The sequence below is a fragment of the Bordetella petrii genome (assembly GCF_017356245.1).
Lineage (GTDB): Bacteria > Pseudomonadota > Gammaproteobacteria > Burkholderiales > Burkholderiaceae_B > Bordetella_A > Bordetella_A petrii_D.
In genome coordinates, this window is record NZ_JAFMZZ010000001.1 from 1,113,395 (window position 1) to 1,169,075 (window position 55,681).

The 55,681-nt window shown below is 68.9% G+C and carries 53 protein-coding genes (2 of these 53 cut by a window edge); 18 read left to right on the plus strand and 35 right to left on the minus strand.

Going from position 1 to position 55,681, the window contains the following annotated elements; all coding sequences use genetic code 11:
* From J2P76_RS05405 to acnA, 3 genes are all read right to left on the minus strand, one after another.
* Nucleotides 1-170, minus strand: partial view of an AzlD family protein gene (locus J2P76_RS05405; RefSeq protein ID WP_207405057.1) — the 5' portion only. Its footprint begins 130 nt before the window's first position; the window shows 170 of its 300 coding nt (coding positions 1-170); the start codon lies at nt 168-170; its stop codon lies off the left edge, out of view.
* Nucleotides 171-241: 71 nt separating this feature from the next.
* Nucleotides 242-1,156: a GntR family transcriptional regulator gene (locus J2P76_RS05410; RefSeq protein ID WP_207405058.1), complete on the minus strand. Its 915-nt coding sequence runs from the start codon at nt 1,154-1,156 to the stop codon at nt 242-244.
* Between the two features lie 21 nt (nt 1,157-1,177).
* A complete protein-coding gene (gene acnA, locus J2P76_RS05415; RefSeq protein WP_207405060.1) occupies nt 1,178-3,823 on the minus strand; it encodes an aconitate hydratase AcnA in 2,646 nt (881 codons plus the stop codon).
* A 124-nt stretch (nt 3,824-3,947) separates the two neighbouring features.
* Here acnA and J2P76_RS05420 point away from each other — a divergent pair, with 124 nt between their 5' ends.
* Entirely contained in the window at nt 3,948-4,940 is a 993-nt protein-coding gene (locus J2P76_RS05420) for a Bug family tripartite tricarboxylate transporter substrate binding protein (RefSeq protein WP_207405062.1), read from the plus strand.
* An 11-nt stretch (nt 4,941-4,951) separates the two neighbouring features.
* Complete coding sequence (locus J2P76_RS05425) at nt 4,952-6,004, plus strand: lactonase family protein (protein WP_207405064.1); 1,053 nt, start codon at nt 4,952-4,954, stop codon at nt 6,002-6,004.
* A gap of 26 nt (nt 6,005-6,030) precedes the next feature.
* On the opposite strand, the gene J2P76_RS05430 is transcribed toward J2P76_RS05425, so the two are convergent.
* From J2P76_RS05430 to J2P76_RS05450, 5 genes are all read right to left on the minus strand, one after another.
* A complete protein-coding gene (locus J2P76_RS05430) occupies nt 6,031-7,047 on the minus strand; it encodes a histone deacetylase family protein (protein ID WP_207405066.1) in 1,017 nt (338 codons plus the stop codon).
* 159 nt (nt 7,048-7,206) lie between these two features.
* Nucleotides 7,207-8,187 carry a threonine/serine dehydratase gene (locus tag J2P76_RS05435; RefSeq protein ID WP_207405068.1) on the minus strand — a complete coding sequence of 327 codons (981 nt, stop codon included), beginning with the start codon at nt 8,185-8,187 and terminating at the stop codon, nt 7,207-7,209.
* Nucleotides 8,188-8,197: 10 nt separating this feature from the next.
* Nucleotides 8,198-9,481, minus strand: a complete 1,284-nt coding sequence (locus J2P76_RS05440; RefSeq protein ID WP_207405070.1) for an MFS transporter — start codon at nt 9,479-9,481, stop codon at nt 8,198-8,200.
* A 24-nt stretch (nt 9,482-9,505) separates the two neighbouring features.
* Nucleotides 9,506-10,702, minus strand: coding sequence for an acetylornithine deacetylase (gene argE / locus J2P76_RS05445; RefSeq protein ID WP_207405072.1), 1,197 nt, complete (start codon nt 10,700-10,702; stop codon nt 9,506-9,508).
* A complete protein-coding gene (locus J2P76_RS05450; RefSeq protein ID WP_207405074.1) occupies nt 10,699-11,079 on the minus strand; it encodes a RidA family protein in 381 nt (126 codons plus the stop codon). The genes argE and J2P76_RS05450 overlap by 4 nt, the downstream gene beginning before the upstream one ends.
* A 226-nt stretch (nt 11,080-11,305) precedes the next feature.
* On the opposite strand from J2P76_RS05450, the gene J2P76_RS23795 reads away from it, so the two are divergent.
* Complete coding sequence (locus tag J2P76_RS23795; protein ID WP_207405076.1) at nt 11,306-12,298, plus strand: helix-turn-helix domain-containing protein; 993 nt, start codon at nt 11,306-11,308, stop codon at nt 12,296-12,298.
* Here the strand turns inward: J2P76_RS23795 and J2P76_RS05460 are convergent.
* A complete protein-coding gene (locus J2P76_RS05460) occupies nt 12,276-12,959 on the minus strand; it encodes a nitroreductase (protein WP_207405078.1) in 684 nt (227 codons plus the stop codon). The two genes, J2P76_RS23795 and J2P76_RS05460, sit on opposite strands and share 23 nt — an antisense overlap.
* Nucleotides 12,956-13,381 (minus strand): PaaI family thioesterase, encoded by a 426-nt coding sequence (locus J2P76_RS05465; protein ID WP_207405080.1) that lies wholly within the window; start codon nt 13,379-13,381, stop codon nt 12,956-12,958. The genes J2P76_RS05460 and J2P76_RS05465 overlap by 4 nt, the downstream gene beginning before the upstream one ends.
* Nucleotides 13,382-13,504: 123 nt before the next feature.
* Here J2P76_RS05465 and panB point away from each other — a divergent pair, with 123 nt between their 5' ends.
* Complete coding sequence (panB, locus tag J2P76_RS05470; RefSeq protein ID WP_207405081.1) at nt 13,505-14,332, plus strand: 3-methyl-2-oxobutanoate hydroxymethyltransferase; 828 nt, start codon at nt 13,505-13,507, stop codon at nt 14,330-14,332.
* Between the two features lie 74 nt (nt 14,333-14,406).
* On the opposite strand, the gene nadB is transcribed toward panB, so the two are convergent.
* From nadB to J2P76_RS05485, 3 genes are all read right to left on the minus strand, one after another.
* The gene (gene nadB, locus J2P76_RS05475; RefSeq protein ID WP_207405083.1) at nt 14,407-16,011 is read right to left on the minus strand and encodes an L-aspartate oxidase; all 1,605 of its coding nucleotides are present in this window, start codon (nt 16,009-16,011) and stop codon (nt 14,407-14,409) included.
* Between the two features lie 14 nt (nt 16,012-16,025).
* A complete protein-coding gene (nadA, locus tag J2P76_RS05480; protein ID WP_207405085.1) occupies nt 16,026-17,174 on the minus strand; it encodes a quinolinate synthase NadA in 1,149 nt (382 codons plus the stop codon).
* A gap of 128 nt (nt 17,175-17,302) precedes the next feature.
* Nucleotides 17,303-18,208 (minus strand): LysR family transcriptional regulator, encoded by a 906-nt coding sequence (locus J2P76_RS05485; protein WP_207405087.1) that lies wholly within the window; start codon nt 18,206-18,208, stop codon nt 17,303-17,305.
* A gap of 144 nt (nt 18,209-18,352) precedes the next feature.
* Here J2P76_RS05485 and J2P76_RS05490 point away from each other — a divergent pair, with 144 nt between their 5' ends.
* The 3 genes from J2P76_RS05490 (at nt 18,353) to J2P76_RS05500 (ending at nt 21,517) form a co-directional block, all read left to right on the plus strand.
* Nucleotides 18,353-19,699, plus strand: a complete 1,347-nt coding sequence (locus J2P76_RS05490; RefSeq protein ID WP_207405089.1) for a lactonase family protein — start codon at nt 18,353-18,355, stop codon at nt 19,697-19,699.
* A gap of 65 nt (nt 19,700-19,764) precedes the next feature.
* Entirely contained in the window at nt 19,765-20,511 is a 747-nt protein-coding gene (locus tag J2P76_RS05495; protein WP_242697299.1) for an ABC transporter substrate-binding protein, read from the plus strand.
* Between the two features lie 67 nt (nt 20,512-20,578).
* Nucleotides 20,579-21,517 carry a 2-hydroxyacid dehydrogenase gene (locus J2P76_RS05500; RefSeq protein ID WP_207405092.1) on the plus strand — a complete coding sequence of 313 codons (939 nt, stop codon included), beginning with the start codon at nt 20,579-20,581 and terminating at the stop codon, nt 21,515-21,517.
* Here the strand turns inward: J2P76_RS05500 and J2P76_RS05505 are convergent.
* Complete coding sequence (locus J2P76_RS05505; protein WP_207405094.1) at nt 21,514-22,440, minus strand: LysR family transcriptional regulator; 927 nt, start codon at nt 22,438-22,440, stop codon at nt 21,514-21,516. The two genes, J2P76_RS05500 and J2P76_RS05505, sit on opposite strands and share 4 nt — an antisense overlap.
* A gap of 102 nt (nt 22,441-22,542) precedes the next feature.
* Here J2P76_RS05505 and J2P76_RS05510 point away from each other — a divergent pair, with 102 nt between their 5' ends.
* On the plus strand, nt 22,543-22,797 hold the full coding sequence (locus J2P76_RS05510; RefSeq protein ID WP_207405096.1) for a DUF2798 domain-containing protein: 255 nt from the start codon (nt 22,543-22,545) through the stop codon (nt 22,795-22,797).
* On the opposite strand, the gene J2P76_RS05515 is transcribed toward J2P76_RS05510, so the two are convergent.
* From J2P76_RS05515 to J2P76_RS05550, 8 genes are all read right to left on the minus strand, one after another.
* The gene (locus tag J2P76_RS05515; RefSeq protein WP_207405097.1) at nt 22,794-24,086 is read right to left on the minus strand and encodes a TRAP transporter large permease; all 1,293 of its coding nucleotides are present in this window, start codon (nt 24,084-24,086) and stop codon (nt 22,794-22,796) included. The two genes, J2P76_RS05510 and J2P76_RS05515, sit on opposite strands and share 4 nt — an antisense overlap.
* Entirely contained in the window at nt 24,083-24,568 is a 486-nt protein-coding gene (locus J2P76_RS05520; protein ID WP_207405099.1) for a TRAP transporter small permease, read from the minus strand. Before J2P76_RS05520 ends, J2P76_RS05515 begins: the two co-directional genes overlap by 4 nt.
* A gap of 73 nt (nt 24,569-24,641) precedes the next feature.
* Nucleotides 24,642-25,667 (minus strand): TRAP transporter substrate-binding protein, encoded by a 1,026-nt coding sequence (locus tag J2P76_RS05525; protein ID WP_207405101.1) that lies wholly within the window; start codon nt 25,665-25,667, stop codon nt 24,642-24,644.
* 26 nt (nt 25,668-25,693) lie between these two features.
* Entirely contained in the window at nt 25,694-26,665 is a 972-nt protein-coding gene (locus J2P76_RS05530) for an SDR family oxidoreductase (RefSeq protein ID WP_207405103.1), read from the minus strand.
* Nucleotides 26,662-27,564 (minus strand): NAD(P)-dependent oxidoreductase, encoded by a 903-nt coding sequence (locus tag J2P76_RS05535; RefSeq protein ID WP_207405105.1) that lies wholly within the window; start codon nt 27,562-27,564, stop codon nt 26,662-26,664. The genes J2P76_RS05530 and J2P76_RS05535 overlap by 4 nt, the downstream gene beginning before the upstream one ends.
* The gene (gene ilvD / locus J2P76_RS05540; protein WP_207405107.1) at nt 27,561-29,273 is read right to left on the minus strand and encodes a dihydroxy-acid dehydratase; all 1,713 of its coding nucleotides are present in this window, start codon (nt 29,271-29,273) and stop codon (nt 27,561-27,563) included. Before ilvD ends, J2P76_RS05535 begins: the two co-directional genes overlap by 4 nt.
* 18 nt (nt 29,274-29,291) lie before the next feature.
* A complete protein-coding gene (locus J2P76_RS05545) occupies nt 29,292-29,975 on the minus strand; it encodes a GntR family transcriptional regulator (protein ID WP_207405109.1) in 684 nt (227 codons plus the stop codon).
* 120 nt (nt 29,976-30,095) lie between these two features.
* Entirely contained in the window at nt 30,096-32,273 is a 2,178-nt protein-coding gene (locus J2P76_RS05550) for a malate synthase G (protein WP_207405111.1), read from the minus strand.
* Nucleotides 32,274-32,494: 221 nt separating this feature from the next.
* On the opposite strand from J2P76_RS05550, the gene glcC reads away from it, so the two are divergent.
* Nucleotides 32,495-33,265, plus strand: a complete 771-nt coding sequence (gene glcC, locus J2P76_RS05555) for a transcriptional regulator GlcC (protein WP_207405113.1) — start codon at nt 32,495-32,497, stop codon at nt 33,263-33,265.
* 22 nt (nt 33,266-33,287) lie between these two features.
* Here the strand turns inward: glcC and J2P76_RS05560 are convergent, their stop codons facing one another.
* From J2P76_RS05560 to J2P76_RS05580, 5 genes are all read right to left on the minus strand, one after another.
* The gene (locus J2P76_RS05560) at nt 33,288-34,394 is read right to left on the minus strand and encodes a saccharopine dehydrogenase family protein (protein ID WP_207405115.1); all 1,107 of its coding nucleotides are present in this window, start codon (nt 34,392-34,394) and stop codon (nt 33,288-33,290) included.
* A 222-nt stretch (nt 34,395-34,616) separates the two neighbouring features.
* A complete protein-coding gene (locus tag J2P76_RS05565; RefSeq protein ID WP_207405117.1) occupies nt 34,617-35,000 on the minus strand; it encodes a DUF4148 domain-containing protein in 384 nt (127 codons plus the stop codon).
* Nucleotides 35,001-35,676: 676 nt separating this feature from the next.
* Nucleotides 35,677-36,099 carry a DUF1090 domain-containing protein gene (locus J2P76_RS05570; RefSeq protein ID WP_207405119.1) on the minus strand — a complete coding sequence of 141 codons (423 nt, stop codon included), beginning with the start codon at nt 36,097-36,099 and terminating at the stop codon, nt 35,677-35,679.
* 42 nt (nt 36,100-36,141) lie between these two features.
* Nucleotides 36,142-37,065 (minus strand): 4-hydroxybenzoate octaprenyltransferase, encoded by a 924-nt coding sequence (gene ubiA / locus J2P76_RS05575; protein WP_207409126.1) that lies wholly within the window; start codon nt 37,063-37,065, stop codon nt 36,142-36,144.
* A gap of 71 nt (nt 37,066-37,136) precedes the next feature.
* Entirely contained in the window at nt 37,137-38,336 is a 1,200-nt protein-coding gene (locus J2P76_RS05580) for a PLP-dependent aminotransferase family protein (RefSeq protein WP_207405121.1), read from the minus strand.
* 131 nt (nt 38,337-38,467) lie between these two features.
* Between J2P76_RS05580 and J2P76_RS05585 the strand changes: the two genes are divergently transcribed.
* Nucleotides 38,468-38,953: a GAF domain-containing protein gene (locus J2P76_RS05585; RefSeq protein WP_207405122.1), complete on the plus strand. Its 486-nt coding sequence runs from the start codon at nt 38,468-38,470 to the stop codon at nt 38,951-38,953.
* A gap of 246 nt (nt 38,954-39,199) precedes the next feature.
* Nucleotides 39,200-40,213 carry a 4-hydroxy-tetrahydrodipicolinate synthase gene (gene dapA, locus J2P76_RS05590; RefSeq protein ID WP_242697302.1) on the plus strand — a complete coding sequence of 338 codons (1,014 nt, stop codon included), beginning with the start codon at nt 39,200-39,202 and terminating at the stop codon, nt 40,211-40,213.
* Here dapA and J2P76_RS05595 read toward each other — a convergent pair.
* Both J2P76_RS05595 and J2P76_RS05600 read right to left on the minus strand, forming a co-directional pair.
* Nucleotides 40,114-41,463, minus strand: coding sequence for an APC family permease (locus J2P76_RS05595; RefSeq protein WP_207405124.1), 1,350 nt, complete (start codon nt 41,461-41,463; stop codon nt 40,114-40,116). The two genes, dapA and J2P76_RS05595, sit on opposite strands and share 100 nt — an antisense overlap.
* Nucleotides 41,460-42,308 (minus strand): methyltransferase domain-containing protein, encoded by an 849-nt coding sequence (locus J2P76_RS05600; RefSeq protein ID WP_207405126.1) that lies wholly within the window; start codon nt 42,306-42,308, stop codon nt 41,460-41,462. Before J2P76_RS05600 ends, J2P76_RS05595 begins: the two co-directional genes overlap by 4 nt.
* Nucleotides 42,309-42,571: 263 nt before the next feature.
* Between J2P76_RS05600 and J2P76_RS05605 the strand changes: the two genes are divergently transcribed.
* From J2P76_RS05605 to clsB, 7 genes are all read left to right on the plus strand, one after another.
* Nucleotides 42,572-44,182: a GMC family oxidoreductase gene (locus tag J2P76_RS05605; protein WP_207405128.1), complete on the plus strand. Its 1,611-nt coding sequence runs from the start codon at nt 42,572-42,574 to the stop codon at nt 44,180-44,182.
* Nucleotides 44,183-44,270: 88 nt separating this feature from the next.
* Nucleotides 44,271-45,563: a putative Na+/H+ antiporter gene (locus tag J2P76_RS05610; protein WP_207405130.1), complete on the plus strand. Its 1,293-nt coding sequence runs from the start codon at nt 44,271-44,273 to the stop codon at nt 45,561-45,563.
* A 136-nt stretch (nt 45,564-45,699) separates the two neighbouring features.
* Complete coding sequence (locus J2P76_RS05615) at nt 45,700-46,017, plus strand: FmdB family zinc ribbon protein (RefSeq protein WP_207405132.1); 318 nt, start codon at nt 45,700-45,702, stop codon at nt 46,015-46,017.
* A 21-nt stretch (nt 46,018-46,038) separates the two neighbouring features.
* The gene (locus tag J2P76_RS05620) at nt 46,039-46,680 is read left to right on the plus strand and encodes a DUF502 domain-containing protein (RefSeq protein ID WP_207405134.1); all 642 of its coding nucleotides are present in this window, start codon (nt 46,039-46,041) and stop codon (nt 46,678-46,680) included.
* 40 nt (nt 46,681-46,720) lie between these two features.
* Nucleotides 46,721-48,508: an aspartate--tRNA ligase gene (gene aspS, locus J2P76_RS05625; protein ID WP_207405136.1), complete on the plus strand. Its 1,788-nt coding sequence runs from the start codon at nt 46,721-46,723 to the stop codon at nt 48,506-48,508.
* Nucleotides 48,509-48,624: 116 nt separating this feature from the next.
* On the plus strand, nt 48,625-49,485 hold the full coding sequence (locus tag J2P76_RS05630; RefSeq protein WP_207405138.1) for an endonuclease/exonuclease/phosphatase family protein: 861 nt from the start codon (nt 48,625-48,627) through the stop codon (nt 49,483-49,485).
* Nucleotides 49,482-50,693, plus strand: a complete 1,212-nt coding sequence (gene clsB / locus J2P76_RS05635) for a cardiolipin synthase ClsB (protein WP_207405139.1) — start codon at nt 49,482-49,484, stop codon at nt 50,691-50,693. The genes J2P76_RS05630 and clsB overlap by 4 nt, the downstream gene beginning before the upstream one ends.
* A gap of 24 nt (nt 50,694-50,717) precedes the next feature.
* On the opposite strand, the gene J2P76_RS05640 is transcribed toward clsB, so the two are convergent.
* From J2P76_RS05640 to J2P76_RS05665, 6 genes are all read right to left on the minus strand, one after another.
* A complete protein-coding gene (locus J2P76_RS05640) occupies nt 50,718-51,023 on the minus strand; it encodes a hypothetical protein (protein WP_207405141.1) in 306 nt (101 codons plus the stop codon).
* 19 nt (nt 51,024-51,042) lie between these two features.
* Complete coding sequence (locus J2P76_RS05645) at nt 51,043-51,531, minus strand: hypothetical protein (protein WP_207405143.1); 489 nt, start codon at nt 51,529-51,531, stop codon at nt 51,043-51,045.
* Nucleotides 51,532-51,631: 100 nt separating this feature from the next.
* Nucleotides 51,632-51,919, minus strand: coding sequence for a hypothetical protein (locus J2P76_RS05650; protein WP_207405145.1), 288 nt, complete (start codon nt 51,917-51,919; stop codon nt 51,632-51,634).
* 20 nt (nt 51,920-51,939) lie between these two features.
* On the minus strand, nt 51,940-53,208 hold the full coding sequence (locus tag J2P76_RS23800; protein WP_207405147.1) for a polymorphic toxin type 50 domain-containing protein: 1,269 nt from the start codon (nt 53,206-53,208) through the stop codon (nt 51,940-51,942).
* 154 nt (nt 53,209-53,362) lie between these two features.
* A complete protein-coding gene (locus J2P76_RS05660) occupies nt 53,363-54,259 on the minus strand; it encodes a DMT family transporter (RefSeq protein WP_207405149.1) in 897 nt (298 codons plus the stop codon).
* A 15-nt stretch (nt 54,260-54,274) separates the two neighbouring features.
* Nucleotides 54,275-55,681, minus strand: partial view of an MFS transporter gene (locus J2P76_RS05665; protein WP_207405151.1) — the 3' portion only. Its footprint extends 36 nt past the window's final position; the window shows 1,407 of its 1,443 coding nt (coding positions 37-1,443); the start codon falls outside the window, past its right edge; it ends in the stop codon at nt 54,275-54,277.

A 55,681-nucleotide genomic window follows, 5' to 3' on the forward strand; every position in this document is an offset into this window, starting at 1 on the left:
AAGGCGGGCGCGATGACCGAGATCAGCACGCAGCCGGGCGCCGCTTCCAGCACGGCCATCGCGCGCGGGCTCAGGCTGCGGTTGCGCAGCAGCACGTAGCCGCCGATGCGGGCCAGGTAAGTGACGGTGGCCATCAGGGCGATGGCAAGCAGGTTGGCGGGATCGACCATGGGACGGGTGCGGGCAAAAGGGTGCGGGGGCTGCGCGCGGCAGTGGTCACATGATACCGGCGGCGCGCGGTCTATTGCCCTGCGCCGGGGCCGGCCTGCAGCATGTCTTTCAGCTGCCCGATATTCTTCAGCGTGCTTTGCAGGTGTTCGCGCATGGCGCGCGAGGCGTCTTCGTTGCGTTCGCGTTCCAGCAGTTCCAGGATGTGCAGGTGCTGCTCGCAATGCTGCTTGTAGCGCTTGCGGTCGCGCATCGAGCGGTACGACAGCAGGCGGCGCACGCGGTTGACGCGGCGCACGGTGTCGATGAAGAACGGATTGCCCGACGCCTCGACCAGCGATTCATGGAAGCGCACGCCGCGGTCGTGCAGCTGGTCGGCGGTATCGGTTTCGATGCCGCCGGCCAGCAGGTGCAATTCTGCCTGGCGGCAGCGCGCCAGCACGGCCGGGTCGAGACGGTAGCCGGGCTCCAGCAGCGCCGCGGGCTCCAGCGCCAGGCGCAGGCGGTATGACTGCAGCAGGGCGTCGGGGGTGCGCATCATGCCCGAGAATTCCCAGCCATAACCGGGCCGGCGCTCGGCCCAGCCCTCGTTGGCGATGCGCCCCAGCACCGTGTTGAGCTGTGCGGGCGTCAGCCCGTAGCGGGCGCGCATCTGGGATTCGGTGAACGAGGTGGCCAGCTCGCCGCGCAGCAAGTCGTCGGCAATGCGGAAGTAGATCTCGGTAGTGGTGTCGTGCGCCGGCAGGCCCAGCGCGGCGCTCAGGTCCCGGGCGCCGGACGGGACAGCCCGGGCCACGAAGTAGCCGCGGTTGCGCTGGCGCGCCAGCACGCCTTTTTCATGCAGATGCCGCAAGGCCTCGTTGATGGGCGAACGCGACACGCGCAGCCGGTCGGCCAGCATCTGCGCGGGCAAATGGGCGCCCACCGGCAGGCCGTCGGCCTGTATCAGTTCGACGATCTGGGCGGCCAGGGGTATCTGCGGGGTCATGAACGGGAATGTAGCCCAGAATCATGGCGCCGCCGTGCCGCCCGCCTGCGCCGCCAGGGTGTCGCGCAAGATCGCCGGGATGACGCCGCCCACCGCGAGCAGCTCGGCGTCGAGCCGGGTCTCGATCGCGGCGCGAGCCGTGAACGCCTGCGTGGCGCCGTTCTTGCGATGGATGCGCACCGGCACTTCGCAGCGCGGCTGGATGGCGTGGGCGGGGGCGTCGATCTCGATGCGGTCGCCCGGCTGCAGCCGCAGGTCTTCGGGGCCCAGGCCGGCGGGCAGCCGCAGCGGCAGGATGCCCATGCCGATCAGGTTGGAGCGGTGGATGCGTTCGAAACTCAAGGCCAGCACCGCGCGGATGTCCAGCAGTCGCTGGCCCTTGGCGGCCCAGTCGCGCGACGAGCCGGTGCCGTAGCGTTCGCCCGCCACCAGCACCACGGCGTCGCCGGCTTCGCGGTAGCGCCGCGCGGCTTCCCAGATGGGCAGCAGCTCGCCCGACGGGGCATGCAGGGTGTGCGCCACTGGCGCGCCGGGGCACAGCAGGTTGACCAGCGTCTTGCTGTGGAAGGCGCCGCGCAGCATGACTTCCCAATTGCCGCGGCGCGAGGCGAACACGTTCAGGTCGTCGCGGTCGTCGCCGCGCTCGACCAGGAAATCGGCCACCAGGCTGTCGCGCGGAATGGCGCTGGCCGGCGAGATGTGGTCGGTGGTGATGTCGTCGCCCACCACCAGCAGCGGATGCGCGGTGTAATGGCCGAGCTGGCTGCCGGCATCCGCCGCGGCAAACGGCGGCCGGCGCAGAATGGTAGAGGCCGGGTCCCAGGGAAATTGCGGCGTCGAAGGCGCGTCCAGCTCCTGCCAGCGCGGGTTGCGCAGCGCGATCTGGAAATCGCGCCGGAAATCGGCGCTGTCCAGGCCGGCGGCCAGGCAGGATTCGACTTCTTCCCGGGTGGGCCAGAGGTCGTGCAGGAACACCGGCTGCCCGTCGCGGGCCGTGCCCACGGGCTCGGCGCCCAGGTCGCGCTCGGCGTCGCCGGCCAGGGCGTAGGCCACTACCAGCGGCGGCGACATCAGGAAGCCCAGATCCAGGTCGGGATGGATGCGCCCGGGAAAGTTGCGATTGCCCGACAGCATGGCCACGGGTCGGATATGGCCGGCCTGCGCGGCGCGCGCAATGACCTCGGGCAGCGGGCCGGAATTGCCGATACAGGTGGTGCAGCCGTAGCCCACGATATCGAAGCCCACCGCGGACAGGTCCGGCGCCAGCCCGGCGCGCTGCAGGTAGCTGGCCGCCGCGGGCGAACCGGGGCCCAGCGAGGTCTTGACCCACGGCGGTACTTTCAGCCCGCGCGCGCGCGCCTTGCGGGCCACCAGCCCGGCGGCCATCAGCAGGGCCGGGTCGGTGGTGTTGGTGCAGCTGGTGATGGCGGCAATGGCCACGGGGTGGCGCGGCAGGCCGGCCTGCGCCCCGGTGGGCTGGAAACCCTGGGCGCGCAGGGCGGCCGGCGCTTCGCGGTAACCGAGCAGGTCTTGCGGCCGGCGCGGGCCCGCGACATGCATGCCGACCTGGTCCAGCGCGACGGATACGGTGCGGGTGTAGCGCGGGCGGGCGGCCGGGTCGAACCACAGGCCGGTGCGCTGCAGGTAGGCGCGCGCCAGTTCGATGGCGGCGGCGCCGCGGCCGGTTTGCCGCAGATAGGCCAGGGTGTGCTCGTCGGCCGGGAAATAGCCCGTGGTGGCGCCGTATTCGGGCGCCATGTTGGCGACCACCGCGCGTTCGCCGGCCGCGAGCGTGGCGACGCCGGGGCCGAAGAATTCGACGAATTCGCCCGACACGCCGATGGCGCGCAGCCGCTGCGTAACGGTCAGGGCCAGGTCGGTGGCCAGCACGCCGGGGCGCAGCGCGCCGGTGAGCTCGACGCCGATCACGTCGGGGATGCGCAGCAGCGTGGGCATGCCGAACATGACGGTCTGCGCTTCCAGGCCGCCCACGCCCCAGCCCAGCACGCCGATGCCGTTGACCATGGGCGTGTGGCTGTCGGTGCCGATCATCATGTCGGGCACGGCCCAGGACTGGCCGTTGCGCTGTTCGACGCACACCACGGTGGCCAGCTGTTCCAGGTTGATGGTGTGCATGATGCCGGTGCCCGGGGGGTTGATGTGCACCCCCCGCAGCGCCTGCGATGCCCAGCGCAGGAAACGGTAGCGTTCCTGGTTGCGGCGGATTTCGTGGCCGATGTTCTGCCGGGCCGCGTCGGGTTGGGCGTAGGCCTCGACCGCCAGCGAGTGGTCGACCGACACGTCGACCGGCAGGCAGGGGTTCAGCAGCGCCGGGTCGACGCCGGCTTCGGCCAGGGCGTCGCGCATGGCGGCGATATCCACCAGGGCGGGCGTGCTGGTGGTGTCGTGCATCAGCACCCGGCCGGGCTGGAAGGCGATTTCGGCTTCGCTGGTGCCGGTGGCCAGCCAGGCGAACAGGGCATCCACGGCCTTGTCGCGTTCTTGCCCCTGCATGTTGCGCAGCGCGTTTTCCAACAGCAGCCGCAGCACCACCGGCAGGCGGGCGTAGTCGGCCCCGAACGGGCCGGGCAGGTCGACGATGGCGTAGGTGCGGCCGCCCGCGGCAAGCGTGGCGGAAGGAATCTGGCTTGGGCGGGAGGCTTGCATGAAAACCATTATTGCATTTTTACTTTATAAAATGCAATATAAAAAAGCACGGCCTCCGGTTGCCTGGTTGGCTGGCAAGACGAAAACCGGGTCCATACCCACCAACAGAAAACAGGAGACTGATATGCCCTTCATCCGATTCTTGCGCCGGCTGACGCCACTGGCCCTGCTGGCCGCCCTGGGCCACGCGCCGCTGGCCGCGGCGCAGGACTACCCCAGCCGCCCCGTCACCATCATCGTGCCCTTCTCGGCCGGCGGCGGCGTGGACGTCATGGCCCGCCTGCTGGCCGAAAAACTGCGCGATACGCTCAAGCAGAGCATCATCGTCGAGAACAAGCCCGGCGCCAGCGGCATGCTGGGGGCGCAGTACGTCACCAAGGCCGAGCCCGACGGCTACACCCTGCTGCTGGGGTCGGCCGGGGAAACCGCCATCAACGCCTACGTGTACAAAGAGCGCATGCTGTACCAGCCCGGCCGCGACCTGGCGCCGGTGTCGCTGGTGACGCGCGTGCCCAACGTGCTGGTGGTGGGGCCGTCGCTGAAGGTCAATGACGTGGCCGGCCTGGTGGCCCGGGCCAAGGCGCATCCGGGCCGGCTGACCTACGCCACCAGCGGCGTGGGCAATCCGCAGCACCTGAACGGCGCGCTGCTGCAATCGATTGCCGGCATCGACATGGTGCATGTGCCGTACAAGGGCGCGGCGGGCCAGCTGGCCGACGTGGCGGGCGGCAATGTGGACATGACTTTTGTCAGCTATGCCGGCGCCAAGGCTTTCATCGAGGCCGGCAAGGTCAAGGCCCTGGCCGTGACCTCGGCCAGGCGCGCCAGCTTTGCGCCCGACATCCCCGCCATTGCCGAAACGCCGGGCCTGGCCGCCTACAGCCTGGAGAACTGGTTCGGCCTGTTCGCCCCGGCCCACACGCCCGAGGCGGTGTTGGACCGCATCAACCAGGCCGTGCGCGGCGCGCTGCAAGACCCCCAGCTGGCGCAGCGCCTGCGCGACCAGGGCGGCGAGCCGGCGCCGATGTCGGTGGCCGAGTTCAAGCAGTTCATCCAACATGAAAGCAAGCAGTACCAGGCGATCGTGACGCAGGCCCACATTTCCGCCGAGAACTGAGGAGGGCCATCATGTACGCCTATGTGGGCTGTCGCAGCACGCGCGCGCGCAACGCGCGCGGCGAAGGCATCCGTGTGTTCAAGGTCGACCCCGGCACGGGCGCCCTGACACCGGTGCAGCTGCTGCGCGGAGAAGAGAACCCGTCTTTCCTGGCGCTGAATGCGCGGGGCGACCGCCTGTACGCGGTGCACGGCGACACCACGCGCGTCAGCGCGCTGGCCGTCGACCGGGCCAGCGGCAGGCTGACGCTGCTGAACACGCGGGACACGCAGGGCAGGAATCCGGTGCACCTGGCCATCGACCCCAGCGGGCAGTACCTGGTCGTATGCAACCATATCGGCGCCAGCCTGGTGGTGCTGCCGATCGCGGCCGACGGTACGCTGATGCCGGTGTCGCAGCACGTGGCGATCAGCGGGCAGACCGGGCCGCACCGCATCGAGCAGACCCAGGCCAAGCCCCATGCCTGCCCGTTTTCGCCCGATGGGCGCCATGTGATCGTGCCCGACAAGGGCCTGGACCGCGTATTCGCGTTTCGCTTCGCCGACGGCCGGCTCGGCCCCGCGCGGCCGGACGGCGTGGCCGCGCGCGAGGGCGCCGGGCCGCGCCATATCGCCTTCCATCCGTCCGCGCGGGCGGCGTATTGCATCAACGAACTGGATTCGAGCGTCACCGCTTACGGCTATGACGCGGCCAGCGGCGCGCTGGCGCCCCGGCAGGTGCTGCCGTCCCTGCCGGACACGTATCCCGGCGACAGCCGCGGCGCCGAGATCCAGGTGGACCGCGGCGGGCGTTATGTGTATGTCTCGAACCGCGGCCACGACAGTATCGCCGCCTTCCGCATCGACCCGGCCAGCGGCCTGCTGGCGTGGGCCGGCGCCTGGCCCAGCGGCGGACGCACGCCGCGCTACATGGCGCTGTCGCCCGATGAGCGCTTCATGTACGCCCTGAACGAAGACAGCGACAGCATCGTGATTCTGAGCGTCGACGCCGCGACGGGCGCGCTGGCGCCCACCGGGCAATCGACGGCCACCGGCAGCCCGGTGTGCATGGTGTTCTCTGCGTGAAGCGGGATGGCCTGGCGGCCGGCGTGTCAGGCGCGCAGTCCGGCGAAGAAGGCCTCGGCGTTTTCCTGCAGGCCTTCGATGTAGTAGCCGCCTTCCTGCACCACCAGCACGGGCACGCCGAAGCCGGCCACGGCGCGGCCGATGCGTTCGAAGCCGGCGCTGCTGACCGCGACCTTGGCCTGCGGGTCGCGCTCGAAGATGTCGAAACCCAGCGCCAGCACCAGCACATCGGGCTGGAACACCTGGATGGCATCGACGGCGATGGCGAGCTTGTCGAAGAACACCGATTCGGGCGAGCCGTGCGGCATGGGCAGGTTCAGGTTGTAGCCGAAGCCCGCGCCCGCGCCTTTTTCATTGTCGTAGCCGGCGACCACGGGGTAGAAGTTCTCCGGGTCGCCGTGGATCGACACGTAATAGACGTCGTCGCGCTCGTAGAAGATTTCCTGGATGCCTTGCCCGTGGTGCATGTCGGTGTCCAGCACCACCACGCGCCCGTATTTGCCGCGCAGGCGCTGCGCGGCGATGGCGCTGTTGTTCAGGTAGCAGAAGCCGCCCGCGGCATCGCGGCGGGCATGGTGGCCGGGCGGGCGGCACAGCGCATAGGCGTGCCGGTCGCCGGCCAGCAGGGCGTCGGCGCCGGCCACGGCCGATTGCGCCGACCAATAGGCTGAATGCCAGGTCGACGGGCCGACCGGGCAGCTGCCGTCGGCCAGGTAGCGCGCCGCCTTGGCCAGCACGCCGCGCAGGGCGTTGGGCTCGCGCACGAAGACGTTGGACACCACTTCGTCGCCCCAGTCTTCGGGCAGCTGCTTCCATTCGTGGTGGGCGGTTTTCAGGAACTGCAGGTAATCGAGCGCATGCACGGCCGTCAGCGGCGCCATGCCCGCATCGGGCGGCTGGCGCACGTCGAACCCCATGTGCTTCACCGCGCCGACCAGGGCGCTGGCGCGATCGGGCACCTCTTGGGGGGTGCGCATCTTGCCGCGCGAGAAATAGGTTTGCGGATGGTGCAGGGCCTGGTCGGGGTGGTAATAGGCTTTCATGGCGGTCCGTAAGGGGGCGTGAACCCGGGCGGCGCCCGGGGCGGCAAGCATCCGGGGCATTGTGCGCCAGATCGGGCCCGGCCCAAAGTACCAATTCGGCGCTGGCGGACCGTACCGCTTGCCCGCCTGTCCCGGCGCGGCCGCGCGGCCCGCGCCGCGTCAGCCGATGCCCAGGTGGCGCGCGAAGGTGGCCGGGTCGGTGTTGGTGCCGCACAGCAGCACGCCGACCCTTTTGCCGGCCAGGTCGGCTTTCAGTTCGCCGACCAGCGCGGCGGTGGCGGTGGCGCAGGCCGGCTCGGTGGCCAGCTTGAGCTGGTCGAACAGCAGGCGCATGGCGCCGCGCAACTCGTCGTCGGACACCTTGACCAGCCGGTCGACATGGCGGCGGCACAGCTCGTAGCTGTACTGCTCGGTGTGCGGCGCCATCAGGCTGTCGGCAATGCTTTGCATGGGGCCCATCTTGACGGGGGCCCCGGTTTCGAAGCTGCGGTGCATGGCGTCGGCGCCTTCCGGTTCCACGCCGATGACCTGGCATTGCGGCGCGAGCAGTTTTACGGCGGTACTGACGCCGGCCATCAGGCCGCCGCCGCCGATCGGCACGATCACGGCGTCGAGCGCGCCGGCCTGTTCCAGCCATTCGTGGCCCAGCGTGGCGGTGCCCAGCACCGTGCGGTAGCCATTGAACGGGTGCACGAAGAAGCGCCCTTCTTCGCTTTCGATGCGGTGCACGGTGTCGAAGGCGGCCTGGCCGTTCTCGGCCAGCACGACTTCGGCGCCGTACTGGCGGCACAGCGCCACGCGCGCCGGGCTGGCGGTCTTGATCATGACGACCTTGGCCGGAATGCCCAGGCGCATGGCGGCGTAGGCCACCGCGACGGCATGGTTGCCCGCCGACACGCAGGTAACGCCGGCCGCGCGCTGCGCATCGTCCAGCGCCAGCAGGTTCGAGAACGCGCCGCGCGCCTTGAACGTGCCGCTGGCCTGCAGCAGTTCGAACTTGAAGTTCACCGCCGTGCCCGGCACCGGTTCGAAGTCGGCCTTTTCGAGCACGGGCGTGGTGCGCACCCACTGCTGCAGCCGGGCGCGCAGATCGGCAATGGCGGACAGGTCGGGAAGCGTGGTGGTGTCTGGTTGGGTCATGAGAATTTCCTTACTTCAGGCCGAGCCGCCTGCGCACGGCAAACAGCGAGGCCAGGCTGACCACGGCCGCGAAAATCAGGTAGAAGCTGGGCGCCAGTTTGTTGCCGCTGGCCGAGATCAGCCAGACAATGATGAAGGGCGCGAAGCCGCCGAAGATGGTCACGGCAATGTTATAGGACAGCGACATGCCGGTGGTGCGCGACTGGGTGGGGAACAGGTCGGTCAGCAGCGCGGGCAGCGCGCCGAAATAGCCCGACAGCAGCAGGCCGATGATGATCTGCACCACGATCATGGTGCCGAAGGTGGGCGAGGCCGCCAGCAGCAGGAACAGCGGGTAGATCAGCACCAGGAACAGCGCGGCCGCCGTCACCATGATGCCGGTGCGGCCATGGCGGTCGGACCAGTGGCCGACCATGGGTGCGAAGATGAACTGCACCACGCCGGTCAGCAGCGTGGCCGCGAAGGCTGCCGCGGGCGGCAGGCCCAGCTGCTTGACCGCGAAGGTGGGCATGTACAGCACCAGGTACGTGGCCACGGTGCCCAGCACCACGGTGCCGATGGCCAGCACCAGGCGCAGCCGGTGGGTGGTGAACGTGTCGCCCAGCGGCGTTTCGGTGCGCTCGGCGGCCAAGAACTCCGGGGTCTCGTCGATGCGGGTGCGGATGTAGTACGCCACCGGCCCGATCACCAGGCCGAAGAAGAACGGAATGCGCCAGCCCCACGATTGCATCTGCTCGGGCGTCAGCCATGCGTTCAGGCCGGCGCCGAATCCCGCCGCCAGCAGCGTGGTCAGGCCCTGGCTGGCCACCTGCCAGCTGGCGAAGAAGCCGCGGCGGTTGGGCGTGTGCTCGGCCAGGAAGGCCGTGGCGCTGCCGAATTCGCCGCCGGCCGAGAAGCCCTGGATCATGCGCGCGGCCACGATGCCGATGGGCGCCCAGATGCCGATGGCGGCGTAGGTGGGCATGACGGCAATCAGCAGCGTGCCCAGCATCATCAGCACGATCGACAGCGTCAGGGTGGCGCGCCGGCCGACCCGGTCGGCGTACACGCCCAGCACCACCGCGCCCAGCGGGCGCATGAAGAACGACACGCCGAAGGTGCCCAGCGTCAGCAGCAGCGAGATGCTGTCGTTGTCGGTGGGAAAGAACAGGCGCGAGATCGTGACGGCAAAAAAGCCGTAGACCACCAGGTCGAACCATTCCAGTGCGTTGCCGATCGAGGCGGCGGCGATGATGCGCCACGCGGGGGGCGACGCTCTGCCGGCGGCCGGGTTGAACGTCGTTGCGGTATTCATGGATGGCTCTCCCTGGGTTTGTGATTATGGTTGTGCAAGACTGTCGATCACGCGCGACAGGAACGCGTGGCACTGCGCCACCTGTTCCAGCGCCACGAATTCATTGGCTTTGTGCGCCTGCTGGATATCGCCCGGGCCGCAGATCACGGCCGGAATGCCGGCCTGCTGGAACTGGCCCGCCTCGGTGCCGTAGGCCACCTTGCGGTGGGCGCTGTCGGCGGTCAGGGCGCGCACCAGCTGCGTAATGGCAGCCTGCTCCGAAGCGTCCAGCGACGGGGCGCTGGCCAGCGAGGTCAGCTCGATGGCCGCGTCGGGGTGTTCGCGGCGCATGCGCGGCAGCAGCGTGTCATGGGCATACGACTGGATGCGCGCATAGAACTGTTCGGGGTCGGCGCCGGGCAGGTTGCGGTGTTCGAATTCGAACTGGCAATGCCCGGGAATGGTGTTGACCGCGATGCCGCCCTGGATGGTGCCGACCTGGGCCGTGCTGAACGGCACGTCGAAGGCGGCGTCGAACGGCCCGGCCGCGCGCATGTGGTCGGCCAGCTCGCGGATATAGCAGATCAGCTGCGCGGCGTACTCGATGGCGTTCAGGCCCTTGGGAGTCAGCGACGAATGCGCGGCATGGCCGCGCACGCAGCAGCGCCACACGTTGATGCCCTTGTGCGCCACGATCACGCGCATCGACGTCGGTTCGCCCACGATGCAGCCTTCGGGCCGCACCCCGCGCGCTTGCAGGTCGGCCAGCATCAGCGGCGCGCCTACGCAGCCTACTTCTTCGTCGTACGACAGGGCGAAGTGGACCGGCTTGGCCAGGGCCGCGCCGGTCATGCGCGGCAGCAGCGACAGCGCGGTGCCGATATAGCCTTTCATGTCGCAGGTGCCGCGGCCGTACAGCCTGCCGTCGCGGACCTGGGGCCGGAACGGGTCGCTGTCCCAGTCCTGGCCGTCGACGGGCACTACGTCGGTGTGGCCCGACAGCACAATGCCGCCCTGCGTGCCGCCGTTCGCGGCCGGCACCGTGGCGTACAGGTTGGCCTTGGCGCCGCTGGCGTCGTGGCTGAGGTGCGATTCGATGCCGGCGCGGCGCAGCTCGTCGCGCACCATTTCGATCAGGCCCAGATTCGAATTGCGGCTGGTGGTGTCGATGCTTACCAGGCGCTGGATCCAGTCGATGGCATCCTGGGGGGCGCTGCTATCAGCGCTTGCCGGCGCGCTCACGCCTGCCCCCCGGCGTGGCTGGCCACGGCTTCGATCTCGACCAGCGCGCCGGGCACCATCAGGTCGGCGCGTACGGTCGAGCGCGCCGGCAGGGCGATGTCGCCGAAGAAGGCGCCATAGGCCGCGTCGAAGGCGGCGAAGTCTTCGACGCGCGCCAGCCAGACCGTGGTCTTGACGATGTCGCGGGCCGTCAGCCCCGCGGCCGAGAGCTGGCGCGCGATGTTTTCCAGGCAGGTGCGGGTCTGCGCCGCCACGTCGTCGCCAACGATGCTGAAGCCCGCGCCGAAGGCCATCTGGCCCGACACGAATACCAGTTCGCCGGCGCGCCGGAACATCGAAAAGTGGGGTTGGCGGCGGGGGGCGGCATCATGCTGCATGAAAGGCTCCAGGCGGGTCAGTGCCGGCCAGCTTAGTCGCCCGCGCAAAGGTGCGCTTATGCGCACGTGTATGCTTTGTTTGCTGAATGGGCGAAATCGCGCGAACCGCGCCTTTTGTACGGGTTTTCCCGTATCTGCCGGCGCGCCTGCGATGCCGGCTTGACGCTGTGCGAAGCGCCCCGCTAACGTTACCGCCACCTATCCGGTCCGCCCGGGCTGCCCTGCCGTGGATAACCTCGTCGTCAATCGCCTGAATGCCTATGTGCCGCACACCTACGAGGTGGTCGGCGTGGACTCCGCCGGATCGGCCTGCTTCATCAGGACGCGGCCGGCAGGCGCCGGCCTGGCGGGCTATCGCGATACGCTGGTGCTGGGCGCGGGCCTGTCGGCCAGCTGGGCCGACATCACCCGGCCGCGCGCCATGGAAGAGCATTACGATTGCAGCGGCGCCCTGAAAATCCACTTGCGCATGGCCGGCCATTCGTCCGTGACCGACGGGCGCGAGCATCCGCATGGCGTCGACGGGCTGTCGTGCAGCGCCCTGCTGCAGCCGTGCGGCGCCCGCAAGATCGAGATCTTCGACGCCGGCGAGCGCGAGCGGTCGGTCACGATTTCCTGCACGCGCGACTACCTGGTGCACGAACTGGGGCTGGACGCCGGCAGCTACGGCGGCGCGCTGGGCCGCTACCTGGACGACGACCCGGGCACCTTCGCGCTGTTCCGGGCGGGCATGACGGCCGCCATGCAGCAGGCCGCGCAATGTTTTTTCGAACCCATCGACGACCGCCACATGCGCCGCCTGCTGCTGCAGGCGCGGGCGCAGGATATCGTGCGGCATTTCTTTGCCTGCATGCGCGCGGGCGTAGCGGCCGGCGAGATCCGGCCGCGCGACCAGGCCATTGCCGAGCGGGCGGCGGCGCGCCTGGCCGACGCGTTCCGCGATCCGCCCAGCGTGCGCGAGCTGGCCCGGCAGGCCGGCGTCAGCGTATCGAAGCTGTCGCGCAGCTTCAAGGCGGTGCATGGCGCCACGCTGTCGGAATACCTGCTGGCGGTAAGAATGCGGCACGCCATGGCGCTGATCCGCGCCGCCCGCCTACCCGTGACGCAGGTGGCCTTCGAGGTGGGCTACGACCACGCGGGCAATTTTTCCACCGCATTCCGCAGGCACTACGGCGTATCGCCGCGCGCCGTTGGCGCTACGCATCGTGGAAGGTCGTGAAATCGTCGACGTCGACGCGGCCGGTGCGGTACTGGTTGGCGGGCTCGGCCTGGTCCTGGTAGCCGATTGAAATGCCGCACACCACCACCTGGTCGGCGGGAATGTCCAGGTGCTGCTTGACGATGTCGGGATAGTTGGCCAGCGCCGCCTGCGGGCAGGTGTCCAGGCCGCAGCCGCGCGCCATCACCATGATGTTCTGCAGGAACATGCCGTAGTCCAGCCAGCTGCCCTTGTCCAGGTCGTTGTCGATGGTGAACAGCAGCACGCACGGAGCGCCGAAGAATTCGAAGTTGCGCGCATGCTGGCGCGCCGAGGCCTGGCGGTCGCCCTTCTGGATGCCCAGCAGGCTGTACAGGCCCCAGCCTGTTTCGCGGCGGCGGTCGATGTACGGGCTGCGCCAGGCCACCGGGTAGTACTGGTATTCACGGCGCTCGGGCTCGCCGCGCGCATGCGCCTGCACCAGCGCCTGCGACAGCGCATCGCGCCGGGCCCCCGTTACCACATGCACCTTCCAGGGCTGGATATTGCTGCCGCTGGGCGCGCGCGCCGCGGCCCGCAGGATGCGGCGGACCAGCTCGGGCGGCACCGGCGTGGGCAGGAAGCCGCGTACGCTCTGGCGCGACACGATGGCTTGTTCGACGGTGTGCAAGGTATCGGTCATGCCGGATTCTCCGTGGGTTCGCTGGCCATCAGCTGGGGGCCGCCATATTTGAACGACCCCTGCGCCGAGGCCAGGATGCGGCCGTCGGGGGTGCAGACGTCGGCGCGCGCGAAATAGATCTTGCGCCCCCGTCCGGTAACGGTGCCGGTGGCGATGACCCGCCCGGCGGTGACCGAGCCGATGAAATTGATGGCCAGCGAAATGGTGACCGCGTTGCCCTGGCTGTCGTCGGTTTGCGGCACCAGGCCCGAATAGCCGCAGGCGGCGTCCAGCAGGGCGCAGACCACGCCCCCTTGCAGCGCGCCCTGGCGGTTCAGGTGCTGCGGGCGCAGGTCCATGCTGAGCACGATCTTGCCGTCGCCCCAGCTTTCGATGACGGCGCCCAGTGAATGCAGGAATGGATTGTGTTCGAAACCGGTCATGAAGGGTTCGTGGTTGGCAGCGTGAATGGCCAGATCATACCGTTGACCGCACGCCCATGTGGGCGGCGGGCGGTGGCGCTACCATAGACCACTCTTCAGACTGGAAATCCGCAGGCGTCAATCATGAGTGCACAGCAATCGCAGTCCCGCAAGACCACCACCGCCATCCGCCAGGCCAAGGGCCCCGGCAAGGTGGTGGCGCTAACGGCGTACACCGCTCCCATGGCGCGCCAGCTCGATCCGCACGCCGACCTGCTGCTGGTCGGCGATTCGCTGGGCATGGTGGTGTATGGCCTGCCCAGCACGCTGGGCGTGACGCTGGACATGATGATCGCGCACGGCGCGGCCGTGGTGCGCGGCTCGGCCCAGGCCTGCGTGGTCGTGGACCTGCCCTTCGGCAGCTACCAGGCGTCGCCCACCCAGGCGTTCGAGTCCGCTGCGCGCGTGCTGGCCGAAACCGGCGCGCAGGCCGTCAAGCTGGAAGGCGGCATCGAAATGGCCGAGACCGTGCAGTTCCTGACGGCGCGCGGTGTGCCGGTGGTCAGCCACATCGGCCTGATGCCGCAGCAGGTCAACACAGTGGGCGGCTACAAGGCGCAGGGCATGCAGGCCGACGGCAGCGACCGCATCCTGCGCGACGCGCAGGCCCTGCAAGACGCCGGCGCATTCGCGCTGGTGGTCGAGTGCACGGCCGAAGCCGTGGGCCGCCGCGTGACCCAGGCCCTGCAGATCCCCGTAATCGGCATCGGCGCGTCGCCGGCCTGCGACGGCCAGATCCTGGTCACCGAAGACATGCTGGGTATGTCGGGCGCCCGGGTGCCGCGCTTCGTGAAGCAGTACGCGCAGCTGGGCGACGAAATCGGGCGCGCGGCGGAACGCTACGCGCAGGATGTGCGGGCGGGGGCGTTCCCGGCGCCCGAGCATTGCTTCGGGATGCAGGCCAAAACCTGACGCCTGGCTTGTTGCCGGAGTCGCCAGGTGTCAGGCTCCCGGAGGGTGCCTGACACCGTACGACTGACACGTACTCATGCGGCGGCCTGCGTTTCGTGCGGGGCCGTGGCACGCATGATGCCGGGGTGTGCATCGGGCAGCGTGGCGGGCCAGTCCTGGTTGTAGTGCGCGCCGCGGCTTTCTTGGCGGTTGATGGCGGCGCGTACGATCAGGGCCGCCACTTGCAGCAGGTTGCGCAGTTCGAGCAGGTCGCGGCTGATGCCGTCGGCCTGCCAGCGCCGCGCCGCCTGGGCTTCCCATTGCGCGATGCGCTGCGCTGCGCGGGCCAGCGACGCGTTGCTGCGCACGATGCCGACATCGTCGCGCATCAGCTGCCGCAGGGCCTGCCGCTCGCGCGCCAGCGACGGGTGCGCCGCGCCGGCGACCGGCGTGTGCGGGGCGGCCATGGCGCCCGCCGCCGCGCCCGTGTGCGCGGCCGGCTCGGCCAGCATGGCCTGCGCCGCGGCGCGGCCCATTACCACGCATTCCAGCAGTGAATTGCTGGCCAGCCGGTTGGCGCCGTGCAGGCCGGTGCAGGCGGTTTCGCCTATCGCGTACAGACCGGGCAGGTCGCTGCGCCCCGCGGTGTCGGCCACCACGCCGCCGCAGGTGTAGTGCGCCGCCGGCACCACCGGAATCGGATCGGCCGCCATGTCGATGCCCAGCGCCAGGCAGCGGGCGTAGATGTTCGGAAAGTGTTCCTGCAGGAAGGCGCGCGGACGGTGGCTGATGTCCAGGTAGACGCATTCCAGGCCGTGGCGCTTGATTTCCGTGTCGATGGCGCGCGCCACCACATCGCGCGGGGCCAGTTCGGCGCGCGCATCGTGCGCGGGCATGAAGCGGGTGCCGTCGGGCAGACGCAGCAGGCCGCCTTCGCCGCGCACGGCTTCGGAAATCAGGAAGGCATCGCCTTGCGGGTGGCACAGGCTGGTGGGATGGAACTGGATGAATTCCAGGTTGGCCACGCGGCAGCCGGCCCGCCAGGCCATGGCGATGCCGTCGCCGGTGGCCGCCGCCGGCGCGGTGGCGTGCGCGTAGACCTGGCCGGCGCCGCCGGTGGCCAATACCACCCGCGGCGCGGCCAGCGTGGCCACCCGGCCGCGCGCGGTGTCCAGCGCGGTCAGGCCCAGGCAGCGGGCGCCCGGCGCGCCGGCAGGCCCGGCCAGCACCAGGTCGACCGCGCAGTGCTGTTCCAGCCAGGTGATGTTCGGATGCCGGCGCGCCTGTGCGGCCAGCGCGGCGACCACCGCGCGGCCGGTGGCGTCGGCCGCGTGCACGATGCGGCGGCGGCCGTGCCCGCCTTCGCGGGTCAGGTGCAGGGCCGGCCGGCCGGGCGCGTCGGTACTGAAAGCCACGCCCTGGGCTTGCAGCCAGCCGATCGCCTGTCCCGCGCCGGCGGCGATGCGCCGCGTGGCGTCGGCATCGCACAGCCCGCCGCCGGCGGCCAAGGTGTCGCGCACATGCTCGTCCACGCTGTCTTGCGGGTCCAGCGCGGCGGCAATGCCGCCCTGCGCCCGATGGCTGGCGCTATGCTCGATGCCGCCTTTGGCCAGCACCGCCACGCGGCAATGCGGCGCCAGCTCCAGGGCCGTGGCCAGCCCGGCCAGGCCGCTGCCCACGATCAGTACGTCGTATGCCATGTCGCCCGCTCCTGTCAGGCCGGGCCGACCCGTTCGTACAGCGCCGTGTCCCGCGCCAGGTCGCCGCTGGCGCGCACGCGCTGCCGGCGCTGTTCGGCGAAGGCCAGCATGCGGTCGATGGGCGCCTTGGCGCGCTGGCCCAGCGCGGGGTCCAGCGTGATTTCGTTGCGGCCGTGTTCCAGCACATCGGCCAGCCCCGCCAGTTCGTTCATGGCCATCCACGGGCAGTGCGCGCAGCTTTTGCAGGTAGCGCTGTTGCCCGCCGTGGGGGCGGCAATGAAATGCTTGCCCGGCGCGGCCGCGCGCATCTTGTGCAAAATGCCCTGGTCGGTGGCCACGATGAACTGCGCGGCGTCGAGCGTGCGCGCGGCGTCGATCAGCTGCGTGGTGGAACCCACCACGTCGGCCTGGGCCAGCACCGCCTGGGGCGATTCCGGATGCGCCAGCACCCTGGCCTGCGGATGTTCGGCGCGCAGCAGTTCGAGTTCGGTGCCCTTGAACTCGTCGTGCACGACGCAGGCGCCCTGCCACAGCAGCATGTCGGCCCCGGTCTGGCGCTGCACATAGCTGCCCAGGTGCCGGTCGGGCGCCCACAGAATGCGCTGGCCGCGTGCGTGCAGGTCGGCCACCACGTCCAGCGCGATCGACGAGGTCACCACCCAGTCGGCACGCGCCTTCACCGCCGCGCTGGTATTGGCGTAGACCACCACGGTGCGGCCGGGGTGGGCGTCGCACCAGGCGGTGAAATCGTCGTCGGGGCAGCCGAGGTCCAGCGAGCAGGTAGCCTGCAGGTCGGGCATCAGAATGCGCTTGGACGGGCTGAGGATCTTGGCGGTTTCGCCCATGAAGCGCACGCCGGCCACCACCAGCGTATCGGCCGGATGGTCGCGGCCGAAGCGGGCCATTTCCAGCGAATCGCCCACGCAGCCGCCGGTGGCCTCGGCCAGTTCCTGCAGGTCGGCGTCGACGTAGTAGTGCGCCACCAGCACCGCGCGCTCGCGCGCCAGCAGTTCGCGGATGCGCCCGGCCAGTTCGGCGCGCTGCGCGGCGGGCAGGGGCTCGGGCACGCGGGCCCAGGCCTGGCCGACGGTGGTGGGGCAGGCTGCCTGGGCCGGCGAGGCTGGCAGGTCGAATTCCACTGGCCGGGTGGCGAGTGTGTGCATGGCAAGGTCTCCGTGGCGGGCCGCCCGGCGGGGCGATCCGCTTATGCTCATATCGAGCATTTATGGGGCAAAAAAAGAGGAACGTCCATTTATGCTACGTCTGAGCATAAATCGATGTCAAGCCTGGACTACCCTGCCCGGGTTGGCGCGGGATGCCGGTCGGCCCATTGCCGCGCCGTGTCGATGAAGTGCTGCGCGGTGGGGGTGGGCACCCCGCGCCAGCCCAGCGCGAAGGGCAGCATGGGCGCGGCGGGGCGCAGCGGCCGGTAGGCCAGGTCCGGCCGGGGCAGGCGGGCCATGCCGGCGGTGACCAGGCCCAGACCGATGCCGGCCGATACCAGGGCCGTCAACGATGTCATGGGCGTGGCTTCCTGCACGATGTCGGGGCTGATACCGGCGTCCTGGAACATCGCGATCACGCGGTCGTAGATGCTGGGGCCCACGCTGCGCGGGGCAATCAGGAAAGGCAGGCCGGCCAGGTCGCGCACCGCGACGGTCTTGCGGCGCGCCAGGGCATGCCCGGCGGGCAGCGCCAGCACCAGGCGTTCGCCGGGCAATGGCGCGGTGGACAAGCCCGGCGTGTATAGCGGCGGATGCAGCACGGCCACGTCGATGGCGTCGGTGGCCAGGGCGTTTTCCAGCGAGGGCGAATTCATTTCGGTCAGTTCGACCCGCACGCCGGGATGCCGCGCGCGGAATTCGCGCACGCAATGGGGAACCATGCCGTACAGCGCCAGCACGGTGAAGCCGATGCGCAGCAGCCCGCTGTCGCCGCGCGCGGCGCGTTGCGCCTGTTCTTTGCCCGCCATGGCCTGGCCGTGCGCGGCGCGCGCGTGCGGCAGCAGCGCCGCGCCGGCCGCGGTCAGGGCCACGCGGCGGCGGTCGCGCACAAACAGCGCGGCGCCGATTTCGGTTTCCAGGTTCTGGATGCGCGCGCTCAGCGCCGGCTGCGTCAGGTGCAGCTGCTGCGCCGCGCGGCGGAAGTTCAGGCCTTCGGCTACCGCGATGAAGCAGGCCAGGGTGCGTGTATCCATCGGACCCGTACGAAGTTGATAAAAATAGCTGATCACAGGCCGCCAATTTTCGATTGGACGGTGATCAGGCTGGCATCCGATCATGCCATCGGCGCGGGCGTGCGACAACGCCCCGCGCGTCACTTCTTTCGATGGGGGTCGATCATGCAATTACGTCACCTGCTGTACGCGGCGCTGCTGCCGCTGGCCGCCGCGGCCGAGCCGCTGCCGGACTGGGCCGCCGATATCGATGCCGGCACCCTGGCCGTGATCGCCGACGGCGATTTCGCCGCGCAAACCTACGCCACTGGCCGCCTGGCCCCGGCCGAATCGGGCTGGCGCGATACGCTGGCCATCTGGACGCGCCGCGGCGGCGCGCTGGTGCGCAGCCAGCTTGAAGTCTCGAACTCCGTCACGGCGGCGCCCGAGATCCTGGCGCTGGCCCCGGATGGCGCGACGGCGTTCGTGGTGGAACGCCTGGGCGGCCGCCTGGGCGATGCGCGCCGCGCCAGCGATCTGCCGGCCGGCCATCGCCTGTTCGCGATCGACCTGGGCGAGCCGCGGGCCCCACGCATTGCCGCCACGCTGGAGGTCGGACCGCTGCCCGAGGCCCTGGCGGTCAGCGCCGATGGCCGGCGCATTGCCGTGGTGGCCAATGCGCCGGACGACAGCCTGCTGTCGATTGCGCGCTACGAGCGCGGCCGGTTCCGCGACCCGCAGCGCTTTACCCTGCGCGAACTGGGCATCGCGGGGTCGGGTGCGGGGCCGCGCGCCGGCGTTACGGCCACCAATGTGCAATGGCATCCGTCGGGGCGCTACCTGGCGGTGAACTTGAATACCCTGAACCAGGTGGCGTTCTTCCAGGTGGACGAGGCGGCCGACGGCAAACTGGCCTTGCGCGCCTGGGGCGAGCCGGTGGCCGTGGGGGCGGACCCGTTCGTGGGCCGTTTCACGCCCGACGGCCGGTATTACCTGACCGCCGACTGGGGCCGCGATTTCAGCGCCACCACGCTGGACGGCCGCGTGCCCGCCCGCCCTTCGTCCATCAGCGTGATCCGGCTGGCCGACGGCGCGGGCGCGCGCCACGCGTGCGTGAGCCGGGCGTACACCGATGAATCGTCCGAAGGGCTGGCCGTCAGTCCGGACGGCGGCCTGGTGGCCACCGTGAACATGCGCGGCACGCCGTTTCCGCCGGACAGCCCGCGCTTCGCGCGCACGGCCACTGTGTCGCTGCTGACCCTGGACCGTGCGAGCGGCGCGCTGTTGAAAGTGGCAGACTACGCGTTCGAGGGTGTGCTGCCCGAAGGCGCCAGCTTCGATGCCTCGGGCAATTTCCTGCTGGTGGCGGTGTTCCAGTACCACGCGGACGGGCCGGCCGGGGGCGGCCTGGAAGTCTTCCGCGTAGTGCGCGAAGGCGGGCCGGCCCTGCGCCACGTGGGCCGCCTGCCCATGCCGCACGGCGCGCATCACGTCGCCGTGGCGCGGCGGGCGCCCGCGCCGCAGGAAAAGTAGGACAATGCAGCCAGGCATTCCCAACGGCGCAAGCCATGTCCTGGAGCACGACGATGATGCGAAGAATGCAATTTGCCCTGGCCGCCGCGGCGGTCTCGCTGGCTGCCACGGCGGCGCCGGCCGCCGCGCAAACCGTAATGAAAGTGGGCACCGAAACCAACGGCGTGCCGTTTTCGTTTCTGGATCCGGCCACGCACCAGATGCAGGGGTTCATGATCGACCTGATCCAGGCGGTGGGCAAGCATGCCGGCTTTACGCCGGCCATCGAAGCCATGGATTTCTCGGCGCTGATCTCGTCGCTGACGTCCAGGAAAATCGACATCATCGCCTCGGCCATGTACATCACCGACAAGCGCAAGCAGGTAATCGACTTCACCCGGCCGGTGTACACCTACGGCGAAGGCATGATCGTGCCGTCCGCCGACAAGACCGACTACCCGTCGTACCGGCCGTTCAAAGACCGCGTCGTGGGCGCCCAGGTGGGCACGGTATATGTAGACGCGCTGAAGGCCGCGGGCATTTTCAAAGAGGTGAAGGTCTACGACACCATCCCGGCCATCATCCGCGACGTCAACGCCGGGCGCATCGAAGCCGGCATCGCCGACTACCCCACGCTTTCCTACTATCTGGGCCTGGGCCAGTTTCCGCGCACCCGGCTGGTGCAAAGCTACAAGGCCTCGCTGCCCGGCTCCATCGGCCTGGGGCTGCGCCAGGGCGACGACGCGCTGAAAAAGAAGCTGCAGAGCGCGCTCGATGAAGTCAAGCGCAGCGGCGAGCTCGACGCGCTGCTGAAAAAATGGAAGCTGGTGTAATGCCGCGCCGCGCGCGCCGATGCGCGCGCGGCCGCTTCGGCCATTCAACAAGGAAGATGCAGTAGCCATGCAGTTGGTCATCAAATCAGGCGGGCCGCAGGCCCTGCCCGAATGGCGCGAGTATTTCCGCGAGTTCGCGCCCGAACTGCGCGTCAGCGGCCGCCACGAAGCCCTGGCCGACCCCGGGCAGGTGGGTTACGCCCTGGTGTGGGAGCCCGACCCCGGCTGGCTGGCGTCGCTGCCCAACCTGAAGCTGATCATCAGTTCGGGCGCCGGTGTCGATCACATCCTGGCCGATCCGCAGCGGCCGGCCCACGTGCCGATCGCGCGGCTGGTCACCCAGGAAACCGCCGGCGAGATGAGCGAATTCGTGCTGGCGGCCGCCCTGGCCATTACCAAGGAATTCAAGCGCTTCGCCAACGACCAGGCCATCTGCCGCTGGGATACTCCCGAAGTGCCGCGCATGATGCGTGACATGCGGGTCGGGGTCATGGGGCTGGGCTACCTGGGCTCGGCCACCGCCGCGCTGCTGGCGCGCACCGGGTTTCCCACCGCCGGCTGGTCGCGCGCGCCGGCTCCGCTGGCGGGCGTGGAAACCTATGCCGGGCCGCAACAGCTGCCCGCTTTCCTGGCGCGCACCGACATCCTGGTCTGCCTGCTGCCCGGCACCGAAGCCACGCGCGGCATCCTGGGCGCCGAGACCCTGGCGCAGCTGCCGCGCGGCGCGGCGCTGATCAGCGTGGGGCGCGGCTCGCACATGGTGGCGCCCGACCTGCTGGCGGCGCTGGACAGCGGCCAGCTGTCGCAGGCGGTGCTGGACGTGTTCGAAACCGAGCCCCTGCCGGCCGATTCGCCGCTGTGGCGGCATCCGGGCGTGACGATCACGCCGCATTGCGCCGCCACGCCCACCCGCTGCGAGCGCGCCCGCTACGTGGCCGACCTGATCCGCCGCTGCGAGGCCGGCGAGCCGCTGCCGAACCTGTACGATCCGGCCAAGGGTTACTAGGGTTGCCGCGCGTGCTGCGCGGCGGCCGCGTCGTCGCTTTGCAGCAGCGGCGTTTCCCGGGCGAAGTCCGACAGGTGCTCGAGCAGCGCGCGCACCTTGCGCGGTAATTGCTGTTGCGGCCAGACGGCATACAGCGTGCGCTGCGGCGTGCGCCAGCCGGGCAGCACGCGCCGCAGGCGGCCGCTGGCCAGCGCGTCTCCGGTAAGTGTGTGCGGACAATACATGATGCCCAGGCCGGCTTCGGCCATGGCCACCATCAAGCCCAGTTCATTGACGCGGCAACGGCCCTGCGGCTGCAGTTCGACGCGTTCGCTGCCGTCCGGCGCCATGAAATACCAGGTGGACAGGGGTTCGCTGACCAGCAGCGCGTGCTGTTCGAGTTCGCGCGGGTGCCGCGGCTCGCCATGCGCGGCCAGATATGAGGGGGCGGCCACGACGTCCAGCCCGATGCCGCCCAGGCGGCGCTGGCGCAGCTTGGGATCGTGCTGGGGGCCGACGCGCACGGCCAGGTCGGCGCCGTGCCGCCACAGGTCTTCGTTGCGGTTGTCCAGGATCAGTTCCAGGCGGATGTCGGGCCACGCCGCCAGGAACGACATCCAGGCTGGCGCCAGCACGCTGCGCGCCAGGCTGACCGGGGCTAGCACCCGCAGCGTGCCCTGGATCTGGTTCAGGTCGCTGTCGAGCGTGGCGGTGGTTTGCTGCAGCGCGACCAGCAGCGGCCGGCACTGCTCGTAGTACAGCTGGCCTTCCGGGGTGGGCTTGAGGCTGCGGGCGCTGCGCAGCAGCAGCTGGCAGCCCAGCCGGGCTTCCAGTTTCTGCAGCCGGCGGGTCAGCGTAGCGGCGGGCAGGCCCAGGCGGCGCGCCGCCGCCTGCAGGCTGCCGTCGTCCACAATGGCGACGAACAAAGCCAGATCATCGAGCATAGATTGCAAAAATGGAATTTAAGAATGAAAAACTGTCTATGGTTGCCAAAACCGTCGAAGTCTAGGATAGCGCCATCGATGTTGCCACTCAAGGAGCTTTCCATGTCTTATGCCACTCGCCTGCGTTTCATTTTTGCCCTGCTGATGTCCTGCCTGATGTCGATGTTGATGACGGGCTGGGTGTCCTGGATGAATCTGGGCCTGGGCCCGCACTTTGCCGCGCAATGGGCGCGCGCCTTCGCCGCCGCCTGGCCGGCGGCTTTTGCGATTGTGCTGGCGATGGGGCCGGCGGTGCAGCGCGCCAGCCAGCGGCTGGTGGCGCCGCGGCCCGGCGAGGCCGCGGCGGGGCCGCGCTAGCTGACGAACTGCGGCAGGTACAGCGATATGGCCGGGAACAGGATCAGCAGTGTCAGGCGCCCGATATCGCTGACCACGAACGGCATCACCCCGCGGAATATGGTCTGCGTGCTGACATCGGGCAGCAGGCCGCGCAGCACGAATACGTTCATGCCGAACGGCGGGGTGATGAAGCTGATCTCGGTCACCACGACCACGATGATGCCGAACCAGATCAGGTCGAATCCCAGGCTCTGCACCAGCGGGTAGAACACCGGTACGGTCAGCAGGATCATCGACATGCTTTCCAGCACGCACCCCAGCACGATGTAGATGCCGCAAATGGCGAAGATCACGGTCAGCGGGCTCAGGTGGTAGTGTTCCACCAGTTCGAGCAGGTCGCCGGGCAGCGAGGTGAAATTGATGAAGTTGGCCAGCATCAGCGCGCCGATCATCACCAGGAATATCATGCCGGTGGTCTTGGCCGATTCCACCACCACTTCGACGAAGGTGCGCCAGTTCATGGTGCGGCGGCAGCACGCGAAGACGAAGCCCAGGAAGGCGCCGATGCCGGCCGCTTCCGCGGGCGTGAATACGCCCGCATAAATGCCGCCCATCAGCATGGCGATCAGCGCCAGCACCCCCCACACCTGCCCCAGCGCCTGGCGGATCTGCGGCCAGGTGCTGCGTTCGCCCTTCGGGCCCGCGGCCGGGTCGCGGCGCACCACCCAGGCCACGGCGCCCATGTAGCAGGCAATGGCCAGCAGGCCGGGCAGCACGCCGGCGGCGAACATCTTGCCGATGCTCTGTTCGGTCAGCAGGCAGTACACCACCATGATGATGGACGGCGGGATCAGGATGCCCAGCGTGCCGCCCGCGGCGATCGAGCCGGCGGCCAGTTTTTCGCTATAGCCGATGCGGCGCATTTCCGGATAGGCCACCTTGGCCATGGTGGCGGCGGTGGCCAGGCTGGAGCCGCAGATCGCGCCGAAGCCGCCGCAGGCAACGATGGTGGACATGGCCAGCCCCCCTCGGCGGTGCCCCAGCACGGCATGCGCCGCCGCATAGAGCTCGCGCGACATGCGCGACTGGGTCACGAAATTGCCCATCAGAATGAACAGCGGCAGTACCGACAGCAGATACTGGAATCCGCTTTCATAGATGACCGAACCCGCCATGGCATAGGCGGAATGCCAGTTGCGCAGCAGGCCCAGGCCGATGAACCCCACCAGCGCCATGGCGAACGCCACGGGCACGCGCAGGAACACCAGCGCCAGCATGGCGCCCAGGGCAAGCAGGGATTCGGTCATGGCGTGTGGCTTCCTGTGGCGGGTCCGGCGCGAAAGAAATTGGCCGCGTGGCAGACGGCATCCAGGGCAAGCATGACCGCCATGAAGTAGACGAACGGGGCGAGCGGAATGCCCAGCATGGCGGTGATGTCGCCGTAGTCGGCGGTGCTGCCGGCCTTGGCCCAGGTCACCCAGGCCAGGAAGCCGCTGACCACCATCGCGAGCAGCGCGCCGAACCGGTCTTGCAGGCGTATGGCGCGGGCCGAAAAAAGATGGCTGAACCCGTCCACCGTGATGTGGCCGCGCGCGCGGGTCATCAGGGGGATGCTGGAAAAGATCACCGCGATCATCATCAGCTCGACCAGCTCGACCGATCCGATAATGGGCCGGTTCAGCAGATAGCGGCCTGCCGCGTCGACCACGGTAAGCAGGCTCATGCCGCACAGGCTGGTCACGGCGATGGCCTTCAGCGCCGCCACGATGGCGCAATTCAGGTATTTCATGGTGTTCCCGCAGTCATCTTGCCCGCCCCGTCGGGCTGGCCGGGCCGGGATGGCCGGCCAGCCCGGGCCGCGGTCATTGGCCGTCGAGCTGCTTGATCTCGGCGCGGAATGCCGCAAGCGCGGCCGGGCCGTCTATGTTCTTGGCGGCGGCGGCGTCCAGCCAGGTCTGCTCGAAACCTTGCGTGCGTTCGCGCACGGCCGCCACGAAGGCGTCGTCGGCCTTCACGACCTGTATGGCGCCGCCGTCCAGCACCTTGTGGGCCTCGGCGTCGTGCTTGTCCCATGCCTTGCCGGCCATTTCGGCAAGATGGCGGCCCGACAGCTTCAGCAAGGCGGCCTGGTCCTGCTTCGACAGGCGCGCGAAGGCGTCGCGGTTCATGATCACGGCGTGAGTGTCGGAATACAGGCCGCCCGGGAAGACGGTGGCATGCCTGATGATGCCGTCCAGCTTGAAAGAGACCAGGGACTCGGCCGGGAAGAACACGCCGTCGACCACGCCCGTGCTCAGCAGCTCATACGAGGCGGGAGCCGGCTTGGCGATGGGGGTGGCGCCGACGGCCTTGGCCACGTCGGCCGCCATGCCGCCGCCCACGCGGATCTTCAGCCCCTCGAAGTCGCCGATCTGGGCGACGGTCTTGCTGGTGGTGAACGCGATGCCGGGCCCGTGCGCGTAGATGCCCAGTAGCTTCACCCCTTTGTGCTCGTCGGCTTTCAGCAGGTATTTCTCGTAGGTGTCCCATGCCGCCACCGAGCGCGATACCGCCGTGTTGCCCGAAAAGGGCATCACGGCAAACTTGGTCAACTGGAAGCGGCCCGGGTAATAGGCGTGCGACACAAAGGAAATGTCCACCAGGCCATCGCGCACCGCGTCGAAATGGCCGGCCGGGTTGGTGACCGGCTTGGGCAGCAGGCGCAGCGTGACCCGGCCTTCGGTGGCTTTTTCGATTTCCTGCCCCCAGGGCACCAGGAAATCGGCGACCACGGCATGCGTGGGAGGCAGCCAGCTCGATACGGTCAGCTCGACTTTCTGCGCCTGGGCGGCCAGCGGGGCGGCCAGCGCCGCGCCGGCGGTCAGGATGATGGCCAGGGATTTGATCATGGTGTCTCCTCGGTAGGTTCTCGGTTTTATGCTTCGGGCTGGGGCGATGGGGCTTGCGGCGCCGCGCGGTCCAGCAAGGCCGGCAGGCTGCCGTCATGGCGAAACCCGGCGGCTTCGGCCGCCGGGGTATGCAGCGGCGGCTGCGCGCCGAACTGTGCTTCGATGGCCGGCTCGGGCGCGTAGCGCACCAGCTTGCCGGCCCGGCCATTGCTGCGCGCGTCGAAGGCCTGCACGATCTCTTGCACCGATACGCGCAGGGCGGGCAGGGTCCAGGCCGTGCGTTCGCCCGCGGGATGCGCGGCCAGCCCGGCGGCGTGCAGCAGGTTGGCGATGCAGCAGTGCAGCGACATGAGCCAGAGCGTGGCTTGCGGGCTGACCGGCATGATGCAGGGCTCGCCGGCGGCAAGCGACCGTATCAGCGTGCTGGAAAACGCCGACCAGGCCCCGTTGGGGGCGGGCGGCCGCGGCACGATGCCGGGCAGGCGCACCGTGCAGGCGCGCACGAAGCCGCGCCGCGTGTAGTCGGCCAGCAGGATTTCCATGGCGTGCTTGTGCGCGCCATAACTCAGGGCGGGCGCCAGCGGCGTGTGGTCGTCGACGCTGGCGGGCAGCGGGGCGCCGAATACCGCGATGCTGCTGGTGAACACCAGCGCGGGCGCGTGGCCCTGTTGCCGCAGCCGCTCCAGCAGCCGCAGCGACCCTTCCAGGTTGACCTGCAAGCCCAGTTCGAATTCCTGTTCGGCCCGTCCGCTGGCAATGCAGGCCAGGTGGAAGACCAGGTCGGGCGCCGGCTCGGTGATGGCGGCCAGCGTGGCCGGATCGGCGAAGCTGCCTGCCACGCAGCGCACGCGCGGATCGGCGGGGGGCGCGTCAAAGGCCAGGTCGCACAGCGTGATGGCGCGGACGGCGCCGTAGCCGGGCACGGCCGGCATGGCGCACAGCCGGCGCGCCAGTTCGCGGCCGATATAGCCATTGGCTCCCGTGACGAGGATGTTCATGGCAGTGCTCCGGTATCGAGCTGCGCGCCCGGCCGCTCGGGCCAGGCAACGCGGACGATGTCGGACAGGTCGGCGGGCCCCAGGCCCTGGGCGGCGGCGGCCCGGTAGCTGGCCAGCACGCCATTCAGGCCGGCCAGTTCGGTGCCGGTGGCGCGCGCCAGCGCCGCGACGTTTTCCACGTCTTTGAGCATGGTGGCCACCGTGCCCAGTGGCTGTTCGACAGGAGCCGTCATGCGCGGCACGAAGATCTGCAGCAGCGTGGAATCGGCCCAGCCGCCGGCCAGCGCGGTATTCAATGCGGCCGCGTCGATGCCGCTGCGCTGCGCCAGCGCCACGGCCTCGGCGATGGCATTCACGGTGCTGGCGACGATGGTCTGGTTGCACAGTTTGGCGATCTGCCCGGCGCCCACCGGGCCCATGCGGGTGATGCGCGCGGCGTACGCGCGCATGCAGGCCGAGGCGGCCTGGATGGCATCGGGCTGGCCGCCCGCCATGACCGACAGCGTGCCGGCCTGGGCGCCCGCCACGCCCCCGGAAACCGGCGCGTCGATCCAGGCGCGTCCGTTGGTCTGCCGCAGCTGTACCGCGTAGCGGCGCGCCGCTTCAGGGGCGATGCTGGAGTGGTCCACCAGCCAGGCGCCGCTGGCGCGGTGCACGCCCTGGGCGCCGAACACGGTGTCATGCACCGCGCGCTCGTCGGTCAGGCACAGGAAAACGCCCACGCAGCCGTCCGCCGCTTCGGCCGGCGTGTCGGCCGGTTCGGCGCCGTCGGCCGCCAGCGCGCGGGCCTTGTCGGGGCTGCGGTTCCAGACCCGCACGCGGTGCCCGGCCGCCAGCAGCCGGCGCACCATGGGGGCGCCCATCAGGCCGGTGCCGCAGAACGCCAGTACTGCGCTCATTCGGCCTCCGGCGTTTCGTAGGGCCATTCCATGCCGCCCGAATGCGTGACGGCGCCTTCGTGCGCCGGCCGCACCAGCAGCGCATATTTCTCGAGCGCGCCGGCCAGGCGCGGCCGCGCCGGCGGCACGTGGCCGGCCCGGCGCGACGCCAGCTCGGCGTCGCTGAGCTCGACCCGCAAGCTGCCCGCCTGGGCGTCGATATGGATGACATCGCCGTCGCGGACCAGGCCGATGGGGCCGCCGGCCGCGGCTTCCGGGCCGACATAGCCGATGCACAGGCCGCGGGTGGCGCCCGAGAAGCGGCCGTCGGTCAGCAAGGCCACTTTCTCGCCCATGCCCTGGCCGTACAGCGCGGCGGTCACGCTGAGCATTTCGCGCATGCCCGGCCCGCCCTGGGGGCCTTCGTTGCGTATGACCAGCACGTCGCCGGGGCGGTAGGTGCGCTGCGAAACGGCGCGCATGCAGTCTTCTTCGTTCTCGAACACACGCGCCGGGCCGGAGAACTGCAGCGATTTCAGGCCCGCGATCTTGAGCAGCGCACCCTGCGGGCTGAGATTGCCTTTCAGCACCGTGACGCCGCCCGAAGGGTGGATGGCGCGCGCACAGGGGCGCACCACGTCGCCGTCCGGGCCGGGGAAATCGGCCAGCGCTTCGGCCAGCGGCCGGCCGTCCAGCGTAAGCACGCTGCCGTCGATATAGCCGCCTTCCAGCAGCGCCTTCAGCACGGCGGGCACGCCGCCGGCTTCGTGCAGGTCCCGCGCCAGGAAGCGCCCGCCCGGCTGCAGGTCGGCGATCAGCGGCGTGCGCTGGAACACGGCGGCGACGTCGTCCAGTGTGTAGCGGATGCCGGCCTCGTGCGCGATGGCCGGAATGTGCAGCGCGGCGTTGGTGGAGCCGCCGGTTGCGGCAACCGCGGCGCAGGCGTTGTCCAGGCTGGCGCGCGTGACCAGCTCGCGCGGCAGCGGGCCCCCTTTGGCCAACGCGCGCATGACCTGCGTGCCCGCCCGCTGGGCGATGGCCAGGCGCTCGCTGTACACCGCCGGCATCATCGCGCTGCCCAGCGGCGACAGGCCCAGGGCTTCTCCCACCATGGCCATGGTGTTGGCGGTGAACTGCCCGGGGCACGAGCCGGCCGATGGCGTGCAGGTGCGTTCCATGGCCTTGAGCTCGGCGGCCGTCATGCTGCCATGCTGCACGCGGCCCACCGCCTCGATGGTGTCCAGGATGGTGGCCGGCTTGCCCAGCGCGTGGCCGGGCAGTGTCGCCCCGCCGTACAGGAATACCGCCGGCACGTTCAGGCGCACGATGGCCATCATCATGGCCGGCAGGGTCTTGTCGCAGCCCGCGAACGCCACCAGGGCATCATAGGCGTGGCCGCGCACCACCATTTCCACGCTGTCGGCGATGGTTTCGCGCGACAGCAGGCTCATGCGCATGCCGGCATGGTTCATGGACGTGCCGTCCGATACCGATATGGTCGAGAAACTGACCGGCACGCCGCCCGCGGCGGCCACGCCCAGGCGGGCGCGGTCTGCCTGCGGAGCCAGGCCCATGGAACACGGGGTGTTCTCGCCCTGCGTGCTGACAATGCCGACGATCGATTTCTGCAGGGTGTCGTCGTCGAATCCGGTGGCGCGCAAAAAAGCCCGGTGGGGCGCCCGCGTCAGGCCGTCGGTGACCATGCGGGAGCGGTGCTTGTGCAATGACATGCGGGGTTCCTTGGTGAATCAGCCGGCCAGCATGGCGCGGTGGGCCGTCAGTTTGTCGAATGCCCAGCAGATGTCGCGTTCCATGGCCAGGCGCGCCTTGCCGGCGTCGCGCTGTTCGATGGCCTGCACGATCGCGGCATGGAATTCGGCCGTGGGGCGCTCGTCGGAATGCATCAGTTCGCGGGTGGCGCGCAGATACGGGCCCGATTGCAGCCACAGGCTTTCGATCATGGCCATCATCGAAGGCGACTGGGCCGCGCGATAAATGGTGAAGTGAAACAGCTGATTGTGTTCCAGGCCGTCTCGCACCGACATGGGGTTGGCCAGCGACTGGCCGATCTGCGCGGCCAGGCCGCGTAGAGTTTCCAGGGCGTCGCCGCCGATGTGCTCGACTGCCCATGCGGTGGCCGTGCCCTCGATCAGCACGCGCGTGCGGCGGATGTCTTCCAGGCGCGCGCGGGAAACGACCGGCACGCGCATGGACCGGCTTTTCATCGGTTCCAGCGCCTGCTGCGCGGCCAGCCGGCGCAGCGCCTCGCGCACCGGCATGGCGCTGGTGCCGAAGGCGTCGGCCAGTTCCTGGATGCCCAGCACTTCGCCGGCGGCGTAGTCGCCCCGCATCAGGTGGTCGCGCAGCCGGCGGTAGACGGCTTCGTTGACCGAGGTATGAACCAGGGGCTCCAGATCGGGATGGCCGGGCATTTAGATCTTTGATCAAAAATCAAAGACCCTAATTTGCGCAAAAATCCCCGCGCCGCCTATCCAGGTTTCCCCTGATGGGCGGGCGCGGGGACGGCAACGCCGCCAGCCGGCGCCGACGGGTCAGCCCGGGTGGCGGGCCTTGAAGGCCAGGCGGTACTGGTGCAGCAGCGGCTCGGTGTAGCCGTTGGGCTGGGCCAGCCCCTCGAACACCAGCGCGCAGGCCGCCTGGAAGGCGATGGAGGTGTCGAAGTGGCCCGCCATGGGCTGGTACAGCGGGTCGTCGGCGTTCTGGCGGTCGACCACGGCGGCCATGCGTTCGAAGGTGTCGCGCACTTGCTCGCGGGTGGCGATGCCGTGGCGCATCCAGTTGGCGATGTGCTGGCTGGAAATGCGCAGCGTGGCGCGGTCTTCCATCAGGCCCACGTTGTTGATGTCGGGCACTTTCGAGCAGCCCACGCCCTGGTCGATCCAGCGCACCACGTAGCCCAGGATGCCCTGCGCGTTGTTTTCGAGTTCGTGGCGGATGTCGTCGGCGCTCCAGTCGGCCGGGTTGCCTACCGGCACCGTCAGCAGGCCGTCGAGCAGTTCGTCCTGCACGCTGGCCAGCCGGGTGGCTTCGAGCTGCTGCTGCACGGCCGGCACGTCGACCTGGTGGTAGTGCAGCGCGTGCAGCGTGGCGGCGGTGGGCGACGGCACCCAGGCGGTATTGGCGCCGGCCTTGGGATGGGCGATTTTCTGTTCGAGCATGGCGGCCATCAGGTCGGGCATGGCCCACATGCCCTTGCCGATCTGGGCGCGGCCGCGCAGGCCGCAGTCGAGCCCCACCAGCACGTTGCTGCGTTCGTAGGCGGCGATCCAGGCGCTGGATTTCATGTCGCCCTTGCGCATCATGGGGCCGGCTTCCATGCCGGAATGCATTTCGTCGCCGGTGCGGTCCAGGAAGCCGGTGTTGATGAAGGCCACGCGCCCGGCGGCGGCCTGGATGCAGGCCTTCAGGTTGACGCTGGTGCGCCGCTCTTCGTCCATGATGCCCATTTTCACGGTGTGGCGCGGCAGGCCCAGCAGGTCTTCGACGCGGTCGAACAGTTCGTTGGCGAACGCCGCTTCGGCCGGGCCGTGCATCTTGGGCTTGACGATGTAGATGGAACCGGCGCGCGAGTTGCGCCGGCTGGCGCGGTCGGGCAGGGCCGCCAGCGTGGTGACCACGGCGTCGAGGATGCCTTCGGGGATTTCGTTGCCGTCGGCGTCGAGCACGGCCGGGTTGGTCATCAGGTGGCCGACGTTGCGCACGAACATCAGCGAGCGGCCATGCAGCGTCAGCGTGCCGCCGCCGGGCGCGTGGTATTCGCGGTCGGCGTTCAGGCGCCGGGTGAAGGTCTGGCCGCCCTTGGTGACTTGTTCGGCCAGGTCGCCGCGCATCAGCCCCAGCCAGTTGCGGTAGATCTGCACCTTGTCTTCGGCGTCGACCGCGGCGACGGAGTCTTCGCAGTCCATGATGGTGGTGAGCGCGGCTTCGACCACCACGTCTTTGACGCCGGCGGCGTCGGTGGCGCCGATGCTGTGGGCGCGGTCGACCTGGATTTCGATGTGCAGGCCATGGTGCTTGAGCAAGACGGCCCGGGGCGCCTGGGCATCGCCCTGGTAGCCGGCGAATTGCGCCGGCTGCGCCAGCCCGGTGCTGCCCTGCGGCAGCGCCACGCGCAGTTGGCCGTTGTCGACGTTGTAGCCGGTGGCGTCGGCGTGCGAGCCCTGCGCCAGCGGCGCCGCTTCGTCGAGGAAGGCGCGCGCGCGGGCAATGACGGCCTGGCCGCGCTGCGGGTAATAGCCGCGGCCCGTGTCGCCCGGCGTGGGGGGAATGGCGTCAGTGCCGTACAGGGCGTCGTACAGGCTGCCCCAGCGGGCGTTGGCCGCGTTCAGCGCATAGCGCGCGTTGGACATGGGCACCACCAGCTGCGGGCCGGCCTGCTCGGCGATCTCGGCGTCGACCTGGGCGGTTTCGACCTGCACCGCATCGGGCACGGGCAGCAGGTAGCCGATTTTTTCCAGGAAGGCGCGATAGGCGCGCAGGTCGCGCACCGGGCCGGGGTGCGCGCGATGCCAGGCGTCGAGTTCGTGCTGCAGGCGGTCGCGCTCGGCCAGCAGGGCGCGGTTGCGCGGCGCCAGGTCACGCACCAGGGCCGCGAAGCCGGCCCAGAAGCGTTGGCCGTCGATGCCGCTGGCGGGCAGGGCCTCGTCCTGGATGAAGCGATGGAGCGCGGCCGCCACTTGCAGGCCGTCTTGCTGGATACGTTCAGTCATGCGGGTCTCGGAAAAGAAAAATCGGGGCCGGCCCAACCGGCACAGCGAACCCACATGATCGGGGCTGGGCGCCGCCATGTCCATATCAAACAGGCCTGGTCATACCAGTTTATTTTCTCCTGATTTGCCTGCAGCGGGATTTTTATGGTTTTATTTCAGATACTTGAAGACCTGGGGTCGATAGGGTTGGCAGCCTTCGGCAATCTGGTCATACCAGTGGGATGCATATGGAAACCGAAGCCGCGGCCGCCGGCCGCCAGGTGGCCGACGTGGTGGCCGAACGAATCGAGCGCCTGATCATGGATGGCGTGCTCAAGGCCGGCCAGGCCCTGCCGTCCGAGCGCCGCCTGACCGAAAAACTGGGCGCCTCGCGCACCGCGCTGCGCGAGGGCCTGAAACTGTTGCGTGCGCGCGGCATCATACGTACCGAGCAGGGCAAGGGGTCGTTCGTGGCGCCCATTTCGCAAGTGGATGCCGGCCCGCTGATGCATCTGTTCCATTCGCAGCCGCGCACGCTGTACGACTTGCTGGAAGTGCGTGCGCTGCTGGAAGGCGAATCGGCGCGGCTGGCCGCCATACGCGGCACCGAGGCCGACTTCATCATGATCCGCCGCCGCTACGAAGCCATGATCGCCGCGCACGGGCAGGACACCGACATCGCCACGCACGCCCACCTGGATCACGCCTTTCACCTGGCCGTGTGCGAAGCCTCGCACAACCCGGTGCTGACGCACACGCTGCAATCGCTGACCGAGCTGATGCTGGGTTCGGTGTTCGCCTGCGTCAACAATCTGTACCATCGCCAGCCGCACAAGCAGCAGATCGACGACCAGCACGCGGGCGTGTTCAACGCCGTGATCGGGCGGCTGCCCGACCTGGCCCACAAGGCCGCCACCGATCACGTCAACAGCGTGCGGCAGAGCCTGGGCGAAATCGAACAAGAAGAACAGCGCCTGGTGCGCGCCACCCTGCGGCTGGAAGGCTGGGCGTAGCGGCTGTCGCGGCGGGCCGGCGCTACGCCGCGGCGGCGGCCGGCTGCCCCTGGCCCGCATAGATGCGGCCGTGGCGGTTGGCCAGCAGGGCGTCCAGCGCGATGCTTTCCTGGCCCACGAAGCCGCGCTGCGGCAGCGCGCCCTGCGCCACCAGGTCCAGCGCGGTGCAGATGCCCGCCGCCGTCGAGCGCTGGATGGCGCTCAGCGCATGGCCGTCGACCACATCGCCATAGATGTGCGCGGAATACGCTTCCTGCAGCAGCTGTCCGCGCCGGTAGCCCGAGGCGGTGGCCAGGATGACGATGACGTCCTGCCCGGTGGCCGGGATGGCGTTTTCCAGGATGTCTTGCAGCAGTTCGCGGCGTTCGCGCAGGCGCAGGTCGTTCAGCAGCAATTTCATGATGGCGCAGTGGCCGGGGTAGCGCACCGATTTGTAGTCGACGTTGCGCGCCCTGCCCGCCAGCGTTTGCGGCAGGGTGCCCAGCCCGCCCGACGTATTGAAGGCTTCGTATTCGACGCCGTCCAGCGTGAACGTCTCGTAGCCTTCCAGCGGCGGCACGCTGGCCGGCCGGCCGTCGACGATGGCTTCGCAGGGATTGCAGTATTCGTTGATCAGCCCCTCGGTGCTCCAGGTCAGGTTGTAGCGCAGCGCGTTGGTGGGGTAGCGCGGCAGCGCGCCGACCCGCATGCGCAAGTCCAGCAAGGTGTCGAAGCGGCGCGCCAGGTCGTTGCCGACAATGCCGATGAAGCCCGGCGCCAGGCCGCATTGCGGCATCAGCACGGCGCGGGCTTCGCGGGCCAGCGCCGCGATGGCATGCGTGCTGGCGACGTCTTCGGTCAGGTCGAAATAGTGCACGCCGTGGCGCGCGCACAACCCGGCCACGGCTACCGCGCGGTGGAACGGCAGCGCATTCAGCACGGCATAGCGGCCGGCCACGGCGTCCTGCAGCGCGGCGTCGCCGTTGATGTGCAGGGTCTGGCAGCCCAGCGCTGCGGCGGCGTCCAGCCGGGCGGCATCCTGGTCGGCCACGCAGACGGCGTAGTCGCCGGTGCGTTGCAGCAGCAGGGCAATGGCGAATCCGATTTTGCCGGCGCCCAGTACGGCAACCGATTGCAGTGCGCGGGACATGGCGGGCTCCTGGGGAAGCGGTGCCTTCATGCTAGCGCGCGGCTATGCCGATATGTAGCGCACAAAACGTCGATCCGTTTGAATTATCAAAACGAAATGACGTACACAACAGTCGATATGTCTTGGCGACGGCGGGCGCCGGGGCCGGCGGAAAACAGGCAGGCCTCCCGGAGGAGGCCTGCCATACCTGGGCGGGTTGCCCCGCCAGGGCGGGGGGCGGTATCAGCCTTGCGACGGGTAGTCCAGGTTGCCGAACGAGTAGTGGCCGCTGGCCTTGGCCTGGGCCAGCTCGGCCTGCACCTGGGCGCGGGTCAGGTGGCTGCCCTGGTCGGCGGCCTGGGGCGGATACTGTTCTTCACCGTAGGTGACCAGGCCGGCGGCCTTGGCCTGCGCCAGTTCTTCCTGGACCTGGGCCCGGGTCACGTTCGAGGCCGGGGTCACCGTGGCGGGGTAGTCCAGTTCGCCGAAGGTGTACTGGCCGTTGGCCTTGGCCTGGGCCAGCTCGGCTTGCACCTGGGCGCGGGTCAGGGGTTGCGATTGGTCGGCGGCCTGGGCACCGGCGGCGACGCCCAGGGAAAGCAGGATGGCAGTGGCAATGTTCTTCATGGCAGATCTCCAGTTGTCTTGTTGGGACATCGCGCCCGGTTGGTTTCGGGGGTGCGAATGTTTCCCGGTGAAGACATTCTGGACCTGCACGACACTAGGATAAACCCTAGTTTTCTGAAAATATTTTTCCAAAATGTCGACTAATCGGCATTTCAGAAGGGGAATCGGGGCTGGCTGCCGGATATTCCACCGCCGGCACGGTGTCTGGCGCCCATGGCACTACCTTAAGACCGATCTCGTGATTTCCTGGCCATTGCTGTGGGTATTGCACTTGAGAGGTTGCGTTCTAGCCCCGTCCCGCGTCGTCCGGGCAGGCGGTGTTGGCGCACGTGCGTCGGGCTCGGGCGCATGCAGGCGCCCTCGGCCTGCTGCGCAGGCTGCCCCGCCGCCCAACGCGCCGACACCGCCTGCCCGGACGACGCGGGACTGCGATAGTTGAATTCGAACTGCCGCTCAGCACCCGTATCGCAGGATCGGCCAGCTTATCCAGGTGTCCGACTCCCGCAGGGTGTCGGACACCGTACGACTGAGACGGCTGCGGCTTACTTCGGTGTCAGGCACCTGGCGGAGCCCGACACCTGGGCAATACCCAGACAAAACGCCGTCTTTCGCCTTAAGGTAGTGCCATGGGTGCCAGACACCTATCTAGGCTATCTAGTTTCGGGGCGGTTTCGCCTCAGCGCAGCAGGTCGTCCTGCGCGGCTTTCAGGTCGTCCTGGGCTTCTTTCAGTTTGCGCAGCGCCTTGTCGATCTTGTCCTGCCGGCCGTCGCGGCGCGCTTCGGCCAGTTCTTCTTCGCGTTCGGTGACTTCTTCGCGGCGTTCGGCCAGGGCGTCCTGGCGTTCGGCGCGCAGCGACGCGTCGGTGCACGAGCCGCGCGCCTCGGACAGGGCCTTGCGCAGGCCGGCTTCGCGGCGGCTGTTGCCCTGGGCCTGCGCGGCCGCGATGTCGTTTTCGATGTGGCAGAACTTGGCCTCGCAGCCGCGCAGCGCGGCGCAGTCCCGGGCGGGGGCAGCGGCCGCGGCGGCGGCTGCGCTGGTGGCCGCCAGGGCGGCGGCAGCCAGCAATACGGGGAATCGGACAGGCAAACGAACGTGCATGGAGCGTCCTCGCGTGGCGGCACGCCGCGGACGGCGGGGTGCCTAGATCAGGGTGCCGGCCAGCGCCGCCGCCACCAGCAATGCGCCGGTCCAGAGGTTGGCCCGGAACAGCATGAAATTGCGGTCGGGGCGCTGCAGATCGAAGGTGTACAGCTGCCAGGCCAGGTGCACGGCCACGGCCGCCATGCCTGCCTGGTAGCCCCAGCCCAGGCCCATGGCGTAGCCGCCCCAGGCCCACAGCGCAATGGTAGTGGCATAGAAACCGCCGATCCACAGCTTGCCGCGGGCGCCGAAGCGCATGGCGGTAGAGCGCAGGCCCAGCTGCCGGTCGTCGCGCACGTCGACATAGGCATAGATGCTGTCATAGCCCACCTGCCACAGCACGGCGCCCAGCCACATGGCGATGCCGGCCAGCGGCAGGAAGTTCTGCGTGTCGGACCAGGCCATCAGCATGCCCCAATTGAAGCAGATGCCCAGCACCACTTGCGGCCAATAGGTAACGCGCTTGCACAGCGGGTAGATGAACACGAAGGGCAGCACGGCCACCGCCAGCCAGCGGCTCATTTCGTTGATGAAGAACAGCAGCGAGCCGCACACCAGCAGCTGGCCCAGCAGGAACCACACCGCGTTGCGCATGCTGAGCTGGCCGCTGGTCAGCGGACGGAAGCGCGTGCGTTCGACATGCTTGTCGATGTCGCGGTCGCACATGTCGTTGACGGTGCAGCCGATGCCGCGCATAAGCAGGGCGCCCAGCGAGAACACGATCAGGCGGCGCAGGTCGGGCAGGCCGCCGGCGGCCTGGATCAGGGCGGCGATGCACGGCAGCAGGGTCAGCCAGGTGCCGATGGCGCGGTCCAGCCGGCACAGGCGCGCATAGGGACGCCATGGCCGGGGCAGCCAGCGTTCGACCCAGTCGGTGAAGACGATGTCGTTGAGATCGGGGGATGTGGATTGCGGCGCGCTCACCATGAGGACGATACGGCAGGTAGTGGGCGTTGAAAAGATACGGGCGGCGGCCGGCGCCGCCGCCCGGCGGTTCAGTCGTACTGTTTGATGAGCTTGCCCAGGATTGCGATGCCGGCGCGGATGCGCTCTTCGGGCACCGTGGCGAAGCTCAGGCGCAGCGTGTTGGCGCGCGGCTTGCCGGCGTAGAACGGCCCGCCCGGCACGAAGGCCACGTTCTGCGCCACCGCCTGCGTCAGCAGTTGGGCGCTGTCGATGTGCTCGGGCAGCGTCACCCACAGGAACATGCCGCCTTCCGGCCGGGTCCAGCTGACCGTGGCGGGGAATTCGCGTTCGATGGCCTCGAGCATGCAGCGGCCCTGGGCGCGGTAGATTTCGCGCACGGTGGGCAGGTGCTGTTCCAGGAAGCCGTCTTTCACGACTTCGTAGACCGCCATCTGGGTGAGCGTGGGCGTGTGCAGGTCGGTGGCCTGCTTGGCCTGCACGAGCTTGTCGATGATGCTGCGGTGGGCCGCGATGTAGCCCAGGCGCAGGCCCGGCGCCAGCACCTTCGAGAACGTGCCCAGGCGGATGACGTTGGCGCCGCACTCGCCGGCCAGCGCCAGCAGGCCGGGCTGGGGTTCGCCGGCGTAGCGCAGTTCGCCGTAGGGGTCGTCTTCGATGATGGGCAGGCCGAGCTGCGCGGCCTGCTGCACCAGCGCCTTGCGGCGCGCCAGGTTCAGGGTGCGGCCGGTGGGGTTCTGGAAGTTGGGCAGCGCATACAGGAAGCGCGCGCCGGCGGCCAGCTCGGGCGTGATGGATTCCGGGATCAGGCCGCCGTCATCGGTGGGCACGGGCACGTATTGCGGCTGGTACAGGCTGAACGATTGCAGCGCGCCCAGGTAGCTGGGGTCTTCGACCAGGATCTTGCTGCCTTCGTCGATAAGCACCTTGCCCAGCAGGTCGAGCGCCTGCTGCGAACCCGACACGATCAGGATCTGGTCGGGGGCCACGTTGGCGCCGGCGCGGTTCAGGTCGTCGGCCACCCACTGGCGCAGCGGCGCATAGCCTTCGGTGGGCCCGTACTGCAGCGCGGCTCGGCCGTTGGTGGCCAATACCTTGTCGAACGCCGCGCGTACTACCTCGACCGGGAACCCGCCAGGGGCGGGCAGGCCGCCCGCGAAAGAAATGACCTCGGGCCGCTCGGTGACCTTGAGGATTTCGCGGATGGCGGAGCTGGTGAGTTGCTTGGCGCGTTCGGAAAATGCGCACACGGGTTCGAAAGGCTTGTCCATGGAAGGGCTTCTTGACGAAAGAACGGGAAAAAAAGAGCAAACATTGTCCCACAACGCCGATGCTGCGCCGCACGGCGGGGCGGTGCCTCTAAAATCAGTTGGTTCGATAGTTGCCTGTACAGTTACATTTCATGTTCACCGCCACCGACCTGCCCACCGACGACAAGCCCCGTTTCTACGCCGAACTGGCCGCCCAGGCGCGCGCCCTGCTCGACGGCGAAACCGACCGCATCGCCAACGCCGCCAACTTCGCCGCGCTGGCCTATCAGGCCCTGCCCCGCATCAACTGGGCCGGCTTCTACTTCTACGACGGCCGCGAACTGGTGCTGGGCCCGTTCCAGGGCAAGCCGGCCTGCGTGCGCATCGCCCTGGGCCGCGGCGTGTGCGGCACGGCGGCCAGCCAGCGCCAGACCCAGCTGGTGGCCGACGTAAACGCCTTTCCCGGCCACATTGCGTGCGACGCCGCGTCGCGGTCCGAGGTCGTGGTGCCGCTGGTGCGCCAGGGCGAACTGATCGGCGTGTGGGATGTCGACAGCCCCGAACCGGGCCGTTTCGACGAAGACGACCGCCAGGGCATGCAGGCGCTGTGCGCGGTATTCCTGGACAGCCTGGCCTAGGGTATATTCCCTTCCCATGTTCCCGGCCCATTGCTCCGCTGCCCATTCCCGCGCCCCCGGCGCGGCGGCGCGTTGCATCGGCCTGAAATCCAAAAAACAGCAGCTCATCTGACCGGAGCAGGCTGTTCCGTCAGATGGGCGACGGAACGGCGGCAATCCGGCGGCGCGGCGCGCTGCGTGTTTTCCTCCTGCATCCCTGGCACTTCTGCACGGTTCCCCAAGCGGTCCGACTTGTAGGAGTGTGTCATGTCTGTTTCTTCTGCTGCGGCGGTCTTCCAGGGTGTCTGGGTGCCGCTGGTCACGCCTTTTTCCGATACCGGCATCGACGGCGGCGCCCTGCGCCGCCTGGTGCGCTACTGCGCCGCCGCCGGCGTGGACGGCCTGGTGGTGTGCGGCAGCACCGGCGAGGCGGCCGCGCTGGACGATGCCGAGCAACTGGCGGTGCTGGACACCGTGCTGGACGAGGCCGGCGCGCTGCCGGTGGTGATGGGCCTGGCCGGCAATCACCAGGGCCACGTGCTGCAGCGGCTGGCCGCCTTCGGCACGCGGCCGCTGGCCGGGGTGCTGGCGCCGGCGCCGTATTACGTGCGGCCCGGCCAGCAGGGGGCGCTGGCTTACTTCCGTGCCCTGGCCGATGCCTCGCCCGCGCCGCTGGTGCTGTACGACATTCCGTACCGCACCGGCACGCAACTGGATACCGGGACGCTGCTGGCCCTGGCCCGGCACGGCAATATCGCCGCCGTGAAGGATTGCGGCGGCTCGCTGGACAAGACCGCGGCGCTGATCGCCGACGGCCGCCTGCGCGTGATGGCGGGCGAGGACTTCCAGGCGCTGTCCACCCTGTGCCTGGGCGGCAGCGGCATGATCGCCGCGGCCGCCCACATCCGCCCCGACCTGTTCGTGGCCCTGGACCGCGCCGTGCGCGCCCAGCGCCTGGATGTGGCGCGCCGCCTGTTCCATGCCCTGGCGCCGGTGATCCGGCTGGTGTTCGCCGAGCCCAATCCCGGCCCGCTGAAGGCCTGGCTGGCCGGGCAGGGACTGCTGCCGGACGTGCTGCGCCCGCCCATGCCGCGCGCCAGCGCGGACCTGGCGGCCAGGCTGGCGCATGCCGTGGCCGAGCTGGAGCGGCAGTTTCCGGCATCGTGCGGCGCGCCGCCGTGCTACCGCCCCGACTCGAGCCCCAACGGCCGGGCCACGCGCAGCAATGGCAGCCCCGCGGCCAGCACCGCCAGCCCCAGCAAGGCTCCCAGGCCCGCGTAGCGCGCGCTGGACCACATCAGCCCGGCGCAGCTCAGCGCGAACAGCAGCGGCGTCAGCGGATACAGCGGAACGCTGAACGGACGCGGGCGGCCGGGCTGCAGGCGGCGCAGGCGCCAGACGGCCGCCGCCACCAGCAGCATGAAGAACCAGAACACCGGCGCCGTATAGGCCACCATGGCCTGCACGCCGTTGTCGGCCAGCGCGCCGAAGCCCACCAGCGCCAGCGTAATGAGGCCCTGCGCCAGCAGCGCCGCCGCCGGCGCCTGCCCGCGCGCCGACCATCCGCCCAGCCGGCGCAGTGCCGGCACGTCGTCGCCCAGCGCTACATAAACGCGCGCGCCGGTCATGATGGTGCCGTTGATAGTGCTGAGCGCCGTGCAGCACACCAGCAGGCTGAGCAGCACCGCCGCATGCGGCCCGGCGGCGATCTGCATGACGTCGGCGCCGACCGCGCTGGCCTGGCGCAGCCCCTGCAGGCCGAACATATCCAGCAGCGCCACGTTGACCAGCAGGTAGATGCCGGTGACGACCGCCGTGCCGATCAGCAGCACGCGGCTCATGTTGCGGGCCGGGTCGCGCAGCTCGCCCGACAGGTAGGCCGATTCGTTCCAGCCGCCGTAGGTCAGCAGCACATACACCATGCCCAGGCCCAGCATGCTGGCCAGGCCCTCTTGCGGAGGCGGGCTGCTGGCGGCCAGGGCTTGCGCGGGCGCGTCGCCGGCCAGCATGCCGGCCGCCACCACCGCCATCAGCGCCGCCACCGTCATCGCGGTGAACGCGATCTGCAGGCGCTTGGTCGGCCGGGTGCCGGCAATGTTCAAGGCGGTAAGCGCCGCCACGGCCAGCGCGGCGTGCAGCGCCGGTCCGTGGCGGCCCAGGTCGAGCAGTTGCTGGGCGTAGTCGCCGTAAATGAAGGCGACCGCCGCGATGGCGCCGGTCTGGATCACGGTGCAGCGCGCCCAGGCGAACATCAGGCCGGTGCGCGCGCCCCAGGCCAGGACCAGGTAGCGGTATTCGCCGCCCGGATCGGGATAGGCCGAGCCCAGTTCGGCATAGCACAGCGCCCCCAGCAGCATGACGGCGCCACCGGCCAGCCACAGCAGGATATACATGGCGGGCGAGCTGGCATGCTGCGCCACCAGGGGCGGGAAGCCGAAAATGCCGATGCCGATGACCACGCCGACCAGCACCGCCACAGCGTCCAGCACCGACAGGCCGCCGGAGCGGCCCGGCGGGGCGGCCGCGCTCATCGGGCCTGCCTGCTGGCCTGCCAGCCCTGTTCGGCGCCGTCGGCCGCCAGCGCGACGATGGTGTCGCCGCGCACCTGGCCCACGAACTGCAGCGGCTTGCCGCCGTCGTCCAGCACCAGGCTCAGGCGGTCGCCGCGCAGCCGGGCCTGCGACACGCCCAGCTGCGCGTCGTCGCGCCGCGCGGTGGCGGTGACTTTCTGGAAGTGCTGCGCCATCTGCACCGTGATCGGGCCGCCGGGATGCCGGATCTGCCAGGTGCCGGCCACCTTGGCGGGCACGATCCACAAATACAGCGACCGGCCGTCCACCGTTTCGTATTGGTCGCTGTCCCAGTCGCCCATGGTGAAAGCGTGCGACACCACCCGCGTGCCCGGCGCCAGGTCGCTGAGAATGCGCGGGCGCAGCTTCAGGTTCACGTCGGGCAGCAGGTACATGGTCAGCACGGTGGCTTTCGAGATGTCGGTTTCGAACAGGTTCTGCTGCACGAAGCGCACGCGGTCCTGCACGCCCGCCTTCCTGGCGTTGGCGCGGGCCTCGGCGATGCGTTCGGGATCGATGTCGATGCCGGTGGCCTGCGTGGCCTTGCGGTCGCGCACCGCGGCGATGGCGATGCGGCCGTCGCCCGAGCCCAGGTCGATGACGGTGTCCTGCGGGCCGACATAGGCCATGTCCAGCATCTTGGCGACGGCGTCTTCGGGCGTAGGCACGAAGGGCACGTCCAGTTTGACCGGCTCGGCGGCCTGGACGGGCGCGGCGGCCAGCGCCAGGGTGGCGGCCAGGGCCGCCAGTGCGTGGCGGCGCGAAAAAACCGGTGATGGGGAAGCTGCGGGACGGGTCGCTGGCATGGCGGGCTCCGGTGGAGGCGCGGGCGGCCTGCAAGCGCCGGCCCGGCGCGTGGCTTACAAGAAACTGAACAAAATCATGGGTGCTACGCTCGGATCTTTCAATCGTTGTTACGTCTGGTCAAAGCCGCGCACCGCGCCAGTGCGCCGGGTCCGCGCCATTAGGGCGTATCCGGGTAGGCAGCGGTACGCTTGTGTTCTACAACGCAGCACCATGCAGCCGGTCGCGCGTCGCGCCGGCATACCCACAAGGGGAGACACATTCCATGGCCACCGATCCCGGCGGTACCGATCTGGTGTTCGATTACATCGTGGTGGGCGCCGGGTCGGCCGGCTGCCTGCTGGCCAACCGCCTGTCGGCCGACGGCGGCAAGCGCGTGCTGCTGCTGGAAGCCGGCGGCCGCGACAACTGGCACTGGATCCACATCCCGGTGGGCTACCTGTACTGCATAGGCAATCCGCGCACCGACTGGTGCTACCGCACCCACCCGGACCCCGGCCTGAACGGCCGCAGCCTGGGCTACCCGCGCGGCCGCGTGCTGGGCGGCAGCTCGTCGATCAATGGCATGATCTACATGCGCGGCCAGCGCGCCGACTACGACGGCTGGGCCGCGCAGGGCAACCCCGGCTGGGGCTGGGACGACGTGCTGCCCTTCTTCAAGCGCAGCGAAGACCACCACGCCGGCGCCAGCGAATTCCACGGCGGCGACGGCGAATGGCGGGTCGAGCGCCAGCGCCTGTCGTGGGACTTGCTCGATGCTTTCCGCGACGCGGCGGCGCAGGCCGGCATTGCGCCGGTATCCGACTTCAACCAGGGCGACAACGAAGGCTGCGATTATTTCGAGGTGAACCAGCGTCGCGGCTTGCGCTGGAGCGCGGCCAGCGCCTTTCTGAAGCCGGCGGCCGGGCGCCCGAACCTGCACATCATGACCGGCGCGCGGGTGTCGCGCGTGGTGTTCCAGAACCGCCGCGCCGAGGGGGTGGCGTTCCGCCTGGAAGACGGCACTGAAAAAATCGCCCGCGCGCGCGCCGAAGTCATTCTGGCCGCCGGCGCCATCGGGTCGCCGCAGCTGCTGCAGGTGTCGGGCGTGGGGCCGGCGGCCCTGCTGCAGGCCCGCGGCGTGCCGGTGGTGCACGACCTGCCCGGCGTGGGCGAGAACCTGCAAGACCATCTGCAGCTGCGCATGATCTACCGCGTGACCGGCGCCAAGACGCTGAACGCCATCGCGGGCACCCTGTGGGGCAAGGCCATGATGGCGGCGCAATATGCCCTGTGGCGGCGCGGCCCGCTCAGCATGGCGCCTTCGCAGCTGGGCGCCTTCGCGCGTTCGGGCCCCGACCAGGCGCGCGCCAACGTCGAATACCATGTGCAGCCGCTGTCGCTGGAAAAATTCGGCGACGCGCTGCATGCGTTTCCGGCCTTTACCGCATCGGTGTGCAACCTGCGTCCCACCAGCCGGGGGCATGTGCGCATCACCAGCCCGCAGGCCGACGACCACCCCGAGATCCTGTGCAACTACCTGGCCACCGAGGCCGACCGCCGCGTGGCCGCCGAAAGCCTGCGCCTGACCCGCCGCATCGTGGCGCAGCCGGCCCTGGCGCGCTACGCCCCCGAAGAATACAAACCGGGCAGCGCCTGCCAGACCGACGACGAACTGGCGCGCGCCGCCGGCGACATCGGCACCACCATTTTCCATCCGGTCGGCACCTGCAAAATGGGCGTGGATGCACTGGCGGTGGTAGACCCCGAGCTGCGCGTGCACGGCCTGCAGGGGCTGCGCGTGATCGACGCGTCCATCATGCCCACCATCACCTCGGGCAACACCAATTCGCCCACCGTCATGATCGCCGAGAAAGGCGCGCACCTGCTGCGATGACGGGGCCCTGCGGTATAGTCCGACAGTTTTCGCGCATGCGGACCCGGCCTGCCGCGGCCGCGAGCGTCCGTTCCTGGGTTTCCTGCTAATGCCTGACACAATCGAACTTGTCGCCACCGTACTGTTCGCGGTGGCCGTGATCCACACGTTCTCGGTGCCCGTGTTCGCGCGCCTGGCGCATCGCAACGGCCCGCACTCGGGTTGCTGGCACTTGCTGTCCGAAGTCGAGGCCGTGTTCGGCGTGTGGGCCTTCGTGCTGATCGTCTGCATGGCGCTGCTGCGCGGCAGCGAAACCGCCATCCAGTACATGGATACGCGCAACTTCACCGAGCCGCTGTTCGTATTCGTGATCATGGTGGTGGCCGCCAGCCGTCCCATACTGGAACTGGTGGGCATGCTGGTGCGCGGCCTGGCGCGCCTGCTGCCGCTGCAGCGCGACGTGGCCACCTTCTTCGTGGTGATGTCGGTGGTGCCGCTGGGCGGCTCGTTCATTACCGAGCCGGCCGCCATGACGCTGGCGGCCATCCTGCTGCGCGACGGCTATTTCCGTGTGGCCGGCCACACCCGCTTCAAATACCTGGCGCTGGGCGTGCTGTTCGTCAATGTGTCGATCGGCGGCGTGCTGACCGCCTACGCGGCCCCGCCCGTGCTGATGGTGGCCTCGACCTTCGGCTGGGACACGGCTTTCATGTCCACCCACTTCGGCTGGCGCGCCGCCATCGCGGTGGGCATCAATGCCGGCATCCTGACATGGATCTGCCGCGACGCGCTGACCGCCCACGCCATCGGCACCGGCAGCGGCGTCAACGCCGCTGAAGATTCGCCTTCGTCGCGCCCGCCGGCGCCCTGGCCGGTCATACTGGTCCACCTGGTGTTCCTGGTGGGCGTGGTCATGACGGCCCACCATCCCGCCGTGTTCCTGGGCCTGATGATGATGTTCATCGGTTTCGCGCACGCCTATCGGCGCCATCAAGACCGCCTGCTGATCCGCGAAGGGCTGATGGTGGGCTTCTTCCTGGCCGGGCTGGTGGTGCTGGGCGGCCTGCAGAAATGGTGGCTGCAAGACCTGTTGGGCGGCCTGGAGCCCGCCGTGCTGTTCTGGGGGGCGACGGCGCTGACCGCTATTACCGACAACGCCGCGCTGACCTACCTGGGCTCGCTGGTCGAAGGCGCCAGCCCCGTCTGGCATTACATGCTGGTGGCCGGCGCCGTCACCGGCGGCGGGCTTACCGTTATCGCCAACGCCCCCAATCCGGCCGGCTACGCCATTTTGCGGCCGTATTTCCCCAACGAGGCCATCTCGGCGGGCCGGTTGTTCCTGTCGGCGCTGGCGCCCACTCTGGTGGCGGCCGGCATGTTCCTGCTGCCGGTGGGGCGCTGATACGGCCTTTTTGGCAAAAACCGCTAAAATTCAAGTCTTTCCCGTATTGATCCGGCGCCGCCTGGCCGCTGCCCGCTTGCCGTGGGCGGTGAAATGGCGGTTTTTGATGCGCCGGTGCGCCTGGAAATTCCCAACCATGCCTATCTATGCCTACAAATGCAGCGCCTGCGGCCATGCCAAAGACGTACTGCAGAAGTTTTCCGATGCGCCGCTGTCGGTTTGCCCCGAGTGCGGGCAGGCCACCTTTGCCAAGCAGGTCACCGCGGCCGGCTTCCAGCTCAAGGGCTCGGGCTGGTATGTCACCGATTTCCGCAACGGCGGCAGCCAGGCCAAGTCCGACGGCGCCAAGGCCGGCGCCAGCGCCCCCAAGGCCGACGCGCCGGCCAAAAGCGACACGCCCGCCAAGAGCGACAGCGCCGCCCCGGCTGCCCCGGCTCCCGCCGCGTCTTCCTGACCGCCACACAGGCCAAGCCGTATGCGCGTTTTCAAGAAGTATTTCATCACCGGGTTGCTGATCTGGGTTCCGCTGGCCATCACCATCTGGGTGCTGGGCCTGCTGATCGCCACCCTCGAGGGCTTCGTGCCCAGCTTCTTGTCGTCGCAATCCCTGCTCGGCATCGACATCCCGGGCTTTCGCTTCGTGCTGGTCATCCTGGTGGTGCTGCTGACCGGCATGTTCGCCGCCAACCTGCTGGGCCGCACCCTGGTCGAACAATGGGAAGCCCTGCTGGGCCGCATCCCGCTGGTGCGCTCCATCTACAATTCGGTCAAGCAGGTCAGCGACACGGTGCTTGCGCCCAATGGCCAGGCGTTCCGCCAGGCGGTGCTGGTGCAGTACCCGCGCGCCGGCTCGTGGACCATCGCATTCCTGACGGGCGCGCCCGGCGGCGAAGTCGCCGGCTACCTGCCGGGCGAACACGTCAGCGTCTATGTGCCCACCACGCCGAACCCCACGTCCGGGTTCTTCCTGATGATGCCGCGCGACCACGTCGTCGAATTGCAGATGAGCGTGGACGCCGCCCTGAAGTACATCGTTTCCATGGGCGTCGTGGCGCCGCCGGCCCAACCGGCCCCGGCAGCCGCCCCCATCCCGACGGCCCCGGCCGTCGATTCGTAACCTTTTCACGCTGAACACAGCACCTAGGAGTCATCCCGCAATGCGTACCTGCTACACCGGCGAGGTTTGCCGCGATCATCTCGGCCAGACTGTCACCCTGTATGGCTGGGTGAACCGCCGCCGCGACCACGGCGGGGTCATCTTCATCGACCTGCGCGATCGCGCGGGGCTGGCGCAGATCGTGTTCGATCCCGACAACGCCGCCTTCGCCACCGCCGAGCGCCTGCGCAACGAGTTCTGCATCCGCGTCACGGGCCTGGTGCGCCTGCGCCCCGAAGGCACGGCCAACCCGGAACTGGCGTCGGGCGAAATCGAAGTGCTGTGCAAAGAGGTCGAGATCCTCAACGCCTCGATCACGCCGCCGTTCCAGCTCGATGACGACAACCTGTCCGAAACCACGCGCCTGACGCATCGCGTGCTCGACCTGCGCCGCCCGCAGATGCAGCGCAACCTGATGCTGCGCTACCGCGTGTCGATCGAGGTGCGCAAGTTCCTGGACCAGCTCGGGTTCATCGACATCGAAACCCCCATGCTGACCAAAAGCACGCCGGAAGGCGCGCGCGACTACCTGGTGCCCTCGCGCGTCAACGCCGGGCATTTCTTCGCGCTGCCGCAGTCCCCGCAGCTGTTCAAGCAGATGCTGATGGTGTCGGGTTTCGACCGCTACTACCAGATCACCAAGTGCTTCCGCGACGAAGACCTGCGCGCCGACCGCCAGCCTGAATTCACCCAGATCGACTGCGAGACTTCGTTCCTGAACGAAGTCGAGATCCGCCAGATCTTCGAAGACATGATCCGCCACGTCTTCAAGACCGTGCAGAACGTCGAGCTGCCCGCGCCGTTCCCCCAGATGACCTGGACCGAAGCCATGCAGCGCTACGGTTCCGACAAGCCCGACCTGCGCGTGAACCTCGAATTCACCGACGTCACCGACGTCATGCGCGATGTCGACTTCAAGGTGTTCGCGGCCGCCGCCACGGCGCCGGGCAGCCGCGTGGTGGCCTTGCGCGTGCCGGGCGGCGCCGAGCTGTCGCGCAGCGAAATCGACGCCTACACGCAGTTCGTGGGCATCTACGGCGCCAAGGGCCTGGCGTACATCAAGGTCAACGACGCAGGCAAGGGCCGTGAAGGCCTGCAGTCGCCCATCGTCAAGAACCTGCACGATGCCGCGCTGGCCGAACTGCTCAAGCGCAGCGGCGCGCAAAGCGGCGACATCATTTTCTTCGGCGCCGACCGCGCCAAGATCGTCAACGACGCCATCGGCGCGCTGCGCGTCAAGATCGGCCACAGCGAATTCGGCAAGAAGGCCGGCCTGGCTTCCACCGAGTGGAAGCCGCTGTGGGTGGTGGACTTCCCCATGTTCGAATACGACGAGGAAGACGGCCGCTACACCGCCGCGCACCATCCGTTCACCAGCCCCAAAGACGGCCACGAAGACTTCCTGGAATCCGATCCCAGCAAGGCGTTCGCCAAGGCCTACGACATGGTGCTCAACGGCTGGGAAATCGGCGGCGGCTCGGTGCGCATCCACCGCGAAGAAGTGCAGAGCAAGGTGTTCCGCGCCCTGAAGATCGGCGCCGAAGAGGCCCGCGAGAAATTCGGCTTCCTGCTCGACGCCCTGCAGTACGGCGCGCCTCCGCACGGCGGCATCGCCTTCGGCCTGGACCGCATTGTTACCATGATGACCGGCGCCGAGTCGATCCGCGACGTTATCGCTTTCCCCAAGACCCAGCGCGCGCAGTGCCTGCTGACGCAGGCGCCGTCCGAGGTCGACGAGAAGCAATTGCGCGAACTGCACATCCGCCTGCGCAATGTCGAAGTGAAATGAAGTAATCTGGGGGCAGAGGGTGCCGCCGGCCATGCCGCGGCGCCCGCCCGCTATCCCGGGGGCGAGGTGGCCTGCGCCGTCCCGCCCACCCAATAAGAAAAGGCGCCATTCGGTTCATGTCGCTTATCCGCGTAGTCAGCTACAACATCCACAAGGGCCGCTCGTCCCTGGGCCGGCGCGAATCGTTGAACGATCTGCGCCTGGGGTTGTACGGCCTGCGCCCCGACCTGGTCTTCCTGCAGGAAGTGCAGGGCCGCAACGACCACATTTCCCTTCTGGATGCCCAGCACGAATCGCTGGCGGCCGCGCTGCGGCTGGACGTGGCCTATGGCTGCAATGCCATCCGCAACCGCTCCGACCATGGCAATGCGCTGCTGTCGCGCTATGCCATCATGGAACACGAGAACCAGGACATCTCCGATCACCGGCTCGAACAGCGCGGGCTGCTGCACGCCCGCATCGAGGTCGAGGGCCGCGACGTGCACTGTTTCGTGGTGCATCTGGGCCTGTTCGCGGGCAGCCGCACCCGCCAGATCCAGGCGCTTACCGACCGCATCAGCCGGCTGGTGCCCGAGGGCGATCCCATCCTGGTGGCGGGCGATTTCAACGACTGGGGCGACCGCCTGGCGCCGCTGTTCGTGCAGCAGCTGGGCCTGTACGAAGTCTTTGCCAATGCGCCGCGCAGCCATGGCGGCGAACTGCCCCGCCTGCGCGATTCGGTGCGGCGGCTGGGCAACGTGCTGCGCGGCGTGCCCAACAATGTGGCGGTGATGGAACGCAACAACCAGCTGGGCATGGGCGGCGCCTATTGCCCGCTGCCGCCGCCGCGCACCTTTCCGGCTGTGTTCCCCTGGTTTCGGCTCGACCGCATCTACCAGCGCGGCTTCGCCGTGCGCAGCGCGCGCGTACTGCGCGGCCGCGAGTGGGCCAAATTGTCCGACCATGCCCCCCTGCTGGCGGAGCTTGAGTTGCCGTGAAGGCAGATATCGTCAGGCTGGACTGGACCGACGACAACGCCATTGAACTGCTGCAGAATGGCGCCGATTTCTTTCCGGCGCTGTGCCGGGCCATCGACGCCGCCCGCGTCAGCGTGCACCTGGAAACTTATATTTTCCTGATCGACCGCACCGGCGAGCGCGTGCTGCAAAGCCTGGAACGGGCGGCCCGGCGCGGCGTGAAGGTGCGCGTGGTGCTCGACGGCTTCGGCAGCACCGACACCGCCCGCGCCGTGGGCGACCGCATCACGGCGGCGGGCGGGCGCTGCCGCGTCTATCGGCCCGAACCGCCCTGGTACGGCCGCCTGGTGCCGTCGCGCAGCCGGCTGCGCCGCCTGCACCGCAAGGTGGCGGTGGTGGATGGCAGCATCGCCTTTGTCGGCGGCATCAACATCGTCGACGACTACGACGACCTGGACCCTTGCGACAACATCCCGGGCGCGCGCTTCGATTTTGCCGTGCAGGTGCGGGGCTCGCTGGTGGACGATGCGGTGCGCGCGCAAGACCTGCTGTGGGTGCGATTGAGCTGGGCGCGCCTGCGGCGCCATCCGCGCGAATGGGTGCGCCTGCGCCTGGCCCGGCCCCCCCGGCGCTCCGCCCCGCCGGCGGGCCGCCAGCGCGCGGCCCTGGTGCTGCGCGACAACCTGCGCTTCCGGCAGACCTTCGAGCGCGCCTACCTGTACGGCATTCAGCACGCGCGGCGCGACATCCTGATCGGCAACGCGTATTTCTTTCCCGGCCGCCAGTTCCGCAAGGCACTGCTGCGGGCGGCCGCGCGCGGCGTGCGCGTGCGCCTGCTGCTGCAGGGCAAGATCGAATACCACATGCAGTACTACGCCACCCGCTCGCTGTACGACCAGCTGCTGCGCGGCGGCATCGAGATCTACGAGTACATGCCCGGCTACCTGCACGCCAAGGTGGCGGTCATCGACAACATGGCCACGGTGGGTTCGTCCAACCTGGATCCGTTCAGCCTGCTGCTGGCGCGCGAGGCCAACGTGGTGGTCGACAACCAGCCCTTCGCCTGGGACTTGCAGCAGCGCCTGGAAGACGCCATTGCCGCGGGCGGGCGCTTCGTGCGGCCGTTGGACTACCAGCGGCGCGGCTGGCTGCGCCGCTGTGTGGATGCCGTGTCGTACACCTTGCTGCGCATCGGCGTGGCGTTGACGGGGCGCTCGGGGGAATACTGACTCTTGCCAGGTGTCAGGCTCCCGTCAAGGGTGCCTGACACCGTGCGACTGAGATGGCGGCGGCTGCCTGATGGCATGCAGGACATGGCGCACGACCTCGGCGGCGGCTTCCGCCTGCTGGTCGTCCGAGACCGTGAATCGGATCTCTTCCAGCCTGTTCTCCGCCTGGAAAAGCAGCGCCCGCAGCCACTTTTCGTCGAGCCCCACGATGATCTGTTCGGCCGCATGCAACGCCGCCTGGGCTTGTTCGATGCTTGCCTTTCCGGCCAGGAAATCGATGCACACCTGCTTCACGCCCTGTACGGCTTCGGGGTAGAGTCCATTCGCCATGGCCCGTATCCTTCGTCAGTTATGGCAGGGTGAACGAAAATTTCTCGCCCTCGACCGTTTCCCCGGTGATGTGCGTGGGCGTGAGGCCGCAGCGGGCGATCGGGCCGGTGGTGAAGAACGACCATTTCTCGGTGCCGTCCGGCGCCAGGCCGACGAAGCCCAGTTCATCTCGCGCGATCAGCGGGTCGCCGGTGCGCAGGAATTCATGAAAGGCGAACGGCATCCGGTAAGAGAAATGCCGCGCGCCGTCGGCGCGGCGATAGGCCGCCACGCATTCGTTGATGCCGATCACGATGTCGCCGTTGCTGATGGCAGCTTGCGGCGCCAGCCCGATGTTCGCGTACCCCACCTGCAGGCACCGGCCGTCGTTCCACTGCAGGTACCCCCATTCGTTGGCGTCGGCGGTTTCCAGTGTGTCGATGACGGCCAGGTCGGCGGTGCGCGCCTGCATGTCGGAACGCGAGTCGCAAGGCACCCAGCGTGCGGAGTCGATGGAAGCCTGGCTCATTTGGCGATGATGGTCATGACCTTGCCTACTCGACGAAGTCGATGGTTGAACCGGTGCCTGCCGTACTGCTCGCCGTCGCCGGGCTCCGCACCATACTGGGTCAGGCGCGGGGCTTGTCTTCGCGCAGGTAGGCCAGCCCTTCCATGCGGCGCAGTTCGGCCTGCTTGCCAGCGTAGTCCAGGCACTCGGTATCGGCTTGCACGACGTCGGGAAATTGCGCCAGCAATTCCGCCATGGTGATTTCGCACTCGTCTTCTTCGTCTTCCGTCGGCGGGCCATCCACGTAGTAGATGACGGTCAGTTTGGATGTGCCGTTGTCCCAGCCGACACGGACGGCGCAGACTTTGTCGGTCAGATTGTTCTTGGCAATCCACCGGGAGGCATTCATAAGCGCTTGATAATCCATGATTACCACTGTACTGGATTGGCCGGCACGATATGGGCGCCTTTTTTACCATACAAAACCGATCCGAAATTCGTCGGGCCCACACGCGTCGGCGTTCCGGACAAATTCCAGAACTCTCCGATAGGCCGGCCGAAGTTCACCATCACCTGGCCGGGTTTGGGTTGTCGCAAGATAGGATACTGCCCTTCGTGCAATCCTCTCAATAAATCGGCCGGATCAGCGGTTAGCACACTGCGTCCATCGGCAACGGGCGGTATGTGGCGTGCCTGGTGAGCACTCAGCGTATCTGGAATACCGTAATTCTTGACTGCCTGCCGGTTCAACTCGGCCGTGCTCAAGCGGGACGGCTGCTGTCCGGCGCCGGCGGCCTGCTTGGGCGTTTGCGCGGGTTCTGCCGGCCTCGGCGTCGAGTGCCCCGCGGGCCGGCGCGCCAGCCGTCCCGCCCCGCGCGTCAGCAGCGCGATCAGCGCGCCCACGCCGATGGCCGTGACGCCGTCGGCAAATTGCTTGGCAGCCTGCTCCAGTTCTTGTTCGCTGGAGGCATTCATGGTCAGGTTGAAAAACTTGGCCAGGAACTTGACGCCGTCGAAAATCGCCCAGCCGGCCAGCGAGAAGCCGATCGCCAGCAGCGCCGCGTCGGCCACGAAGCCTATGCCGATCGCGTGCGATCCGGCCCATACCACCAGCGTGCCCACCACCAGGGCCAGGGTTCTTTCGTTGAATGTCCTTCTGAGTTCGGCGCCCAATGCGTCGGACATGTAGTAGGGCGACCGTTCCAGCACGTAGCTGAAGCGTTCGGCCAGCGGCCACTGCGACACGGGCCCGGCCCGAATCCCCGTCAGCGCGGCCCGCTGTATGTTGATGTTCTCGTCGCTGCCCGAGGTGTCGGGCACGGTCATCGCGGATATCTGGCCGGCCTGCAGCAAGCCGACCATCTGCTCCAGGGCCTGTTGCGGGGAATAATGGCCGGCCACCGATCCCATGCAGATGATCTGGCGCGCCATGGTGGTCAGCTTGGCCAGCGCGCTGTCGTCGCGCAGGTGCGGGTAAAGCACCGCGCGCAGGCGCGAGGCATCCTGTATCAGCAGCCGCGGCGCCACGCCCAGGAACACGTCCCAGGGGCCGATCAGCAGGATCTCGCCGCCACGTCGCAGCGCGGCGACCTTTCCGGACCTTTCGAGTGATTTGACGTCCATGGGTGTGTCGTTGTGCGGTGGATTACCGGTACAGCGCAACCCTGGCGCGCCCGCGCTGGGCGGGCCGGCGGACACCGTGCCGGGGGCAGCGGAATCCTAACAACCTTTACCTGGCGCTATCGAGAAACTACAAAAATTGTCGCTTTTGTTTCAAATTGACATTGCGACGCACCCAGGTGTGCCCAGGTGTCAGGCTCCGCCAGGTGCCTGACACCGTACGACAGCAGTATCAGGCGCCCGCGGAGCCCGATACCTGGCGGCGCGGCCAGCGCACCAGCCCCAGCGCCAGGGCGGTGCCCACCAGAATGACGGCGGCGCCGGCCAGGATCTGCGGCGTCAGCACTTCGTCCAGGAACCACACGCCCCACAGCACCCCGAACACCGGCACCAGGAAGGTGACGCTGACCGCGCCGGTGGGGCCCACGCTGGCGATCAGCCGGAAGAACATGATGTACGCCGTGCCCGTGCACACCAGCGCCAGTGCGATGGTGGCGCCCCAGGCTTGCCACGACACCGGCTCGGCCGGCCAGGTGGCGATGGCCAGCGGCGCCAGCACCAGCGAGGCCGCCATCATGCTGCCGGTGGCGTTGGACAGGGCGTCGACGTTGCCCAGGAAGCGCTTGGCCCAGTTGGCGGCGATGCCGTAGAACAAGGGGGCGGACACGGCCGCCAGCACGGCCGGGCCATGTCCCCCGGCGCCGAAATCGAGCTTGTCCCAGACCAGCACCACGATGCCCGACATGGCCACGGCCAGGCCCAGCGCGCGGGTCCAGGGCAGGCGGTCTTTCAGCCACAGCCAGCCGATGACGGCGCCCCACACCGGCGTGACGGCGTTGGCCACCGACATGAAGCCGGCCCCCAGCGACTGCGCGGCGTAGGCGTACAGCAGGAAGGGGATGGCGGAATTCAGGGCGCCCACCACCAGAACGGCCTTCCAGTGGCGCGCGATCAACGGCAGCCGGCCGCGCAACATGGCCAGCGGCAACAGCGTCAGCGCGGCCAGCCCGACGCGCAATTCCATCAGCGGGCCGGGCCCGAACTCGGGCACGGCAATGCGCATGAACAGGAAAGAACCGCCCCATACCGCCGCCAGCAGCAGCAGGTCCAGCAAATCGCGACGACGCATGTGTCAGGGTTCCAGTCAGGGTTTGTGCCGGGCGGCGGCACGGGTCAGGATGTTTTTCATCTTGACGCGGTGCGCCAGATAGGCGCAGCCCACTGCCAGCACCGCGCAGAACACCAGGCCGATGCGCACGCCGTCCAGCACCGAGCTGCGCCCGATGAGAATGCCGACCAGCGCCGTGCCGGCCGCGCTGCCGATGGCGCGCGTGGTCTGCACCAGCGCCGACGCTACGCCCAGGTCGCGGCGCTCGCTCAGCATCTGTATGAACAGCGTCAGGTTGGGCAGCAAGAAGCCCAGGGCGCAGCCGTTGACGAAAAACGCCGCCAGGATCCAGGCCGTGGACGTGCCCGGGCCGAACGCCAGCACCATCAGCGAGCCCGCCGCCAGCAGGCCGCCGCCGAACACCATCAGGCGCTGCGGCTCGCTCTGCTTGGGAAACAATTGTCCGTTGATGATGCTGCCCACCGGAATGGCGGCCACCAGCGGCGTCAGCAGCAGGCCGGCCTGGCTGGGGGTGTAGCCCATTTCGGCCTGCAGCAGCAGCGGGCTGTAGAAGATCAGGATGAACATCACCGCGCCCACGGCCAGCCCGGCCAGGTTGAGCAGCTGCGACTCGCGCTGGGCGATGACGCGCAGCGGGAAGATGGGCGAGGCCACCCGCTTTTCGTAGGGCAGCAGCAAGGCAATGGCGGCCACCCCGGCCAGCGCCAGGGCCAGGGCCAGCATGGGGTGCGCGTGGGCGCCGGAGGCAAAGCCCAGTTCCATGGCCGCCAGCGGCGCGCTGACGGCGATGACCAGCAGTACGCTGCCCAGCCAGTCGACCCGCTGCCCGCCTTGCCCGGCGTGCAGCGGCCGGATGCGCGGGAAATAGCGCGCCAGCAGGAACAGCGCCGCCACCGCCGCGATGGGGGATATGAAAAAGGCCGCGCGCCAGCCCAGCGCCTGCGTGGCCGCGCCGCCCAGCAGCGGCCCCACGCCGCTGGCCATGGCAAAGGCGGCGGACACCAGCGCCAGCCAGCGCACCCGTTCTTTGGCGTCGGGGAACAGGTCGGCGGGGGCGGCGAAGGCGGTGGCGATCATCATGCCCCCGCCGATGCCCTGCAGGGTGCGGAACGCGATGAGCTGTTCCATGGACTGGGCCAGGCCGCAGGCGATCGAGCCCAGGGCGATGATCGACACCGACAGCAGCATCAGCGGCTTGCGCCCGAACAGGTCGCCCAGCCGGCCGAAGATCAGGATGGAGGCGGCCGTGGCCAGCAGGTAGCCGGTGCCCACCCAGGCGTACAGGGCCATGCCGTTGAGGGCTTCGGCCACGCGCGGCAGGGTGGTGCTGACGATGGTGGAATCGAATGCGGCCAGCACCACGGTGGCCGAGACGCCGGCCATGGCCATCAGCAGGTCGCGCCGGGAGCGGGGAGGTTCGGG

Coding starts and splice junctions, on each gene's coding strand:
- J2P76_RS05410 (WP_207405058.1), bottom strand. CDS start 1,156: ATGACCCCGCAGATACCCCTGGCCGCCCAGATCGTCGAACTGATACAG.
- acnA (WP_207405060.1), bottom strand. CDS start 3,823: ATGCAAGCCTCCCGCCCAAGCCAGATTCCTTCCGCCACGCTTGCCGCG.
- J2P76_RS05420 (WP_207405062.1), top strand. CDS start 3,948: ATGCCCTTCATCCGATTCTTGCGCCGGCTGACGCCACTGGCCCTGCTG.
- J2P76_RS05425 (WP_207405064.1), top strand. CDS start 4,952: ATGTACGCCTATGTGGGCTGTCGCAGCACGCGCGCGCGCAACGCGCGC.
- J2P76_RS05430 (WP_207405066.1), bottom strand. CDS start 7,047: ATGAAAGCCTATTACCACCCCGACCAGGCCCTGCACCATCCGCAAACC.
- J2P76_RS05435 (WP_207405068.1), bottom strand. CDS start 8,187: ATGACCCAACCAGACACCACCACGCTTCCCGACCTGTCCGCCATTGCC.
- J2P76_RS05440 (WP_207405070.1), bottom strand. CDS start 9,481: ATGAATACCGCAACGACGTTCAACCCGGCCGCCGGCAGAGCGTCGCCC.
- J2P76_RS05450 (WP_207405074.1), bottom strand. CDS start 11,079: ATGCAGCATGATGCCGCCCCCCGCCGCCAACCCCACTTTTCGATGTTC.
- J2P76_RS05460 (WP_207405078.1), bottom strand. CDS start 12,959: ATGACCGATACCTTGCACACCGTCGAACAAGCCATCGTGTCGCGCCAG.
- J2P76_RS05465 (WP_207405080.1), bottom strand. CDS start 13,381: ATGACCGGTTTCGAACACAATCCATTCCTGCATTCACTGGGCGCCGTC.
- panB (WP_207405081.1), top strand. CDS start 13,505: ATGAGTGCACAGCAATCGCAGTCCCGCAAGACCACCACCGCCATCCGC.
- nadB (WP_207405083.1), bottom strand. CDS start 16,011: ATGGCATACGACGTACTGATCGTGGGCAGCGGCCTGGCCGGGCTGGCC.
- nadA (WP_207405085.1), bottom strand. CDS start 17,174: ATGCACACACTCGCCACCCGGCCAGTGGAATTCGACCTGCCAGCCTCG.
- J2P76_RS05485 (WP_207405087.1), bottom strand. CDS start 18,208: ATGGATACACGCACCCTGGCCTGCTTCATCGCGGTAGCCGAAGGCCTG.
- J2P76_RS05490 (WP_207405089.1), top strand. CDS start 18,353: ATGCAATTACGTCACCTGCTGTACGCGGCGCTGCTGCCGCTGGCCGCC.
- J2P76_RS05495 (WP_242697299.1), top strand. CDS start 19,765: ATGCAATTTGCCCTGGCCGCCGCGGCGGTCTCGCTGGCTGCCACGGCG.
- J2P76_RS05500 (WP_207405092.1), top strand. CDS start 20,579: ATGCAGTTGGTCATCAAATCAGGCGGGCCGCAGGCCCTGCCCGAATGG.
- J2P76_RS05505 (WP_207405094.1), bottom strand. CDS start 22,440: ATGCTCGATGATCTGGCTTTGTTCGTCGCCATTGTGGACGACGGCAGC.
- J2P76_RS05510 (WP_207405096.1), top strand. CDS start 22,543: ATGTCTTATGCCACTCGCCTGCGTTTCATTTTTGCCCTGCTGATGTCC.
- J2P76_RS05515 (WP_207405097.1), bottom strand. CDS start 24,086: ATGACCGAATCCCTGCTTGCCCTGGGCGCCATGCTGGCGCTGGTGTTC.
- J2P76_RS05520 (WP_207405099.1), bottom strand. CDS start 24,568: ATGAAATACCTGAATTGCGCCATCGTGGCGGCGCTGAAGGCCATCGCC.
- J2P76_RS05525 (WP_207405101.1), bottom strand. CDS start 25,667: ATGATCAAATCCCTGGCCATCATCCTGACCGCCGGCGCGGCGCTGGCC.
- J2P76_RS05530 (WP_207405103.1), bottom strand. CDS start 26,665: ATGAACATCCTCGTCACGGGAGCCAATGGCTATATCGGCCGCGAACTG.
- J2P76_RS05535 (WP_207405105.1), bottom strand. CDS start 27,564: ATGAGCGCAGTACTGGCGTTCTGCGGCACCGGCCTGATGGGCGCCCCC.
- ilvD (WP_207405107.1), bottom strand. CDS start 29,273: ATGTCATTGCACAAGCACCGCTCCCGCATGGTCACCGACGGCCTGACG.
- J2P76_RS05545 (WP_207405109.1), bottom strand. CDS start 29,975: ATGCCCGGCCATCCCGATCTGGAGCCCCTGGTTCATACCTCGGTCAAC.
- J2P76_RS05550 (WP_207405111.1), bottom strand. CDS start 32,273: ATGACTGAACGTATCCAGCAAGACGGCCTGCAAGTGGCGGCCGCGCTC.
- glcC (WP_207405113.1), top strand. CDS start 32,495: ATGCATATGGAAACCGAAGCCGCGGCCGCCGGCCGCCAGGTGGCCGAC.
- J2P76_RS05560 (WP_207405115.1), bottom strand. CDS start 34,394: ATGTCCCGCGCACTGCAATCGGTTGCCGTACTGGGCGCCGGCAAAATC.
- J2P76_RS05565 (WP_207405117.1), bottom strand. CDS start 35,000: ATGAAGAACATTGCCACTGCCATCCTGCTTTCCCTGGGCGTCGCCGCC.
- J2P76_RS05570 (WP_207405119.1), bottom strand. CDS start 36,099: ATGCACGTTCGTTTGCCTGTCCGATTCCCCGTATTGCTGGCTGCCGCC.
- J2P76_RS05580 (WP_207405121.1), bottom strand. CDS start 38,336: ATGGACAAGCCTTTCGAACCCGTGTGCGCATTTTCCGAACGCGCCAAG.
- J2P76_RS05585 (WP_207405122.1), top strand. CDS start 38,468: ATGTTCACCGCCACCGACCTGCCCACCGACGACAAGCCCCGTTTCTAC.
- dapA (WP_242697302.1), top strand. CDS start 39,200: ATGTCTGTTTCTTCTGCTGCGGCGGTCTTCCAGGGTGTCTGGGTGCCG.
- J2P76_RS05595 (WP_207405124.1), bottom strand. CDS start 41,463: ATGAGCGCGGCCGCCCCGCCGGGCCGCTCCGGCGGCCTGTCGGTGCTG.
- J2P76_RS05600 (WP_207405126.1), bottom strand. CDS start 42,308: ATGCCAGCGACCCGTCCCGCAGCTTCCCCATCACCGGTTTTTTCGCGC.
- J2P76_RS05605 (WP_207405128.1), top strand. CDS start 42,572: ATGGCCACCGATCCCGGCGGTACCGATCTGGTGTTCGATTACATCGTG.
- J2P76_RS05610 (WP_207405130.1), top strand. CDS start 44,271: ATGCCTGACACAATCGAACTTGTCGCCACCGTACTGTTCGCGGTGGCC.
- J2P76_RS05615 (WP_207405132.1), top strand. CDS start 45,700: ATGCCTATCTATGCCTACAAATGCAGCGCCTGCGGCCATGCCAAAGAC.
- J2P76_RS05620 (WP_207405134.1), top strand. CDS start 46,039: ATGCGCGTTTTCAAGAAGTATTTCATCACCGGGTTGCTGATCTGGGTT.
- aspS (WP_207405136.1), top strand. CDS start 46,721: ATGCGTACCTGCTACACCGGCGAGGTTTGCCGCGATCATCTCGGCCAG.
- J2P76_RS05630 (WP_207405138.1), top strand. CDS start 48,625: ATGTCGCTTATCCGCGTAGTCAGCTACAACATCCACAAGGGCCGCTCG.
- J2P76_RS05640 (WP_207405141.1), bottom strand. CDS start 51,023: ATGGCGAATGGACTCTACCCCGAAGCCGTACAGGGCGTGAAGCAGGTG.
- J2P76_RS05645 (WP_207405143.1), bottom strand. CDS start 51,531: ATGAGCCAGGCTTCCATCGACTCCGCACGCTGGGTGCCTTGCGACTCG.
- J2P76_RS05650 (WP_207405145.1), bottom strand. CDS start 51,919: ATGAATGCCTCCCGGTGGATTGCCAAGAACAATCTGACCGACAAAGTC.
- J2P76_RS05660 (WP_207405149.1), bottom strand. CDS start 54,259: ATGCGTCGTCGCGATTTGCTGGACCTGCTGCTGCTGGCGGCGGTATGG.